This window comes from Fibrobacter sp. UBA7003, assembly GCA_002449765.1.
In the GTDB taxonomy this organism is placed as follows: Bacteria; Fibrobacterota; Fibrobacteria; order Fibrobacterales; family Fibrobacteraceae; genus Fibrobacter.
Genome location: DJXN01000004.1, coordinates 42,932 through 100,602, shown reverse-complemented (window position 1 = coordinate 100,602; position 57,671 = coordinate 42,932). Strand labels below are relative to the sequence as shown.

The following is a 57,671-nucleotide window of genomic DNA, read 5'->3' as shown; positions in this document are numbered from 1 at the left end:
TGAAATGACGGTGCGTCCGGACGAGTTCTTGCAACTTGACGGCGAAGACATGAGAGGCAGGCTGGGCGAAAAGATTTCGATTGAGTTTGCCGCGCAGGTGCAGATGCTGAGGCTGGAGGATTGATGCGTCCGGTCAAGCTATCGGTTGTCCTGGAATGGCTACGGGCCGATGCGGAAACGCGCGTCTCGCCGGAATTCGAAATAACGGGTTTTGCGTCTATAGACTCGGCCGGACCGGCCGATGCCAGCTTTTGGATGGGCGCTTCTGCGAAGAACGAGACGAATGCGAATGGCTTCGCGTCGTCGCTCTTGCCGCGGGTGCGGGCCGGTTTGTTGTTCGTGCCGCGCGATGCTTTCGATGACGCGTGCGAATTGTTTAAGCAGGTGCTCTGCGTCGCCCCTGTCGAAAACCCCTACCACTCGATGGTGATGTTTTTGGAGAAGTTTGCTGCGGACGAACCTGCGCATGCGCCGGCTGTCGCAAATACCGCGCGTGTGCATGCGAGCGCCGTCGTCGAAGGTCGCGTGGGCGAAAATGCGGTCGTGGGTCCGGGATGCGTGGTGATGCGGGGTGCTGAAGTGGGTGACGGCTGTGTTCTGGAAGCAAATGTGACCGTTTATCCGAACGTAAAGATAGGCCGGAACTGCGTGTTCCAGGCGGGCGCCGTTATAGGTTCGCGCGGGTTCGGGTTCTATGAATTTGAGGGCAGGCGCCGGCCGGTCCCACACCTTGCTGGCGTGCGCATCGGAGACAACTGCGGCTTTGGGGCGAATGCAGTGGTGGCCGCGGGATTCTTGAACCCCACCACGATTGGGGACGGGTGCCAGTTCGATTCGTTTGTTCAAATCGCTCACAACTGCCGATTGGGCAGTGGCGTCTACATGGCCTCGCAGACGGCGGTTGCCGGTTCCGTGGTGGTTGAGGACGGCGTGGAATTCGCGGGAGGCGCGAAGGCCGCGGGCCACTTGACCATAGGCAAGGGGGCGCGCGTCGCCGCGAAGGCGGGAGTGACAAAGAGTGTCCCGGCTGGCCGGACTGTTGCCGGTTTCCCCGCCGAAGAAATTACGCAGTGGCGCCGCTCGATGGTGCGCCTCCGCCAGATGGGGAAGAAGTAGCATGCCGGCCTTCAAGAGTCTAGAATTTGCGTCGCCTTCGCTTTCGTACCCGCAGGCTAGAGTCCGCGTGGATATCCTCGAGAAGGATCCGAACCGTGCGCCACGCGTATGCTGGTATGTTGGCGATGAACTTTTCTATTCGACGGATTCCCTGCATTGTTATGGCGAACTCGGGTATCGCGTGGCGCGCACGGCGATTTACTCGAGACCTGGCCTGCACGGCCCGCTTTCCCTCGCCTCGACGGAGCATCTGGCGCCCGTATTCCTCATGTGGCCGAACCAGCGGTTTGATGTGCATGCCACCGAACTCCCGATGATGGACGGTAGCGCTCTCCCGTTCTTCCATGCCTTGAGGAAAGTCGCCGGTATTCCCGAACCCCTCTGCTTTTACGATGTTCCCGTGTCGTTTGACCTGGAGTTCCCGCGTGGTCGCGTGAGCGTATCGCCTGCGGACTGCTTCGAGGTGGAATACGAGATTACCCGCGATGCGACTGCGGGTGGCGCTGCGTTCCGCTCGGCTGCGACCCTCTCGGTGTATTCCGCGGAAGACCTCTACCGCGCATTTTCGGCCCGCACGTTCATTTTCGAAGAAGATTACGCGAAGGCCCGCGCCGAAGGTCTCCTCGCCGGGGTAGACGAATCCTGCGGCATGCTCCTGGGTAGCGCGGGAGAACACCCCCGTTACCGCATGGCGGAAGAACCCGCCTGTCACAAGATTTTGGACCTGCTGGGCGATCTTGCCTTCGCGGTCCCTGCTTTACCAAAGGTCCGCGTTCAAATATTGAACGGCGGCCATACCATTCACCATAAAATCATGGAGAAACTCCTGCCTTATGTCTCTACTGGAAACCCTCAAGAAGTCTGATAAACCCGGAATCCTTTACGATGCCGCCGTGGTTCACGAACTGCTCCCGCAGAAGTTCCCGTTCGCCTTTGTCGACGAAATCCTGAGCCTCGACTTGGGCGACGGCAAGGAGGTCCTTCCGTCCCTGACGGGTCTTTTCCACGTGACGGGCGAGGAAAAGTTCTTCCAGGGACATTTCCCCGGCAATCCGGTGATGCCCGGCGTGCTGCAGGTGGAATCCATGGCCCAGGCAGCGACACTCCTCACGATGATTGCCCGCGAAGCCGAAGTGGTGGGCAAGCGTCCCGCTTTCATGGGCATCGAGAACTGCCGTTTCAGGAACCCCGTGCTCCCTGGTATGGACATTCGCCTCGAAGTGAAGCTCCTTTCCGTGCGTCACGGCATCTTCAAGTATTCGGGCAAGGCCTTCCTCGACGAAAAACTGATGTGCGAAGCCGATTTCGTTGCCGCGATGGTCTAGCATTGGCCCGAAATATTGCTATATTTACGCCGTAATAATTCTATACCTTAAAAGGAAGGTTAATCATGGCTAGAAAGAAGATTGCACTCGTTGGTGCTGGTCAAATCGGTGGTACAATGGCTCTCGTGCTCGCCCAGAAGAATCTTGGCGACGTGGTCCTTATCGATATTCCGCAGACTCAGGGCATGCCCAAGGGCAAGGCTCTCGACATTATGGAAGGCCGCTCTGTCATCAACTCCTCCGTGGATCTTCAGGGCTCTACCGATTACTCCGCCATCAAGGGCGCAGACGTCGTAATCGTGACTGCCGGTTTCCCGCGTATGCCGGGCATGAGCCGTGACGACCTCCTGGACAAGAACTGCGGCGTGATCAAGACCGTTGCCGAAGCCATCAAGGAAAACGCTCCGGATGCATTCGTCATCGTGATCACCAACCCGCTCGACGCCATGGTCTACAACATGCAGAAGCAGTCCGGTCTCCCGGCCAACAAGGTCATCGGTATGGCTGGCGTGCTTGACTCTGCCCGTCTCGCTTGCTTCGTCGCCGACGAACTCGGCGTGTCTGTCGAAGACGTCAAGGCCCTCGTGATGGGCGGCCACGGCGACACCATGGTTTCCATCATGGAATGCGTGTCTGTTGGCGGTATCCCGGTTTCTCAGCTCATGAGCAAGGAAAAGTTTGCCGAACTCGCCAAGCGTACCGCCGGTGCCGGTGGCGAAATCGTGAACCTCCTCGGCCGCGGCTCCGCTTTCTACAGCCCGGCTACTTCTGCCATCCACATGGCCGAAGCCTACCTCCTCGACAAGAAGAGCGTGTTCTCTTGCGCTGCCAAGCTGAACGGCGAATACGGCGTGAAGGGCCTCTACTGCGGTGTGCCGGTTGTGGTCGGTGCAAACGGTGTCGAGAAGATTCTCGAAGTCAAGATGAGCGACGAAGAAAAGGCCGCCTTCGAAAAGTCCGTCGAGGCTTGCAAGAAGAACGCCGAATGGGTCGACGCACATACGTAATTATAGAGATGTCATCCCCGCGTAGGCGGGGATCTTCCTATGAAAAATCCCTCGGCTTCGGCCAGGGATTTTTTTATGGAGGGGAACCCTCCCTTGTCGTTTTTGTAATATAGCGCACAGGACGTGCTGCAGTTTGTGAGCGGAGTCATAATGGGACGATAGGTTTGGCTCCTGCGCGATTTTTCTCCTTAAATTATTGTTAGATTTGTGAACGTGGAAAAAATAAGGGAACTCATACCGAAGGATTCGATAATCGAGCAGTTGCTGCTCGTGGTTCTTCTTATTGTCGTTGTTTGGTTCTTTAACAAGTCCTTCCGCCTGTTTTTGAAGCGTGCTGAAAGGCATGGCTTGGACCGTGCGGCGATACCTCTGATTTCGGACCTTGTCAAGTACACGACGTATGCGCTTGGCCTTTTGCTCGGGCTTAATATTCTTGGCGTGAATACGAATGGTCTTTTGGCGATGCTCGGTGCGGCAAGCCTTGCTGTGGGCCTTGCGCTCAAGGATACGCTTGCGAATATTGCTTCGGGCTTGTTGCTATTGTTCCTGCGCCCGTTCGTGGCGGGCGACTATATTGAATGTGGTTCCATCAAGGGCAAGATTTGTGCCATCGGGCTTTTCAATACGACGCTCGAGACGTTCGAGGGAATCGCTGTTTCTGCGCCTAACAGGTCGCTTTGGGGCGCGCCTATCGTAAACTATGCCCGCAATCCCGTTCGCAGGCTCGACATCAAGGTGGGCGTTTCGTACGATACCTCGCTGGACGTTGTCTTTTGTGCCATGCGCAGGATGGTGGAGCGCGAGACAAGCTTCCTGAAAGTGCCGCCTCCGAAGTTCTTTGTGAGCGAATACGCCGACAGTTCGATAAATATCACTGTATGGGTATGGGTTCGGACGTTCGAATACTACGAGCTCCGGCGCAAGTACTCCAGGATTGTCAAGGATGTCCTCGACGAACATAATATCGAGATTCCGTTCCCGCAGCGCGTGGTGCACCTGATGAAGGAGGGCGAGGAGGCAGGAATCTCGAAGGAACGTGAGCCCGATTTTGATGACCTCGTGCAGGACGAAGTTGTGTTCAATGGAAAGAAAATTGATATCGGCAAGTGATTATCGCTGACTGGCTCGAAAATTTGTAAAATCCCGGCCTCGGTCAGGACTTTTTTATTACCTATTTTGTTGACTTTTTATTTTGTAATTTTTGTAAAAAAACGAACGAATTTTTGCTATTTGTGTAAAAATGTAGACATTTAATCGAAAAATTGTTGACTTTTGGCGTGCCGGTATTTATATTTGGGATGGGTGGATGCAATAAAAGGGAGCTGTTTATGTTTGGAATGGGATCACGCTTCGGCGTGCGTGCTATGTTCGGGCGTGTTGGCCTTGGGCTTGCGTTTGGAGTGTCGGTTTCCTCCGCTGCCGACTGGTATGCGAAGGATAATTTGCAACCCGGTCACGACCCGAGCATGGTGCGGTTCGAGGACGGCTACGCCCTCATGAGCACCAACAACAATCTGCAACTGTGGACAAGCGAAGACGCTTACACGTGGCGCGACCACAAGTCGACCGTGAGCGCCATTCCGCAGTGGGCCTACACCTATGCTCCGGGCACCGAAGGCATCTGGGCTCCCGACGTTTTCTACATGAACGGCGAGTACCGCGTGTATTACTGCGTGTCCGTCTTTGGCAAGCGTTCTTCGGCAATCGGCTACCAGTCCACAAAGTCCATTATGCCGGGCACATCGGGCTACGGCTGGACCGACTACGGCCACGTTTTCCACACGACGACTAGCGACAAGTACAATGCCATCGATGCCGACGTGGTGCGTGACACCGAGGGCAATTACTGGATGGCTTTCGGTTCGTTCGGGCTTGGCATTCAGCTGATTAAGTTAGATGCAACGACAGGCTACCAGGCGAGCGACGACAAGACGGTCTACAACATTGCGCGCCGTACCAGCAGCGCGAGCGGCGGCGCCGAAGAAGGCCCGAGCCTGATTGAGCATGGCGGGCAGTATTTCCTGTTCACCGCATGGGACAAGTGCTGCCAGCAGGGCGCAAACATCGAGCAGACAACGTACAAGACGGCTTACGGCCGTGCAGACAAAGTAACCGGACCGTACAAGGACCGCGCCGGTTACACCATGGCGAACGGTGGCGGCACGATTCTTTTGGAACGGTACGGGCGCTACGTGGGCCCGGGCGGCGGCGAGGCCTTCCAGGACCTGAACCGCGTGCGATTTGTACACCACTACTACGACTTGAACGGAGACAAGTACAATCACATTCATATACGTGATGTCGTCTTCACCGAGGATAACTGGGCTGAGATGGGACAGCCCTTCCTCGGGCGTTACTTGAGTGCCGAAGTCGAGCACGGCGTGCTGACCCGCGCTGTTTCGGGCGACCTTGCGATTACGCGCAGCAATACGGCCTCGAACGGGGAATACCTCGCGTACGTGAATACCGAGGGTTCCAAGATTCGTCTGCCGATGAACATCATGCAGGCGGGCGATTACCTGCTGCGTTACCGCTACGCGAACGGTGGCGATGCGGCCGCGACGCACAAGGTGACGGTGAATGGCAAGTCGCAGACGGTGACGCTCCCGCCGACGGGTTCCTGGGGCTCTTTCCCCGAAAATTCTGTGGTGATGGTGCCTGCGAAACTCAAGCGCGGCGGCAACTTCATCGAAATCGAGCCTTCGCCGAACGGAAATTTTGCGGAACTCGACCGCATCGACTTCTTGCGCATTATCCGCGATACGATTCCCGCGAACGGCTTTGACAACGGCATCCGCGTGCGTCTCACGAAGGACGACGAGTTCGCCATCAAGGACGGCGGTTACGCGATTTTCGAGAACGTGGTGCTTGATTCGCTCAAGGATATCGGCAATGTTTTCCTTCAGGTGAAAAATGCTTCGTCGGGTAAGATCGTGATTCGCGACGGCAAGAAGGACGGGACTGCTGTCTTCACATGTGACCTGTCAAATAGATCTCTCATGGGTGGCGGCTGGTCTGCGGCGAAATGCTCGGGCGACATGGGCCTGCGCGGCATCAAGGACCTGTACCTGACGGCATCGGGAATTTCCGGCGAGGCGATTCTCGGGAATCTCATCTTTGAGCCGATGCAGGTTGTCTGCAACCAAGCACCGTGTGGCGACCCGGTTTCCAGCTCCAGCGAGGTTGCGCCGGAAAGTTCCAGCAGCGGAACGACTGCGATTGCCCCGCGTGCAGTCCGCCACGATTCTCCGGCACCCGCCCGCAAGGCCTACCGCGACCTCAAGGGTCGTAGTTTCGACAAGCAAATCCGTTACCGGGTGATGTTCTGACGATTCTTATTTGCCACCGACAGGGAACAGCGCGAACTGCAACTGGAAAACCTTGTCCGCGTCGGCGTCTTCTTCGGCGATGAGCGCAATTTCTTTACGGAAGGCGTTGATGCGTTCCACGATGCGTTCGTAGCCTTCTTGGCTTATACCGAGGGTGAGCCCTGAAATATGGCGTGTGCCCGGCGGGTCGCGGTCGATGGAATCGGCGGCGAGCTTCAGGCAATTCTGGTGGAAACCGCGGAGTGCGAGTTTTGACGTGCGGTCTCCGGTGGTAATCGCGCTTTCTGTCAATTCGTATTTGCCGTCCTTGCCCTTCTTGATGAGCTGGCAGTCTTCGAGCAACTTTACGGACTTCTTCGCTTCTTCGGCGGTGATGTGCGGGTGAACTTGCTTGGCGAGTGTCTCGTAGTCGCCGTCAAAACCGAACATGCCGATGAGACTCCTTATGGTAAGGTGGCGCCAATCCGAATACACCATGTACTGGGCGTGCCCGAGCAGGTGCTGCTTTTCGGCGAAACGGACAACCTTAAGCGTTGTCTGCATTTCTTCGAAAGCGGTGTTCCTTTCTTCGGTGGTTTCGGCTTGGTTGAATTTGACGAGTGCGACGAAGAATTCCGTTTCGTGCTTGCCGAGCCGAAGCCCGCTTGCGACCTTGGGGATGCTCTGGCTTGAAAGGTTCTTGTCGCCGTTCATCACGCGGCTTATAAAGTCCTTGGCCTTGAAACCGATCTTGTCCGAAAACACGCGGAGCGAGAAGGCGGGGTTCGCCTCCTTCTTGGCATTGTAGTAATCTTTCAGAAATTCCCTGTAGTCCAGGTATTCGAAGATTTTCTTTGACGGTTTCTTTTCGCCCATGCCCTAAATGTAAGAAAAAAGATTATTTAGCGGGTAACGAAAAAAAGTTTTGCGTTGTCTGGAAACAACGGAAAAGAGGGGCCGAGTAATAAATAAGTGGGCAAAATCATTTTTTCGAGGTAGATTTTATATGGTCCCCGAGAAAGTTGCGCAAATGTCTGCGTTGTCCGGGAAAGGGTGTATTATGATGAAAAAAGTGTTTGGTGTCGTGGCGTGCGGAGTGTGGATTGCCTCAGCGGCGATAAGCCCCTCCGAGGTGGTGTCGCTTCCGGGCGACGCCGCCTATGGTGGTGGCGACAAGGTGGGTTCGCAGCTGGTGGCCGCGACATACAATGCGGGCGAGGGCCCGGGAATCTGGATTGTGGCGGATGGCGGCTACAGGCTCTACCATAACGGGGCACTCCTTGCCGAAGACAACCAGGCGGGCCGCGTGCGCTTTGTGCCGATGACCTTCCTTCCCGGCGAGAACGCGATTTCTGTCGTGGGCGTGAACGGCCAGGGTGCTCCCGGCGTAATGGTGCAGATTGACGATCTGGATAAATCTTACTATTCCGGCAGCGGCTGGAAGGCAAAGCCGACTGTCGGCAATAACTCCTGGAAAAACAAGGGTCGTGACCTTAGCCAGTGGGGTGGAGCGACAACCCTGAACTATGCGAGCAACAAGCTCCCGAGCGGGGCTGCCCTTACGGGATTTGCCGCGAATACGCAGGCCAAGTGGATCTGGAGCGGCGCGGAAACCGACCCGACGGCCGTCCTGCTTTTCACATTCAACGTGAAGGCCGAAGGCTTCGGCGCCAATACCACCGGCGGCGATGCGGGTAACATCGTCATCGCGAGCGATACCGCCACTATTCGTAAGCATATGCAGAGTAACGATGCGGTGACAATCCTTGTGCCCGAAGGTATTTACGACTTCAGACGGATGCGCAATGCGGTGACCGAGGCGAATGCGGCCGGGCGTACCTGGTGCCGCACGACATGCAGCGAGAAGAACCGCGTGACGGGCAAGACGAACAAGTTCTACCGTATCGCCTTCGAAAAGAACAGTTGCGCGAGCCTCGGCGAATCCGGACTCGAAATCGTGAAGGAATCGGACAATCTGCAGGCGTGGAGCAACTGGATTACCACCAAGCCTAACAAGAGCCTTGTTGGCATGGGTCGCGGTGCGAACCTGCGTGGAGCCTCCATCGTGGTGCGTAGCTACGAAGGGTCCGGAAACCATATCTATCGCAACCTCGCCATTTACGATGTGAACCCGCACTTGATTGAAGGCGGCGACGGCCTCGAGACGGTGGGCTCCGCATCGAACCACGTTAAAAAGTTTTGGGCCGACCACATCAGCTACAAGTGGATCAGTGACGGCATGGACATGGAATTCGTGGACGACGCCACTATCAGCTACCTGGATTTTGACGGCGCGAATGATTTCAACTGCTGGGGTACCGATCCTTACATGGCACTTGTCGAAGATGCTCATCTGACATACGCGAACAACTACTGGCACAATACCTATGGTCGCGTGCCGAAGGTGACGGGCGAAAGCAATGGTTCGCAGGTGCATCTGTACAACCAGTACGTGGACTACAACCGCTTCTTTATCGCGGGTGCGAACGGCCACAGCGCAAACGCGAAGGCCTACGTGCGCTACGAGAACAGCTACATTGATAACGGCCAGGGTTATTTGGCCGAATGGGGCGACAACGGCTACGTTTACTTTAGCGGAGTCACGTTCGGGAGCGGGACCAAGCAACAGCACCGCTACAACGGTACGGTGACGCAGGGCGTTCCGAATGCGGCGACGTTCAACCCGAGCTACAGTTTTGAAAAGCGTACCGTGGCAAATCTCCCGAAAGAAATCCCGAGCCTCGCGGGTGTGGGTGGCCGCTACGGCAAGATGCCCGAATACAACCAGGCTTTCGGACTGAGCAACAAGGCGGCGACGGTCTCGATGACCGCCCCTGCGTCGGGTGCGAAGTTCGAAGTGGGTGCGACGGTTGCCTTGAAGGCCGACGCGAAGGACAACGACGGTTCCGTGAAAAGTGTCGCCTTCTACGTGGGCAATACTTTGGTCGGCTCTGCGACAAGCGCTCCCTACCAGGTAAACGCGAGCGGGCTTGAACCGGGCGTGTATTCCGCGGTCGCCGTGGTGACGGACAATTCGGGCCTTTCGCAGATGTCTTCGTTCGTGACCTTCACGGTTGAAGGGGCTGCTTACCCCGAGGTCGTGAAGTGCGGGGCTGGTTCCAGCAGCCAGAGTATTAACCTGGGCGAGCCGATCGTAGATTTCTGCTACACCTGGAGCGGCGCCGAGACGGTCGTGCCTGAAGGTTTCCCGGCGGGTGTTACGACTAGCATCGACAAGGAAAACCGTAAGATTTCTATTAGCGGGACTCCTGCGGAAGCGGGCGAGTTCGCCTTTACCGTCACGGCAACCAACAACGATTCCACCTTTGTCAAGAGCGGCCGCATCGTGGTGACGGACCCGAATACTCCCGAATCTTCTTCAAGTGCCGAAACGGAGTCTTCTTCGGGCGAAGTTGTCGAATCCAGCAGCGGAACGACTTCGATTGCTCAACGCGTGAACAGGGCGACTGAGGCCGAAACTGCCTACTACCGCATATTCGACGTGCAAGGGCGCCCGCTGTTTGCTGGCGAACGCAAACCGGCAAGGATGCCTGCTGCTCGCGTTATCGTGGTGGAATACACCACGGCAGGCTCCATAAAATGCAGGTATTTGCAATAAATATTTCTTTTTGAAAAAAACTTAATTATATTGGTATCGATGAAGTTCCGTGGAACCATATTGACTGTTGCGGTCGCCTCTTTGGCGGCCTTTTGGGGTTGTTCCTCCAATAGTCAGTCGGCAGGCAATAGCGCCGAAACGGGTTCTCCGGAACTCGCGGGAATCTTGATGTTGGACGGCGGCAAGCCGGCCGCACATGCGCGTGTTCAGTGCGTGCCCGAGAGCTACGATGCCATGACCGATGCGGAACTCCCTGCCGTATATTCTACAGAGACCGACAAGGACGGCCACTACCGCTTGGATTCCGTGCCCGATGGGACTTACGCTCTCGAGGCTTACCACGTACAGTCGGGCAAGCGTCTGCTGGTGCGGGGAGTGAAGGTTGCCGAAGATGACTCCGTTGCCGTGAACGATACGCTGCGTGCGCCGGGCGTGGTAAAGCTTGAATTGGTGGATTCTTATAATGAACATAAGGTCGTTGTTGTTGTTCCGGGAACGACCATCCGTAGAGAAACGACTCTTCGTAATTATCATGAGTTGGTGGTAGACAGCTTGCCGGCTGGTAAACTTGATTTGCTGATTTACTTTGACGGTTATTACTGGGGTTCTGTATTGGATGTCGAGGTTGTTCCGGGCGATACGCTCACAGTCGTGTACCCGAGCTTAATTGAACCGGATGTCATAATTCCACATGATTCTGTCTTCTTTACTTGGGTGGCTCCGCTTGCGCTCCCTGGGGGCGTGGATTCGTTGAATTCTGTTGTCACCGATATCCCTGTGGCACTTCGCCTGACAGAGGAAAACTGCAATTTTGATTCGCTGCTGCACATGACGGGCCGTTGGGAGGCCGTGCGTGTCTCGAAGGACGGTTCCCGCAGCAAGAAGCTCCCGATATCCTTCCACGAGTTGGCGACCCCCGTATACGGAGTGGAATCCAAACAGGCCGTGCTTTGGGTGAGGGTGGATTCGTTGAACGTGACCGATTCGCTGGAACTCTCTTATGACGGGCTGCTAGACCCGGCTTATGCGTCCGATGTGTTCCCCACGAACCGAAGCTACTCACTGGTGTGGCATTTCGGCTATGCGGTCTCTCCCCAGACGGATTATGCCGAGATGGGGGACTTTGACGGCACGGCTTTTGGTTCGGTCGATGCCGATGCGATAACCGAAGGCGTTGTCGGAATAGGAATAGAAATGGATTCCGCAGGCTCGTTCTATGTCAAGAGCTCCGCCAGGGTGGATACGACGCGCGAAGTGAACATGTCTTTTGATGAAGACGGATACTTCTGCTTCTCGACGTGGGTGGAACTCGATGCGCTCGACAAGGAGCAGACCATCTTCGAGAAGGCGAAGGAATACGCGCTGCTCTATGTTCCCGAAAAGGGCTTTGTCGTGGAAGTCTACCACGTTGCCGATTCGTCCGATGCACTCGATACTATGAGCTACAAGGTTTCCTGGGCTTCGGGCACGGACGGAATCAAGGCGGGCGAATGGACTTACGTGGCGTTCAGCAGGCGTGCGTTTGAACAGACGGTGTTCTACCTGAACGACGCTAAGGTTTCGGCCTCGCCGGAACAATCCGATTGGGACGATTCGAAGGTTACGTTCTCGCTGGAACCTTCTGACAGGAGCGATTCTGTCGGCGTCCGTGCCTACTTCGAGGTGGGCGGTTTTACGGGCAAACTTGACGAACTCATGGTGGGCGGCTGCTTCCGCGACGATACCTGGACGCGCCTCACTTACTTGAATCAAAAGCCTGAAAACTACTGGCCGCAGTTAGTTCCCAGAAAGTAACCCCTGGTTGTTATTGCCCGCTGAGCATGCAGGTGCTTCCGGCAAAGTCATTTGATACGAAAACCCCCCGGCATAAACCGGGGGGTTATCTTAAGCTAGTCAGTTAAGGCTGGAACAATTAGAAAAGGCTAGAAGCCGAGGCTAATCTGTCCCATGTAGATACGTTCTTCGTCCTGACCGGTGTAGTAGCCGAGTTCTTCGGCCCAGGTCGCGAATTCGAGCGTTACGACGCGGAGCACTTCGAGGCTTACGCCTGCGGAGGGGTAACCGCCCTTGAATCCGCCGGCGAGGCGGAGGCTCAGGGCTCGAAGCTCGTTGTTGTAGCCGGGCCAGGCAAGCAGAGTCTGTTCCACTTCGAGACCGAAATTCAGGTGGGAGAGGGGCTTGTAGTTCTTTTCCGAATTGAATGCGTCTGCATAGTCGCAGGCAAAGTTGAACTTGCGTGCGTAGCCGGTGTTCTTGTTAAAGAACCTCGGGGAATAGTTGAAGCCCACGCTCAGGTTCGGGGTAATCTTGTCGCCGGCGAGTTCCTTGAAGTACACGTCGCGGAGTGATGCGCCCACGCGGAATTCACGGGTCAGCTGGTAGAGCACGCCGAAGTCAAGACCGAACGAGATGGACTCGAAGTCGAAGATGCTGTGGGTCGCGTCGTCGTAGCGGTCTTCGAGAGTATCCTGTATGGAGGCGTAGTTCAAGATGTCGATGGTGATGACTTCCACCTTGTGGCGCTTCGCCGCCTTTGCACCGATACCCACGGAGAGGTTATCGGTGAATCCGTAGGCGACACCGCCCTGCACCACGCCGTCGACGTAGAATGTGTCGACGCCGAGGAAGGGAAGGATGAGGCCTCCGTCGAGGTAGGGGGCGACGCTTCCGTCCACCCAGACCGCACCGCCGAATCCGTGGATGGCGAGTTCCGCATCCATCTTGATTTTCATGGTGAGGTACTTGTGGTCGTAGGAATTAATCTTATGGATGAGTTCCGGGTGCGAGGCAAGCGTATCCATCAGAAGCTGGTTCTGGTTTAGGCCGAGAGCCTCGGCCGCGTCGGCCACGTTCTGGTAGAGGGCTTGCAGGTCCTTCGCCACGTTGTAGGTGGAGAAGTAGGTTTCGAACGGACCCGCGCCGCCCAAGTTCAGTCGAGCATCGCCGATGAAGTTGCGCGGGTAGTAGCCTTGTTCCGGGCGCTTGTCGTAGTTGCCTAGTCGGTTAATCTGGGAAAGGCCTGCGTAGTTGTAGTAGATGGCTTCCTTGTCATCGACTACGGCCACATGCGCGTTACCCATGGATTCGCCGCGCATCGAGTGGTGAGTCGGGGCTTTGGCGGCAAAGACCGCCGCCCCCAGTCCGAGGCATAAGAGTGTCGCTAAAATTCTTTTCATCGCTTAGTCCCTCCCTTCAAACCATTTGAGGAACATTTCTTCGTCGTAGTTGGCCCAGCATCCGCCGATGTTGGCCTTGCGCCAGGCGAGGTCGTATTTGATGTTGTTTACGTCCCTATCCTTCTTTGCAAGATTCATGTTCTCTGCGAGCGTATTGCCCGATTCGGCGAAACCGAAGTTCGCAGCGAATGCCTTGAACAGGTGGTTGTTCTGGGCGTCGCGGTCGTTGGAACCTTCGATGGCGAAGGTAAATTCCCCTTCATCGGCGGCCTTTCCGTTCATGTCGATGTCGACCGTTTCGTAGCCTTCAGCGGTCTTGACAGATGCTATCTGGCCGAAGCGGTGCTGCAGGAAGTTCGTTTCGGGAACCATCGCCTGGTTTTGGCGCATGTCTTCGTCGACGAGGCCGTCGCCGTCGTTGTCGAAGTTGTCGGCGATTTCTTCGTCGATGCAGCCGTCTCCGTCTCCGTCCATCATGTCACCGATGCTTGTGTAAGCGATGATGGCGTCCTCGTTGCTTGTGACCGCTTCGCTCGCGGTAATCATGTAGGTCGCCATGGCTTCGGTCGCAACCGTGAGGCCGGAGTCGCTGAGCAGAGCCGCTTCAGGAACATAGCTCTTGAGGACTTCGGTCGCGATACTCGGGTCCGCCTTGATGGCATGTCCGATGTCGCCCATGGATTCGAACATTTCAACGGAGGATTCGCCCATACCCTTCAGGGAGCTCCAGTCGATGTCCATGGCTCCGTCCGAGAAACTGAACAGGCCTGTTATGTCGTTGATGTTGTTGCGGACCATGATGGCGGCCTTGGTCAGGTGGAGTACCGTGTAGCTTGCCGAGATGGTCTTGAAGGTCACCTTTCCGTCGGTTCTTCCGGTGGAATCCCTTTCAATGAACGGGTCGAGGACTTCCAGGACTGCGGTAATTGCGGTTTTGTAGTGGTTTGCGGTCGAATCGTCCATTTCCAGGAATGCGCTCTGGCCATCCTTTGCGTTTGCGTACTTGAGCATTTCGAAGACGTTCAGCCCCTGCTGGTTCAGCACGCACTTGGCAAGGCCGTACCACGCCTCGGAGACGGTGGAATCCGCCTTGAGCACCTTTTCGAAGTATTCCCTTGCGATGGTGTATTCTGCATTGCGGAAATGGATGTAGGCCTCGTAGGTGAGGGCATCGACATCGTCGTCGTCGATGTCGGCATTTTCCGTGGGGTTGAACAGGTTGCAACCGGCAATCCCTATGGCTAGGGCCGCAGTCGCACACAACCAGAATCTTTTAAATCGTTTCATAAATCCAACTTCCAAAAAACAAATTTTTTGAATGAATTCGATAAGCAAAAAATAAATTTCTTTGGAAGATTTTGGCTCGGGCATGAGGAAGAATCGACTCATTTATATGTCAAATCTTTCTTTTTTTTCGAAAAAAAGGACAAATTTCATGTGTTAATGATATATTTGTGCTCGATGGAACTTTGTAGAGACTATTTCCCCACGAGGGCATACCGCATTGCCGAGGCGAAAATGGGTTCGCTCCTCGGGGCGGAAAGGGATCGCCTGGACGCCCTCGCCGCAAGGCTCGGGCGCCCGCAGGCTGTCGGTCCCGACAACCTGCGCGAGGAGCTCCCCCGGATAGTTGAATTCACGAAGGCCTACCACGCTGCCTACGACCAGTATCTCAAGGCCGTGTTGCCGCAGCAGGAAAAGCCTATCCAGTGCAGGCCCGCCTGCGGAAACTGTTGCCACCATTATCCCATGTCGGTGGAACCGTTCGAACTCATTTACCTGTATCAGGAAATCCGCAAGCGCGGCGACCTCATCACCATCATGGAGGCGTGTCTGGGCCGCTCGGAGAATTTTAATAATTTGTTTGTAAAAAGGCTGGGCGAGGTCGATTCCGAGGATGCAGCCGAGGACATGGCGCTTCACGATTATTTTTCGATGTGGACGCCCTGTCCCTTTTCCGATGCAAAGGGGGACTGCGGAGAATACGCCTTCCGCCCCGTCTCGTGCCGGATGTACTTTAGCCAGACGGAACCTTGCTATTGCAAGCCGGAAACCCTCCAGACCGAGCTGAACGAAAGCTATATTGTGTACCTGCCGGACAACATCGAGGAGGCCCTGCTCGGAATTTCTGAACACTATGCGGCGCTCGACCTTCCCGAAAGCTTTTTCGGCGGGTTGCTTTCGCTAAATGCATACGAAGGAATTTTAGGTTGAACGAAACGGAAGGACAGTTGGATTTTTTCGCGCAACTGAACATGGCCCCGAAGGCCGATGTCCAGGGGGAATCCCTTGCTCCGCGCCCTTCGGGAAAGTGTTCTGCGAACGGCCTTGTCCATTTCAAGTATAACAGCCGCATGAAAAGGAGCATCCGCTGCAAGGCCGGCTTTCTTTTCGGGCATCCGGAAGTCTTGCTCCCGGAATATATGCGTGCGCCGGAATTTGCCGCTGCTCGCGAACTTGCTGCCGAGTGGGCGGAGCATGCAGTCCGCCGCAAGACGCAGAAGAACAAGGCCATTGTCAAGGACCTTGTTGCCCGTTTTTGGGAAGTTGTCGATCAGGTGCTGGTGGACCGGGGCGATTCCCCGCTCGAAAACACATGCCGTCTTCCGCCAATCAAGCCGCGCGGCCGCTACTTCAATCTCGACGACGTGCTCGCCGCCATCAACCATACGTATTTCGATGAACAGCTGACTTGCCGTATTACCTGGAGTAATCGTGTGGGGGGCTTGAGCTTCCATTCCGTACGCAAGGATCCGATAACGGGCGAAAATTTCCACCTGATAAGCATCAGCCGTGGCTACGATGCCGCAAATTGTCCGCTATACGCTGTCGCGGGCGTCGTTTATCATGAGTGCCTGCATGTGGTGATTCCTGTGGAAGTCAAAAATGGACGCCGCACGGTTCATGGCCGAGTCTTTCGCCAGCGCGAACGGCAATATATCTATTATGACGAGTGGATCAAGTGGCACAAGGAAGTGTTGCCGAAGAATATCCGTGCCATGCACCGTCACAAGGAACTCTAGAATTTCGGATAGCCGTCCTTGAGGCTTTCGTCGTAGTGCGCGCGATCCCCGCCGATGAATTTCGGACGTGTGCGGGCGGCAAGCAGGATTGCTTTGCCGATGTGGTTTTGCGTAAGCTGTAGGGGGACGGCGACCTCCTTGAGGTGCATTCCGATGAGTGTTCCGCCGATGTCGAGTCCGGCATCGGCCTTGATGTGCTCGATTGCGACCGGATGCTCGAATGCGGCGTAGCAGGCGGTGGCGAATGAGCCTCCCGCCTTGGGTTGTGGAACTACGTTCACGATTTCTGCATTCGGGACTGCGGCGTGCTCTATGATAATCGCGCGGTTCAGATGTTCGCAACATTGAGCCGCGATAAAGATGCCGCTTGGCTTGAATGCGGATTGTAGGCCTTCGAAAATAGCCTTGCCGACTTCTGGTACGGAATGGCTCCCGATGTTGTTTCCGAGTGTTGAACTCGTGCTGCAGCCGACAACGACGATTTGGCCGCTTGTCAGGTGCGCTTTTTCGATGAGTTGTAAGGCTGCGCTATGAGCGTCGGATTTAATTTGTTCTATAAGAGTCTTGTCTTCAACTTCGTAAGTAGAGCCTGCCATAAAAAATTTTCCTTTTTGAAAGGGGCTGCCGCCACATAATTTCGGGCAGAAAAATAGAAATTTTGGAGTGCACCTATTCCAAGTTGGAATGTGTAAAAATAAGTAAAATGTGTGATTTTTCTTTCATTACGGCCTTTTTTACGACGAAAACATATCAATTGGTGCTATTTTATGTTATTTTTTGAGTGAAATAGAGTTTTTGCTCTTGTCTTCTGTGTGAAATCTCGACAATTTCCTTAAGCGTAGACAAGGCGAACGCTCACGTAAATGCGTTTGTCAGGCCGCTTTTTGCGGTTTGTTTTTGCGTGTTTCGGCAAACTGTATTTTTACAGTATTGTCGCCCGTTTGGGGCGTGGGTCGTTTGCGTTTATCGCTTAAAGGCAGTCGAGAGCCCCACGCAGGTAAATGCAGCGATCTACGCCTTTTCTTGTTTTTAAATGGCTCGGCTCGTTGCTGACAGGGACAAACTCCATAAGTTTAAACAATGGAGGCTATTATGGCTGTGGAAAAACATTACTTCCAGTTTTTCAATAAACTTCTAGTTTTGATTACTGTGGCTTTAAGCCTTTGCATGGTGGCCTGTTCGGGAGCCGATGGCAAGGATGGAATAGCTGGTGCTGACGGACGCGATGGTAGGGATGGGTTGCCAGGCACAAATGGTAAGGATGGCAGGGACGCCGTTGTGAACTTAGATTCCCTTGCAAACGCAATACGAAAAGAAATCTCTGCTTCTCTTTGGGATAGCGTGAAAACAGCTCCCAATATCGATACTGTTTACAAAAACCTTTTCGATCAGGCTTTTGGCGAGGCTTGGATGGATTCAACTCGTCAAGCACTTATTGATAGCCTTTACGGAGATGCCTATGTAGATTCTGTTAATGAAGAGCTATTTGACAAGGCTTTTGGTCAAGCATGGTTGGACTCGGTGCGGCAGACACTCATTGACAGCCTCTATGGGGAGAGCTATATAGATTCGGCCTATAAGTCCCGTTTTGATAGTTCATTCAGCGAAGCATGGATTGATTCTGCTCGACAAGCACTTATTGATAGTTTAAAACAGGCGGATTATGATTCACTTTATATCAAACTCTATGACAGTGTTTATAGCGATATTTACAGACAAAGCGTGATACGAACATTGTATGCAGAGGATGATGGTATGGATGAAATCTATGGTGCATACGCAAATCAGTATTCGCTAATGTATAAGGATTTTCCTATTGCTGATGAAAATGGTGATTCCATAACAATTCAGTCCCCATTCCCTATTTTTATAACAGATTCTTGTAACACAACCATTGATGTCTGTAATCCTAAGAAGGTTATGGTCAAAACATGGATTCCTGATTTTACTGATACAATAACCACTACGGGAGTTGTTGAACCTAATTCAAAAATTGTTCTTTCGCCATCATTTAAATTTGATGATTTTGCTTTATATTCATTGCAAACTCCTAAGCCGACTTTTCGTCAGGTAGAAGTCTACGCACTTGAAAATGATCACAAGATACTATTCTATTCAGAGTCTAAATCCATAACTATCCACCCAATGCAAATATTTTCGAACGAAGCGATTCCGGACAAGAGAATGTGGATTGGCGTTTGGGTAACACCGATGGCGGATTCCATATCGAGAATTGTTGACGAAGTAGCAAAAAAGCTTCCAGATGGAAAACTTGCCGTATATCAAGAAATTTATTTCCCAGATTATTCGAAGGCAATAAATTCAATGTTGGTCATTAATGCTGTCTTTGAAGTCCTTCAATCGCGAAATATTAAATATGTAGAAAATGACGGTGCGGGAAGCTTGGGCCAAAGGGTCAACTATCCTACGGAAACCCTTCGAAAAAAACAAGGTATATGTATTGAAACGGCCGTGTTGTTCGCTTCGGTTTTGGAACGTATAGGTTTTAAAACTTTTGTCATTTTTGTTCCTGGTCATGCCTTTGTGGGATGGCTTGCTGATCCGCAAGATAGCGACATGGATTTTGTTGAAACAACAATGATTGGTGACCCAAATGCAACATTCATTGACGCAAATATTGAGGGCAATGATGTATATGATGCGAATTTGGAATATTTTGTATCTGGAGAAGCAATCGCTGTCCCAATAGATCTTCTTCGACAAGTCGGCATCATGCCCAATAACATTCCTTAAAAAAAAAGAATAAACGATGAAGATCGTTATGATAAAAGAAAAACAATCAAAATATTTTTCAAAAGTGTTGTTGGTAATGTTTGTTTCTCTGCTTGCGGAAATATCCTTTGCAGCGACTCATGTTGCTGTGTTGGAAACTGTGTCAGAAAAGGATGTTATAGGACGCTCGGAAAAAGTATTCCTTACGGACAAACTTAGAGATAGGGCTAAGGTAGTCTTACCTGCGTATATGGGCTATATCATTATGACTCGAGAAAACATCAATGCAATGCTTCCGCCAGGAAAAGTTCTTGAAGAATGTGAGGGAAGTTGTCTTGTTGAAACAGGAAAGAATATTGCCGCTGATTATGTGGCTCAGGCAAGAGTGGGCAAGTTTGGTAAGCAACTTACGCTTACAGTAGAACTATATGAAACGTCGATGAACAATTTGGTGGCAAGTTTTACCACCCGAAAAGACGATGCCGTAGGTTTGTTGGAAGATGTCGAGCATGAAGCGGATGATTTTTTTGGGAAAATTCTTCCAACATCATCGACCAAGAATGGAGGTGTTGGAATGGCGGAGAATAAATCTAGCCCAGATAATATAATGAAGAATACTTTGACGGATCCCCGTGATGGAAAAAAATACAGAACTGTGACGATTGGAAGTCAAGTTTGGATGGCTGAAAATATTAACTACAAGCCCAAAGATGGTTGGGTGCTTAGAAAAAGCTTTTGTTATGATGGGAATGAAGATAATTGTGAAAAGTATGGCCGCTATTATGTTTGGGATGTATTGGGGAAAGTATGCCCAACGGGATGGCGTCTACCAAGTAAGAACGATTTTGAAACATTACTCAGTGAGGTTGGCGAAATTACCTTGATTGGTAAAAAACTTAAATCCGCTGAAGGGTGGAATAATGGAAAAAATGGAGATGACTCCGTTGGTTTTTCTCTTTTTCCAACAGGTGCTCGTGATTATGTATTGTTAGAAGGCGAAAGATTTTTAAACTTTGGGTCTGCTGCATTTATTTGGAGTTCTAGCGAAAATAAAAATAGTATATGGGACAATAATCCCACCAAAGTATTTGCTTTTGCAATACGTTCCAATGATAAAGTCTCATTGGAATTGCTTGAAAAGAGATGGGCTTTCCCTGTCCGTTGCGTCAAGGACTAATCCTCTTGCTCCCTGTTTGAAAAGAATCTATAATTTTTAAAGCATCGGAAAACACGCGCCGACTGGTGATGCCGGACTGCAGGAAGGTTCCCGATGCATTTTTTTATAATTATTGAGCGGAAAAATTATTTTCCTGCTCAATATTTTTTGATGAATGTTGGTCAAGAGAATAAATTCTCTTGATTTTTTTTGCTATTGCGATTTTTTTGCATCAAGCCGGGCTTGCACTTCGGCAATCTTCTCGGCGGGCATCCCCATGTCTTTGAGGACACTGATGGTATCTGCGACACCCTTGTTGAAGAAGTGCTCACCGAAGGTTTCGTAACCCTTATTAGCGATGATTTCAGGTCTGTCCATCTTGATTGCCTCGCTTTTGTAGGGCCACTTCCAGAAAAAGTACGAAAGCGACTGCTTGATGAAATCCCGCCCTTCGGCAGTATTCTGCTTCTTGAGCAGGAATGCTGCCGCCTCGCGGAAAGAGATGGAGAATTTCTCCACATCCCAAATATACTTCATTGCCGTCAGGGCGACAAGGGTGATGGGAGAAACACCCTTCAAATCCACGTCGTCAATGGCATGGCCCACATCCAGATATTCCACCTTGAAGGGGTAGCCGATGTCGTGATAGAACTCGGGATAGTCCGGAAAGCGCTTCTCGGAAAGCGGATCCCAGCCATCTTCACCATTATAGACGATAAAGGCCATCACGGGAACGTCTTTCTTGCGTTCGAGGAAAAGGTGGTGATAGTATTCAGAGATCTGCGTTATGACCAAGGAATCCTTATTAGACTTATGCTCGGCAATGATGCCCACGTAGAGGCCCGCCACGCCACCGTCCTTGATATTCGCTTCGAATACGAGGTCTGCGGAGCCTGTGTGCTTTGCGGTGGAATGGTTCTCACGCGCCCCGCGGAGGCTTCCGAGGTCGATGGTGTCGAGGAAAGCCTTGAGCGTGGGGTTGTGGTACGAGAACAGTGTCAGGAGTTCTGCCATCCGCTTGGGTTCTGCAAAAGCGAAACGGAAGTAGCGGTCATGAATGAAACCGCTCTCGTCGTCCTTCACGGAGTCTACGATGGTGTTGAATTCGTACGCGATGTCGCGGATAACCGAGTCGACAATCTGTTCATTATCTGTGTTGTTTTTTTTAGACATGAAGATGTCCTTTCCGTCGACATGTGCCGACGGGGGTAGGCGACACTGCGGAATTGCAGTGCCTCTATCCTTAAAACGGATTAGACCCCCAAAATGAGCCAAAATGGTGCTGAAAAAGATTTTTACAAAGGCGAAACAATTCGTGTTTTGATCATGTATTATATGAAAGAAACCGTAAATTTCTATCTTTACCACGTTCAAAATTTCACGTGATTGTATCACAGGATACCGATTATGGCAATGCAAGACATGAATGACCAGGTGCAAGCTCGTTTGGCGAAGCTTGCGAAGTTCAAGGAAATGGGCATCGAGGCCTATCCGCACAAGTTCAACCGCACGCACGATTCCAAGATGCTCAAGGAAAACAAGGAAGCCCTGATGGCATCGGGCGAGGAAGTCGCCTTCGCTGGCCGTGTGGTCCGCTTCAACCGCAAGGGAAAGATGTGCTTCATGCACCTGAAGGACCGCTATGGCCGCCTCCAGGTGGTTTGCGCCCGCGACGAGGTGGGCGAGGAGAACTACGAAGTCGTCAAGATGACCGACCTCGGTGACTTTATCGGCGTGAACGGCTTCATGTTCGAGACGCAGACGGGCGAGTACTCCGTGCACGTGAAGAAGGTGACGATGCTCAGTAAGGCCGTGCGCCCGCTCCCTGTCGCCAAAGAGAAGGTCGACGAGAACGGCAACAAGGTCGTGTTCAACGAGTTTGCCGACGTGGATACCCGCTACCGCCAGCGTTACATCGACATGGCGCTGAACGACGACGTGAAGGACGTGTTCATCAAGCGCTTCAAGATTCTGCAGGCTATCCGCGAATACCTCATTGAAAAGGGATTCATCGAAGTCGAGACCCCGACGCTCCAGCCGATTTACGGTGGCGCGAACGCCCGCCCGTTCACCACACACCACAACGCTTGCGACATGACGCTCTACCTGCGCGTGGCCCCGGAACTCTACCTGAAGCGCTGCATCGTGGGCGGCATGGAAAAGGTCTTCGAGTTCTCCAAGAACTTCCGTAACGAAGGCATGGACCGCACGCACAGCCCGGAATTCACCGGCCTCGAGTTCTACGAAGCATACGCCGACTACAACGACATGATGGTGCACTTCGAGAACATCTACGAACGCGCCTGCATTGCGGCGAACGGCACCACCAAGATTGACTACCAGGGCAAGGAAATCGACTTCAAGGCACCGTGGCCCCGCTACAGCATGATTGAGGCCATCGAGAAGTTCGGCGGCCTGAAGGTGAACGAGATGAGCGACGACGAAATCAAGGCCAAGATGGAAGAACTCGGCGGACACCTGGACGGTGAATTCAGCCGCGGCCGCGGTATCCTCGAACTGTTCGAGCTCACCGTGGAAGACAAGCTCATCCAGCCGACGTTCATCAAAGACATGCCGACTGAGAGCACCCCGCTCTGCAAGAAGCACCGTACCATCGAAGGACTCATCGAACAGTTCGAGCCGTACGCTAACGGATGGGAACTGGGCAACGCCTATACCGAACTTAACGACCCCATCCGTCAGCGTGAGCTCCTGGAAGACCAGGTGCGCCGCGGCCGCGGTGGCGAAGGCGAAACGCACCCGATGGACGAAAACTTCATGCACGCTATCGAAAGTGGCCTGCCTCCTACGGGCGGCGTTGGTTTCGGCATCGACCGCATGGTCATGCTGCTTACGAACCAGCAGACCATCCGCGACGTTCAACTCTTCCCGCTCATGAAGCCGGAGACCTGCTAGTTAAGACGAAAGAACGGCTCTACGAGCCTATAGACGAAAGACGATAGACTTTTTAAGATGGCTATGTTTGCGTATAGAAAGCTAAAAGTTTACCAGAAGTCCCTCTTATGGGTTATGGATGTCTATAGGTTATGTAGTTCTTTTCCTAATGAAGAAAAATTCGCTCTTGTAAGTCAAGTCCGTCGTGCGGCAGTGTCTGTAACGTCGAATATAGCTGAAGGAATGAGCCGTTCTTCGAGTAAAGAGGTTCTTCATTTTTTGGAAATAAGTTTTGGATCTTTGATGGAAGTGCAGAGCCAAATGGAAATTGCTCAACTGTTAAACTATATTACTAAGGAACAAATGGACGATTTAGATGAAAAGACTATAGAGATTGCCAAAATGCTGAGTGGATTGAAAGCCGCTAAAAAGTCATAATCTTTCGTCTTTCGTCTTTCGTCTTTCGTCTAAGAATGAATAAACTTGAACTTTTAATAGCCTGGCGTTACCTGGGGGCTCAGCGCAAGAGCCTCTTCGTCTCGCTTATCGGCATCTTCAGTATGCTCGGTGTCTCTATCGGCGTGTTCGCGCTGGTGGTCGCGCTTGCTGCGGTCAACGGCTTCGAGGAAGAGGTCACCGCCCAGATGATAGGGAAGGACGCCCACCTCGAAATCATGTCGTACAACGGCGAACCCATCGCGAGCTACGACAGCCTTACCCGCGAGGCAAAGAACCGCGATTCGAACATCGTGGCCTCGTCGCCGTTCATCATCTACAAGGTGGGCATCAGCTCAAAGAAGGTGAACGACGGTATCGTTATCTACGGCATTGACGCCGAGAGCGCGAAGGGCGTGACCGACATCTACAAGTACATCAAGTGGGGCGAGTATTCCGTCGATAGCCTCGAAGACTTGACGGGCAAGGTCCGTCCGGGGATCATTCTCGGTTCGGGACTTGCGAACCGCCTGCGCGTGGTCGTGGGCGACAAGCTTGTGCTCCAGCTGTTCCAGAGCCCGGACGAGGCGCTCGGCTCGGGCCCCAAGATGATGATGTGCGTGGTGAGCGGCATCTTCGAGACGGGCACCTACGAGTACGACGGCAACCTGGCCTACATCGGGCTCAGGGAAATGCAGAAACTGCTCGGCATGGGCGACGCCGTGATGGGAATCCAGTTCCGCATCAAGGATCACTGGAAGGCGGGCGAGGCGGCCTACGACATGAGCCAGTGGCTTACCTACCCGTACTACTCGATGGACTGGAAGGCGAAGAACATCACGCTCCTCAAGTGGATGAACTACGAGAAGTTCATCGTGGCGGCGGTCATCTGCCTCATCATCCTCGTGGCGGCGTTCAACATCATCAGTTCCCTCATCATGGTTGTCATCGACAAGACGAAGGAAATCGGCATCCTCCGCAGCATGGGCTTCAGCAAGGCGGGCATCATGCGCGTGTTCATGCTCATGGGCAGCTTCATTGGCGTGGGCGGCACCATCGTGGGTGGTACCATCGGGCTTGTGCTCTGCAAGTTGCAGGAGGCCTACCACTTCATCACGCTCCCGGGTGATGTCTACGTGATTCCGTACTTCCCGATTTCTGTGCACCTGATTGACGTGGTCCTTATTTTCGTGATTGGCATTGCGCTATGCGTGCTCGCGACTTTGCTCCCGGCATGGAAGGCGAGCAGGCTTGACCCTGTAGGAGCGATTAGGCATGAGTAGTTTATTGCAGACAGTCGACCTCAGGCGCGTATTCTCCGAGACGGGCGAACAGCTCGAGATTTTGAAGGGCGTGAACTTCTCGATGGAAGAGGGCGAGCTCGTGGCGCTCACGGGTTCCTCCGGCTCGGGCAAGTCTACGTTCCTGAACCTCGTGGGCATGCTCGACACGCCGACCTCGGGCGAAATTCTTTTCAAGGGCAAGCCGCTCAGCAAGTTCAACAGCGAAGAGCGCGACGCGTACCACCGTTTCAAGGTGGGGTTCGTGTTCCAGTTCCACCACTTGCTCAGCGAGTTTACCGCCATCGAGAACGTGTGCGTCCCGGGCCGCATTGCGGGCAAGTCCGAAAAGGAATGCCGCGAACGTGGCGAGATGCTGTTGGAAACGGTGGGCCTCAAGGACCGCCTCAGGCATTTGCCGCGCGAACTCAGTGGCGGCGAGCGCCAGCGTATTGCGATTGCGCGTGCGCTGATGAATCACCCGGACCTGGTGCTGGCCGACGAACCGAGCGGCAACCTGGACGAGGCGAACTCCGCGAAGCTGAACGAACTCTTTGGCGAGCTCAACGAGAAGTTCAACCAGGCCTTCTTGATTGTGACGCACGACGAGAAGTTGGCGAGTTTTGCGAAGCGCCGCGTGGTAATGCATAACGGATTGATTCAGGATATCGGATAGGAGATTTGGTATGGCTGATAATAACGGAATTTTCTCTGCGAAGGCGAAGGCCGTGCTCCAGGCCGCCCGCATGGCGGCGCGTAACCTCGGGAGCGACTGCGTTTCGACCGAACACCTTTTGCTCGGTCTCGTACGCGAGGATTCGGGCTTTGCTGTCGAGACCCTCAAGGCGCTCCGGATTAACCTCGTGGACCTGAGCGAAGATATCCAGCGTTCGCTCTCCTCGAACGGCGGGCTCATGACCATCGGCGGAAACCCGCGCGACGGCCTGTTGCAGTTTACGGTCCGCGCGAAGGCGGTGCTTTTCAATGCCGCAAAGATTGCGAAGGAAGAGGGCGACCAGTACATCGGCCCCGAACACCTGATGCTCGCGATTCTCCAGCAGGTAGATTCCTCTGCGGTGGGCATTTTGTCTTCGTACAACATAACGTACGAGAATTTCCAGCAGACGCTCGACCAGCTCAAGCATAATGGCGACGGCAACGCCCCGCAGGATATCCCCGAAGAGGGGCCTCGCCAGCAGCAGGGCGGGCGCGAGATGCGCGGCGGTTCCAAGTCCAAGACCCCGATTCTCGACCACTTCGGGCGCGACCTCACCGCGATGGCGCGTGCGGGCAAGCTCGACCCGATTATCGGGCGCGAATCCGAAATCGAGCGGCTCATCCAGATTCTCTGCCGCCGCAAGAAGAACAACCCGGCGCTCATTGGCGAACCCGGCGTGGGCAAGACCGCGATTATCGAGGGCCTAGCGCAGAAGATTGTGCAGAAGAAGATTCCCGACCTGCTCGTGAACAAGCGCGTCGTGACGCTCGACGTGGCGGCGATGGTTGCGGGTACAAAGTACCGCGGCCAGTTCGAGGAACGCATGAAGGGCCTCATCATGGAACTCCAGCGCGTGAGCAACTCCGTGATTCTTTTCATCGACGAACTCCACACCATCGTGGGTGCAGGCGGTGCGGAAGGCAGCCTCGATGCGAGCAATATTTTCAAACCCGCGCTTGCGCGTGGCGAACTGCAGTGCATCGGTGCGACGACGATTGACGAATACCGCAAGTACATCGAGAAGGATGCGGCCCTGGAACGCCGCTTCCAGACGATTCTTGTGAACCCGCCCAACTCGGAAGATTCCATCCAGATTCTTGAGGGTCTGCGCCCGAAGTACGAGCAGCACCACAAGGTGCACTACACGCCCGAGGCCATCCGTGCCGCGGTGACGCTTGCCGAACGCTACATCAGCGAGCGCTTCTTGCCGGATAAGGCAATCGACGTGCTCGACGAGACAGGCGCGCGCGTGAAGCTCAATTCCATCAAGGTCCCGCAGGACCTGCTCGACATGGAATCTGAACTTGCCGAAGTCCTTTCGAAGAAGGAAGAGGCAGTCGCAAACCAGGATTACGAGAATGCGGCCAAGTGCCGTGCCCGCGAGGAGGAACTCCAGAGTTCCATCGCGGAACGCAGGAAGCAGCTGCAGGAAGAAGGGCAGGAGACCCCTGTCGTGGACGAGAGCGACATCCGCGACTGCATCAGCAAGATGACGGGCATTCCCGTGAGCCGCCTCGGCGGCGAAGAGACGCAGAAACTCCTGCACCTCGGCGAAGAAATCAAGCAGCGCATTATCGGGCAGGACGCCGCAGTCGATGCGATTGTCAAGTCCATCCGCCGTACGCGAGCGGGCATCCGCAGCAGCAAGCGCCCGATGGGCAGTTTCCTCTTCCTCGGGCCTACCGGCGTGGGCAAGACGGAACTTGCGAAGGTGCTGAGCCTCTCGCTGTTCGGGAGCGAGGAATCCATGATCCGCATCGACATGAGCGAATACATGGAAAAGCACAGCGTCTCGCGCCTTATCGGTGCTCCTCCGGGATACGTGGGCTTCGAGGAAGGCGGCGGACAGCTTACCGAGAAGGTGCGCAAGAAGCCTTATTCCGTGGTGCTCCTCGACGAAATCGAGAAGGCGCATCCGGACATCTACAATATCCTGCTCCAGATTCTTGACGACGGAATCCTTACCGACAGTTACGGCCGCAAGATCAACTTCAAGAACACCATCATCATCATGACGAGTAACGCGGGTGCGCGCGAAGTGCGCCACAGCGGCGGCATGGGGTTCACCAAGGAAGGGGAGACCGACGACTACGAGCGCATGGAAAACGCCATCCGCGAAGAGGTCAAGCGCGTGTTCTCTCCGGAATTCCTGAACCGCATCGACGAGCAGATTGTGTTCCGTGCCTTGAGCAAGAAGGACCTCGTTTCCGTCGTGGACATCCAGATGGGGTTCCTCCAGAAGAACATCTCCGATCGCGGAATCCTGCTGGAAATCAGCCAGGAGGCGAAGGAATTTATCGTGAACAACAATTACGATTCCACCCTGGGCGCGCGACCCATCCGCCGTTCCATCCAGAACCTCGTGGAAGACGCGATTGCCGAAGGGCTCCTGCTTGGTACCCTCACGGACTTCTCCACGATAAGCATCGGCGTCGAAAACGGCAAGCTCAGTTTCAAGTGCGAGAAAATCCAGTCGTAAAAATGCTATCTTTGTCCGCGAAAAATTTCAACAATCAAACCCAAGAGGTTAACAATGGCTAAAATTCCTGCAGTTCTTATCTTCGGCGCACCGGGTTCCGGCAAGGGTACCGTCGGCGCGAAGCTCGCTGCTACCACTTCCCTCAAGCACATTTCCACGGGCGACATCTTCCGTGGCATTGCTCCTTCCAGCGAATCCGGCAAGCTCCTCGCTTCTTACTCCAGCAAGGGCCTCTTGGTTCCGGACGAAGCCACTGTCGAAATTTTCGGCCGCTTCATCGAAGGCCTCATCAACACGAACAAGGTGAACCCGGATAAGGATACCCTCCTCCTCGACGGTATTCCCCGCACGGTTGCCCAGGTCAAGCTCATCGAATCCGTCGTCGACGTGAAGCACATCTTCGTGCTCGACATCAAGGACGAGAAGACCATCGTGGCCCGCCTCCTGAACCGCGCCAAGATTGAAGGCCGTAAGGACGACGCCGACGAAGCCGTTATCAAGAACCGCCTCAAGGTGTACAAGGAATCCACCGCCAAGGTGCTCGGCAAGTACAGCAAGTCCATCATCAGCCGCATCAACGGCGACAATACCCCGGACGAAGTGTTCTGCGACACCCTCGCTGCCTACGTGAAGTTCTGCAAGTCCGCTTGCAAAGCTTGCAAGAAGGCCCCGGCCAAGAAGTCCGCCAAGAAAGCCAAGTAAGGCGAGCGTCGCGACGGCAAATTTATTTGCCGGCATGACCGAGCCGATTGGCTAGCGCTACGAAGTAGCGCCACGCCAAGTAATTCTTCCCAGAGTTGAACTTTCGCCCCGCTTCGAGCGGGGCTTTTCTTTTAGGGGAAAGATTGTAGAATCGTGTATGCGAACGTGATTTTGTAGCCGTAATCGTTCAGTTTCCTGATGATATGGCTCATGCTTGCCACAGGGGCTTCTCTGTTGACGACAAACAGGATTTGGTTCTTGTCCTTCTTGTTCTGGAGGGATTCGCGCGACTTGATTTCGTTGATAAATTTCCAGAATTCCTCTTCGCTCGCGATATTGTACATCCTTTTTCCGCCAAGGAAACCGAGTTCGTTCAGGCTCACGATGAAGGGGCTTGTCTTGTCGTAGAGATTCACGATCACGCTGATCATCATAAAATCTTCGGCGCATTCGGCTTCCAGTTTCTTTTCATTGAGCCGTTTTGCAAGAATCTCCTCGTCCGTCAGGCCCTTTTCCCCAATCACCATGTGGGAAACCTTGATGACGTTGTCCTTGGTGGCATTCCTGCATGTCTGAACGTCGGAATCCCAGGCCGGGTTGATTGCCTGGATAGGGGAGGCGAAGTCCTTGTCGATGACGTACAGAACCTTGCCGACAAGCGGTTCGAAGTTCAAGGTCGTCAGCACCTTGCCGAAAGCGTTGAAGGTGCAGTTCCCGGCAACGTGAACATGGACTTCCTTTTCGTCCAGCGGTCTTGATTTGTCTTTCTTGAACTGGCTGAAAAAATCGAGAATGGGTTGGACTTTCCAGTCCCCGCTTTGGAGAAAATCCTTCACGGAATCTCCGACCTTCTTGCCGTTGATAAAGTATTCCCTCGAGTTCACGTCGATGACGACGACGTTCTCCGATGGTGTCATGAAAGCCCTGTCTTCGCCGCAACCGGCTAAAAAGAACAAAAGGGCTAGTAGAATGATTCGTTTCATTCGTCCTCCTAACGAATTTTCCCCGAATATAGATTTATTTTTTATAAAGTGCGTTAAATTGTTTATATTAGTAGGGGAAATAGTTCTTTACGAGGTGGTGCATGGACAACGAGCTGACGCTTTTGATTGGGGAAGGCGAAAAGATTCTCTACGCCGGCAAGCCGGACAAAAGGTGCTTTATCTTCGAATGCATCTTCAATCCGCTGCTCCCGTTTGCGATTGTCTGGGGACTTTTTGACATGTTCTTTATCGGGGCAGCATTCTCTTCGGACAAGGCGGACGAGGCGGCCTTCTTTATCATCCCGTTCATGGCACTGCACATGATGCCGGTCTGGCTCTACCTTGGCGGGGCTCTGCTCTCGTTTCGGCGGTACCGCAATACGGCCTACATCGTTACGGACAAGGGAATCTACGCGTCCGGTGGTATCATCGCCAGGACATACAAGTCAAAGCCGTTTGCGGAACTTTCGCACGTGGACCTGCACCGCGGCATTTTCGACCAGTGGTTCGGCGTGGGCGACATCATCACGACCTCCGCGCAGGCAAATCCCGCAACGCTGAATGGCCGGAGGACTTCTACCAACGCGGGTATTTCCATCGACAGCATCGCCGATTACGCAGAAGTGTACAAGCTCGTGAAAAAGCTGCAAGAGGACATCTACACCGACGTGATGTACCCCAATGACCTCCGCCCCAAGGAAAATCACGGGTATAAATCAAGGTATAAGGGGTAGGGGAAAGGCTCCGCCCTAAAATCCGGCATTCTAAGGCTTGATGGTTATCGGAGTTCCGTCCTTGACTGCGTCGTAAATTTCTTCGATTTCGTCGTTGGTGACCGCGATGCAGCCGGCGGTCCAGTCTTTCCACTTGTGCCAGAATTTAAAGAGGAATGCGGGAACCTTGTTCGGGAAGCCGTGAATCATGATGTCGCCGCCGGGCTCGTAGTTGCCTTCTTTTGCGGCCTTAATCTGTTCCGCATTAGGGTACGAAATCCGGAGCGATAAATGAAAGACACTTTTGGGGTTGTGAAGTACGATGGTGTAGTCGCCTTCGGGCGTCTTGTTGTCACCGGATTTGACTTTCGCTCCCACAGGATTCTTGCCCAAAGAAATCTTGTACGTCTTGACAATGTTCTCGCCGCTTCGCAAGTGCATTTGGCGTTTCGCCTTTTCTACGAGAATGTTGTCGATGGGTGAGGGGAGCATGAGTTGAAATGTAGTGATAAAGGTCTTTCTTTATTGGATTGGATTTGATTTATTCTAATTTGTTCGGCAACGATTTGTTTTTAAAAGGCCAGTCGAAAAGTAGGTCTTGCAGGTTTTTTGACTTTTTCCATCGCCTAAATGATTTTATGCATAAAAGAGTAAATGCTCCAATTGTAAACCAACTTAATAAAACGCTTATAGAAAGTATTTTGGTATCAATGTCGGGTTTTGCGATGCTGATTATACAATGAAAGAATAGCGCTATTTGGAATATAATAATACTCCAAAAAAGAGAGTCTTCTTCAGGCTTGCCTATTCCACGAAAACTAAAGGGCTTTGTTATTATAAGTGGATTGTCTTTTATTGATTTTGATTTCAGAATTGCAAACGTAAGCCAAGAAAAGGGAACGATGCTGATCAGCAGAAAAATTACCACCCTTTTATCGCCCATGTATATTAAATCGACAATAATCGTTTCAATGAAGACAATTATGCTGGCCACTGTAAACAAAAAACTTTTTTTTATATCGCTAGTCATCAAAAATGCCTTGTGAATTATGGGTAATTATAAAAAGAATATAAAAAAAAACGCCCAGGCTTTTAAACTGGACGCTTTTTTTCTTTAGACGAAAGAACGCTTCGCTTTAGACGATAGACGAAAGATCTTTGAGAAAAATCTATCGTCTTTCGTCTACAGGCGCTCTGCGCCGTTCTTTCGTCTACTTAAGGAACTGCATGTACGGCAGCTTGCTGGCAAGTTCCTGCACCTTGTCGGCGTTGGCCATGAGGGCGGAACGTGCGTGCCAGGAACCGTCGAGGAACTGGCCGCGGGGGCCATCGGCAAGTATCAGCTCGATGGTTTCGTCACCCATCTTGAGCGTACGGCTTTCGGTGCTGGTGACGAGTTCTTCGCTCGGGTGTGCTTCGATCCAGGCGAGGATCTTGTCGGCCACTTCGTGGCTCACCTTGTAGCAAGGAACGCCAATGGCCACGCAGTTACCGAAGAAGATTTCGGAGTAGCTTTCGGCGATGATGGCGCGGATGCCCCAGCGCTTGAGAGCCTGCGGGGCGTGTTCGCGGCTGGAACCGCAACCGAAGTTCTGGTTCGAGACGAGGATGGAGCCGTTCTTGTAGGCCGGATCGCGGAAGGGGTGGACCTTGCCCTGAGCGGCGAGGCCTGCGATATCGTCGGCAAAGGCGTTGTCGCCGAGGCCTTCGAACGTGACGCACTTGAGGAAGCGTGCCGGGATGATACGGTCTGTATCGATGTCGTTGCCGCGTACAGGAACGCCGGAACCTTTAACAATGTCGATAGAATTCATTTTTTAAATCTCCTTAGCGTTACTTGATGTACTTGCGGACGTCGGTAATCTTGCCTTCGATGGCGGCTGCAGCCACCATGGCGGGGCTCATGAGGATGGTGCGGCCCGTCGGGCTGCCCTGGCGACCCTTGAAGTTACGGTTGCTGGAGCTTGCGCTGACCTGGCGACCCTTGAGCTTATCCGGGTTCATGGCGAGGCAGAGCGAGCAGCCTGCTTCGCGCCATTCGGCACCGGCTTCCTTAAAGATCTTGTCGAGACCGAGCTGTTCGGCTTCCACCTTGATCTTCATGGAACCCGGAACGACCCACATCTTCACAGTCGGGGCGACCTTGTGGCCCTTGATGATTTCGGCGGCGGCCTGCAAGTCGGAGAGGCGGCCGTTGGTGCAGCTACCCACGAAAGCGATGTCGATCGGGCGGCCAATCATCTTGGAACCTTCTTCCCAGCCCATGTATTCGTAGGCTTCGGAGATGACCTTCTTTTCGCTGCCTTCGAATTCGTCGATCTTCGGCATGTTGCCGTTGAGCGGGATGGCCTGAGCCGGAGTGATACCCCAGGTGACCATCGGTTCGAGGTTGTCGCAGTTGATTTCGACTTCGTCGTCAAACTGGGCGTCGGCGTCGGTAGCGACGGACTTCCAGTAAGCAACGGCTTCGTCCCACTTGTCAGCCTTCGGGGCATACGGACGGCCCTTGAGGTATTCAAAAGTCTTTTCGTCGGGGTTGCAGTAACCGACGCGGGCGCCACCTTCGATAGCCATGTTGCAGACCGTCATACGGCCTTCCATGCCCATTTCTTCGATGACCGGACCGGCAAATTCGTAAGCGTAGCCAACGCCTCCATTCACGCCGAGCTTTGCGATGTAGGCGAGGGCCACGTCCTTGGCGGTCACACCCGGCTTGAGCTTGCCGGTGAACTTGATGCGGCGAGTCTTCAAGGGGCTCATGGCGAGCGTCTGGGTGGCGAGAACGTCGGCCACCTGGCTGGTACCGATACCGAACGCGATAGCACCGAAGGCACCGTGCGTTGCCGTGTGGGAGTCACCGCAGGCAACGGTCATGCCCGGCTGGGTCACGCCTTCTTCGGGGCCCACGATATGGATAACGCCCTGTTCGGCGGTGGCGGGGCCAAAGAACTTGATGCCGTTGTTCTTGGTGTTGTTTTCAATGTGGGAGAACATCTCTTCGGAAATGCTGTCCTGGAGCGGGCGGTTACGTTCCGGGAAGGTGGTCGGAATGATGTGGTCCACCGTGGCGAAAGTGCGTTCCGGGAACAGAACCTTCTGGCCTTCTTCGCGGAGCTGCGCAAAAGCCTGCGGGCTCGTGACTTCGTGGCAGAGGTGGAGCCCGATAAAGAGCTGGCACTGGCCGCTCGGGAGCTTTGCTACCGTGTGGCTTTCAAAAATCTTCTGATAGAGTGATTTTCCCATGATTTTGTCTCTTTTGAGTTTGATTTATGCGGCCCAAATATAGAAAAACGGGGCCGCGCTGTCTTGCGCAACCCCGATTGACCCCGGATTTTACTTAGTTCGTCTCGAACTTGTAGGCCTCGCGGTAGTAGGCCATCATCTCACTAGTGCTGTTGAAGGCCCTGCGGGCGGCGTTGCCGACTTCACGATCCTTGCGGACGAGGTCCGAAATCCTCGTGTTCACGTCCTTGAAGAAGAGGTCGTTGCTCGCCATGTCCACGTGCCTCTGGGTGTAGTCGTGGTGGTAACGGCGTTCGAGCATCTGGAAGAGTTCCGTCTGGCAGGCATTGACGGGCGGTTCCCTCTTGGCGACCGGCAGGTAGCATGCCTGAATGTAGTCCTGCTTCATATCGACAATCATCTGGTCGATAGCGGGGATGTCATGACGCGAGTCGTGACTGGCGAGATCCGCCGAAGGTGTTTTGATTCCAGAGCAGCCGGCCAACAGTGCTGCAGAAAAAAGTAGGGAGGCCACATATCCAAACTTCATTTATAAATCTCCTTAAAGATTACCAATTCCCTTCTATCCCTAAACTGAAAACAAAGTTATTTAAATGCGGACGTCTTGGCGATGGTGAATTTGTAATTATTTACTTACTTGGCGGGCAAAAAAGAAAAATAAAAGATTGCCCGTGACGCTCGTCACGGGTTCGGTTGCTTGCTCGCGTGATTGCTGTCACAGGGGGCTATCTGCTGCTGGTTGGCTTGAACTTGTAGTACCAGGTAATCGGGTCTATTACTTTGTACGAAACGTTGCCGATGCGGCTTCCGCCCCTTTTGTCTACGAGCCCGGTTACGATATGCGCGTGCGGTCCCGTGGTGTGGCCCGTCATGCCTACAGTCGCGATGGGGTCGCCCTGCATGACTTCCTGCCCGTCGAGGTAAAGGAGCTGGTCGCAGTGCATGAACAGCATCACGTCCTTTTCGCGGACGAGACCGATAACGATTCCGCCCCGTTCATCCCTTTTGGTGAAGGCCTTTGCGGAGAAGGGGGCAAGGATGCGGGCGCCCTGGCGTCCGGCGACATCGATGCCGTTGTGCTTGCGGTTCTGGCTGGTTGCGCGTTCGTGATAGAATTCGGTGATGTAGGCGATGCTGTCCGAGAAAATCGATGTCCAGTATTTCCATGCCGCGCCGATGGAATCTGCCGAGGAATTGGCCTGGTCCGTGGGCCTTGTAAACTTGATGACGGTTCCCTGCGGCGGGACTCCCATGATATTCTTTTCCCATCCTCCGCCTTTGTAGCCGTTCTCCTGAATGGTTTCGTCCAGGTAGTCGCGAATCATCTTTTCGTTGGAAATGACTGCGTTGAATCGGCCCAGGGCGTAGCGTGCGATGCGCCACAGGTTCTCCTTGCCGTCGAAGGTGTATTCGAACGATGGTGCCATGGCAATCTTGTTCCTTTCGGGAATGCGGTCGCGCATGTTGGAGTGGCTTGCATCTACATTGGTGGGGTAGATAAAGGGGAGCAGGATGGCCGCGACGAGCAGCAGCGGGAAAAGGATGCAGAATAGCTTCGGGATGCCGTCCATCGGATTCTTGCGGAGGATTTCTCCCTTGAGAATCCAGGCGGTATTTTCGGCGAAGGCCTGCGGGTTTTCGCCGAAGGTAAGCTTTGCCGGCATATACTTGGAAAATCCACGCCGGACGGCCTTGAAGGTTCTGGGAAAGCGCTTCTTGTCGGGGGCTTTGTCGTTGAGCCAAAGAATGCATCCTTTCTGCAATGCGGGGCTGTCTTCGACGAGCGCGCTCGCGTCATCTGCATTTTCGCACCCGATTAAAATCAGCTTTGCGATATGGACCAGATTGGAGTCAATGTTTTCCGTGGACTTGCCAGAAAACAGGCCGACAACGTGCGGCGTGATGGCCTTGATTTGCTGAAGGTTGCGGTAGAACAGCCTGAAGCTTTCTTCCGAGTTTGGAGGGGCGCTGAAGCCGCCGAACACAAGGCCACTTGCGGCCTTTGCCTGCAAAGTCTGGAGTTCATCGTTTGTGAGGGCCCTCGTGTAGAGATCCGCAAGCGCGATACCCGTGTTCCCGTCGTTGCTTCTGCTGTAGTCAAACAGAACAAAAGATGCGCCAGCGTTCAGGGCCAGCGCATATTTTTCGAGGGCTTCGCGCGGTGCCGGATTTCCGGGGAATATCGCAAGCACCAACTCGCCCTGAGCGTACAGGTAGTCGAGAACCTCCCGCTGCATGGGGGCTTAGACCTTTGCGGAGCCTCTCGGGTACGAGAATCCGCTAGGCGGGGCGGCAACGAACTTGTCGACCTGCATGTAGAGTTCTTCGGGGCTTGCGGAGGGGTTGAAATAGATTTCCTGGTTCCTGTTCTGGCTTCTGCCCTTGAGCGGTTCGCCGCGGCGGCCGCGGGAAACGACACCGAGCGGGAGCACTTCGAGCATCGGGAGCAGGCCGAAGTAACGGAACAGGCTGAAGTTCTTCTGCCACGTGGCGCGTTCGGCGAGGATGGCGAAGGTTCCTTCCATGACGGACTTGGACTGCAGCAGGTCATCGCTCGTCATGGTCACCAGCTCGTGGTTGGTGGGGAAGTTGTTCACGAAGTTTACCAGGTCGCCCTTGAGGTAGTTGGCGTCGCAGAGGAATACGAATTTCATATTTAGTCCTAGCTTTTGTTTGTTGTTTGAGGCAAAGATAATTTTTTGCACTCGTGTTGTCATTGTTTCGTCAACTCGGAAAGTTAATTTTCGGAACTTTTTGTCCCGATTAAATGTAAAGTTTTTGTAAAAACGGGATGGGGAACTAAATAAAAACAGGATGCAGGACCGGATGAAGATTTACCTCACTATTCCAAGTTGGAAGAAGACCTCGTTTTTGAGGGCTAACTTGTTGAGTATCAACGAGTTATGTCGTTTTTTCGTTTTTTTTGTTAAAGCAAAATGCTTTTTTTTGCGAAAAAACGCGATTTTTGTAAAATAAATACATTATATTTGGAGCCGATATCACGCATGATATGGCAAGCGTGTTTTGTTTTTGTTTCGCGACAAAAGCGATGGATTGCTTGTGTAAGTGTATAAAGGGAGATATTGAATGATGAATAGAAAGAATTGGCCTGTAACAGCCCTTCTGGCATCGGCTGGAATTTTGGCTTCTGTTGTTATAGCGCAGGAATCGTCCGATTCCGCTCCGGCTGTGGAAAACAACGCTCCGTCTGTGAACGGGATTCCCGGCGAATCGATTAACGAAGGTGGCAAGTTCGCTCCGATCAAGCTTGACAGCTATGTGTCCGATGACATGGACAAGCCTGCGCAGATCAAGTGGTCCGTTTCGGGCAACAAGAGTATCAAGGTGACTATCTCGGCCGACCGCGTGGCGAACCTCCAGGTGCCGGACCAGTATTGGAACGGTTCCGAAGACATCACCTTCGAGGCGAAAGACACGAAGGGTGCGGTTGGTTCTGAGACGGTGAATTTCTCTGTCGAGTCCGTGAACAATCCGCCGGTGATGAAGGACATTCCCGAACAGACGATTGACGAAGGCAAGCAGTTCGCGAAGATTAAGCTCGACGATTTCGTGACCGACCCTGACCACCCGAAGGACCAGATTCTTTGGGAATTCGACATTCAACCGGCAGGTAAGGATCAAGCCGACGGCGACCTGAATGTGGAAATCGACCCGAAGCGCGTGGCGACCATCATTATCCCCGATACCAACTGGTATGGTGCTGCAAAGATTACGTTTACGGCGACTGACGGCGAGTATGCGAGCGATAAGAAGACGGCCCTTTTTACAGTGAAGCCCATCAACGACCCGCCGGTACTCCAGAAGATTCCTGACCAGACCATCGAAGAGAAGAACGAGTTCGAGTCCATCTCCCTGACCGATTTCGTGAGCGATGTCGATGACGACGTGTCGAAGATCAAGTGGACCATCGCGGGCAACAAGGACCTCAAGTTCGATATCGACAAGTACGGTACTGCGAACATCAAGATCCCGAACGAATTCTGGAACGGTTCCGAGACAGTGACCTTCACGGCGACCGACCCCGCTGGTGCGGCTGTTAGCACGAAGGCCACCTTCACGGTGAAGTCCATCAACGACCCGCCGGAATTCACGAAGGATGTGCCTGAACAGACAATCGAGGAAAAGCAGGAATTCAAGCCGGTTGAGCTTTCGCAGCTCGTGAAGGACCCCGACCACAAGATGGAACAGCTCAAGTGGGAAGTCTCCGGCAACAAGGACCTGAAGGTGAAGATCGCCGGCGGTGTTGCAACCATTAGTATTCCGAACAAGTTCTGGAACGGTTCCGAAACGCTCAAGTTCAAGGTCTGCGACCCGGCCAACGCTTGTGCCGAATCCGAGGCCAGCTTCACGGTGAACTCCGTGAACGACAAGCCCGAGTTTGCCAAGCAGATTCCGAACCAGACGATTGACGAGAAGAAGCAGTTTGCAAAGATCAAGCTCGATGAATTCGTGAAGGATGCCGACCACAAGAATTCCGAACTTTCCTGGGATGTCGACGTGAAGCACCAGGGCAAGGAACCGGAATCCGGCACGCTCAACGTGAATATCGACGAAAGCCGCGTGGCCTCCATCGAAATTCCGGACCAGTACTGGAACGGCTCTGCCGTCGCGACCTTCACCTGCACCGACCCGGAAGGTGCTTCCATCAAGCAGGCCGTTACCCTCACCGTCACTTCCATAAACGACAAGCCGGTGTTCACGAAGATTCCGGACCAGGAAGTCGAAGAGAAGACTGAACTCTCCTCCATCGTTCTTGACGAGTTCCTCTCTGACCCGGACCACGACATTTCGAAGCTGAAGGTCGAAGTTTCCGGCAACAAGGATATCAAGGTCAACATCAACGCGAAGACCCGCGAGGTCTCGTTCAAGACTCCGAGCGAACTCTGGAACGGTTCCGAAACGCTCACGTTCACGGCGACCGACCCGGATGGGGGAGTGGCGAAGACCACTATGAAACTCTCGGTAAAGTCCATCAACGACACTCCGGTCATGAAGGATATTCCTGAACAGACTATCAAGGAAAAGGGCCAGTTCAAGCCTGTTGAACTTGATAAGTATGTCGAGGACCTTGACCATGAAAAGGCAAAACTCAAGTGGTCTATCACCGGTAACCACGAACTCAAGGTTAGCGTCGATGCCAACCGCGTGATGAAGGTGACTCCGCCCTCTCCGCAGTGGAACGGTTCCGAGACGCTCACCATCAAGGTGACCGATCCGGAGGGTGCTACTGACGAACGTTCTGCTACATACACGGTCGAATCTGTGAACGACGTTCCTGAATTCGTGAAGCAGGTGCAGCCGCAGACCATCAAGGAAAAGGAACAGTTCCAGCCCATCAAGCTTGGCGAAATGGTTCGCGACCTCGATAACAAGAATTCCGATCTTACCTGGAATATCGAAGTGAAGCCTGCCGCTGGCTCCAAGAAGAAAGACGCCGGTCTTACGGTTGAAGTCGATGCCCAGATGGTTGCCAAGATTAGCATTCCGGACAAGTACTGGAACGGTGCCGAAGAAATCACGTTCACCGTGTCCGACCCTGAAGGCGCGAAGGCTTCCTCGAAGGCCGTGTTCACCGTGACCTCCGTGAACGACGTGCCGACCCTCAAGAAGATTCCGGACCAGATGATTGAAGAAAAGCAGCAGTTCAATTCCGTGAACCTTGCTGAACTTGCAAGCGACGCCGACCACGAATTCAAGGACCTTAAGTGGACGGTCACTGGCAACAAGCAGTTGAAGATTGATATCGACAAGAACGGAACGGCGACCATCAAGACTCCGGATGCCAAGTGGAACGGCTCCGAGAAGGTGACCTTCACCGTGACTGACCCGGAAGGCGCTTCTGCCAAGAGCGACGCCGTGTTCACCGTGAAGTCCATCAACGACGTGCCGGTGATGAAGGATATCCCGAGCCAGAAGATCAAGGAGAAGGAACAGTTCAAGACCATCGCCCTCGACGACTTCGTGAAGGACGAGGACCACGACAACTCCAAGCTCAAGTGGACGTTCTCCGGCAACAAGGACCTGAAGGTCCAGATGGACAGCAAGCGCGTGGTGACGGTCACCGCCCCGAACAAGTTCTGGCATGGCGAAGAAACAGTGAAGTTCACCGTTACCGACCCGGAAGGTGCTGCTGACAGCCGTAGCGTGAAGTTTACCGTGGAATCCGTGAATGACCTGCCGGTGTTCACGAAGCCCATCAAGGACCAGACCATTCCCGAAAAGCGCGAGTTTGCGATTATCAACCTCGCAGACATCGTGAACGACCCGGACCACAAGCCCGAACAACTCACCTGGAGCTTCGACGTGAAGGGCGCAAAGGGTGCTCCGAAGGGTTACACCCCGAAGCTCTCCGTGAAGGTCGAGAACCGCATGGCGCGCATCGTCATTCCGGACAAGAACTGGAACGGTGCCGAAGAGATTACGTTCAAGGTGGAAGACCCGGAAGGCGGCAAGGCAACTTGCACGGCCCTCTTTACCGTGACCTCCGTGAACGATGCCCCGACGATTGGCAAGATTGACGACCAGACCATCGAAGAAAAGCAGGAATTCGCTCCGATTGACCTCGCTTCCATCATCAAGGACCCGGACCATCCGTTCGAGAAGCTGAAGATTGAAGTGACTGGCAACAAGGAACTGAAGATTGATATCAGCAAGGATGGCAAGGCTACGATTAAGGCCCCGAACAAGATGTGGAACGGCACCGAGAAGGTGACGTTCGCCGTGACGGACCCGGAAGGCGCTACTGCCAAGACCCAGGTGGCCTTTACCGTGAAGTCCATCAACGATGTGCCGGTGATGAAGGATATCGCAAGCCAGACTATCAAGGAGAAGGGCCAGTTCAAGCCTATCGAACTTGACAACTTTGTGGAAGACCTCGACCACCCGAAGAACAAGCTCAAGTGGAAGATCGAAGGTGCGAAGGAACTCAAGGTGCAGATGGATGGCAGCCACAAGGTGACTGTCACGCAGCCGAATCCGTTCTGGCATGGCTCCGAGACGATTACGTTTACCGTTACCGACCCGGAAGGCGCCTCTGATTCTCGCAAGGTGACCTTTACCGTGGAATCCGTGAACGATGCTCCTGAATTCGTGCGCGAACTCAAGGACCAGTCCATCGACGAAAAGAAGCAGTTCCAGACGATCAAGCTTGGCGACCTCGTGAAGGATCCGGACCACAAGGCTTCTGAAATCAAGTGGAGCTTTGACGTGAAGCCCGCGAAGCTTGCCGGTGCCGAGCCCGCCAAGAAGGGCAAGAAGGGCGCGAAGGTCGCGAAGGAAGAAGAAAATGCGCCTGCAGGCGATATGCTGAAGGTGAAGATTGATGCCCAGCAGGTGGCCACCATCGAAATCCCGAACAAGTACTGGAACGGTGCGGCAAACATCACGTTCACCGCGACCGACCCGGAAGGCGCGAAGGTTTCGAAGACCGCCCGCTTCGAGGTGCGCTCCATAAACGACTCTCCGAAGATTTCGGACAAGGCCCCGCAGGGCGAAACCATCCGCGAGGGTGGCCGCTTCAAGACCATCGACCTTTCTAACCTTGCTCATGACCCGGACCACGCCGCATCCAAGCTCAAGTGGACTGTTTCCGGCAACAAGCAGCTGAAGGTCGACATGCGTAAGGATAACACGGTAATCGTTTCCGTGCCCGATCCGCAGTGGTCCGGCCGCGAAATGCTCACCTTCACGGTGACCGACCCGGAAGGTGCATCTGCCAACCACAAGATGACCTTCGAGGTGACCCGCGTGAACGACCCGCCGACGCTCGCGAAGAAGATTCCTGATCAGAAGATCAAGGAAAAGGAACAGTTCAAGCAGATCAAGCTCGACGAATACGTGAAGGACCCGGATAACAAGCCGAACGAACTCGTGTGGAAGGTTTCGGGCAACAAGCAGCTCAAGGCTGAAATTTCCCCGAGCCGCATCCTTACCGTCTCTGCTCCGGATAAGTACTTCTGGTGCGCTCCCGAGACGATGGTGCTTATTGTGAAGGACCCGGACGGCGCAGAAACGTCGCAGACGGTGACCTTCGAGATTACCTCCGTGAACGACTCTCCCGAAATGAAGGACATTCCGGACCAGAAAATCAAGGAGAAAGGCCAGTTCAAGGATATCGACCTGAACAAGTTCGTGCGTGACCCGGACCACAAGCCCGAACAGCTCACGTGGACTGCTACTGTTGCCAAGGCCGCTGCGGCTCCTGCTCCCAAGAAAGAGGAGAAGAAGTCCAAGAAGCCTGCAAAGAAGGGCAAGAAGGGCGGCAAGGATGAGAAGGAAGAAGAAGCGGCTCCGGCTCCGGTCCCTGCTGACGACTTCCAGGTCGAAATCGACAACAGGAACATTGCCCATATCAAGATTGCCGACAAGTACTGGCATGGTGAACGCAATGTCACCTTCACGGTCACTGACCCGGAAGGCGCGAAGGCCTCGAAGACTGCGAATTTCCTCGTGGAGTCCGTGAACGACGCCCCGGTGATCAAGCCGATTCCTATCCAGTCTATCCAGGAAAAGGAACACTTCAAGCCGATTGAGCTTTCCCAGTTCGTTTCCGATCCGGACCACCCGTTCGCAGCGCTCAAGTTCGAAATCGGCTCCACGCGTGCCCTGAAGGCCTCCGTGAACAGCAAGAAGGAACTTGTAGTCACGACTCCGGACAAGTTCTGGAGCGGTACCGAGAAGGTTAAGGTCGATGTGATTGACCCGGAAGGCGCGAAGGCATCCGTGCAGATTACCTTCGAGGTGACTCCGGTGAACGACCCGCCGACCATTAAGCGTATTGCCGGTCAGAAGATCAAGGAAAAGGAACGCTTCGAGCCTGTCGACCTCTCCAAGGCTGCCGAGGACCCGGATAACAAGCCGTCTGAACTCAAGTGGTCTGTTTCTGGCAACAAGCAGTTGAAGGTTGATATCAAGGGCAGCCGCGCGATGGTTGTGACCCCGAATCCGAACTGGTTCGGCAAGGAAACCATCACGTTCACTGTGAAGGATCCTTCCGGTGCTACGGCATCTTCGAACGCGACCTTCGAGGTGACCCCGGTGAATGACCCGCCGACGCTCAAACCGGTGCAGCCGTTCGTCATCGAAGAAAAGAGGCAGTTCCAGCCGTTCGACTTCAGTAAGGTGGTGAACGACCCGGATAACAAACTTGAGGAACTCAAGTGGACGCTCGACAACGACAAGCCGGGTGCAAAGGATGCCCCTGCCAAGAAGGGCAAGAAGCACAAGCATGCCGAACCTGAAGAGGCTCCTGTGAAGCATGAGCTCATCTTCAACATTAGCGACAAGGGCGTGCTGACCTGCGAAACTCCGAACAAGTTCTGGAACGGAACCGAAACCGTGACCGTGAACGTATTTGATCCGTCGGGCGAAAAGGCTTCCGTCAATGTTAAGTTTACGGTGAAGCCGGTTAACGATCCGCCGGTCGTGAAGGAAATTCCGGGCCAGGAAACGCTCGAAGGCAAGTCCTTCAAGCCGATTAAACTCGACCAGTATGTATCCGACCCCGATCACAAGGCTCACGAAATCAAGTGGAAGGTGACGGGAGCCAAGTTCCTCGATGTGATGATTTCCGGTGGCCGCGAGGCTGTCGTGAAGCCCAAGAAGCAGGATTGGTTTGGCGAAGAAACGCTTGTGTTCATGGCCCAGGATCCGGCCGGTGGCATGGACAAGACTGTCGTGAAGTTCGTGGTGAAGCATGTGAATGCAGTCCCCGTGATGCGCGACATTCCTGACTACACCATCAAGGAAGATGACCATGGCGGCGTAATCGCTGTCATCAAGCTTGACCAGTATGCTCGCGACAAGGACCACAGGAACGAAGAGCTCAAGTGGAGTTGGAGCGGCAACAAGTTCCTCGACGTGAAGCACGACAAGTACAAGAGGACGATTACGGTAGCCCAGCCGCATGAGAACTGGAACGGCAAGCCGGAACGCATCACCTTCACGGTGTCTGACCCGGATGGCGCGAAGGCTTCGAAGACGGCTACGTTCACGGTGACGGCCGTCAACGACCCGCCGGTGGCAAAGAGCCAGACCTACATGGTCCAGGAAGGCGAGACCCTCAAGGTTCCTGCTTCCGAAGGCCTCTTCGCAGGCGTCTCCGATGCCGATGGCGAAAAGCCCGTGTCTGCCCAGCTGGTGCAGCGTCCGCGTAACGGCAAGATCGACTTGAACGAACGCGACGGTAGCTTCACCTACACGCCGAACCGCGGATTCTCTGGCCTCGATGAATTCACCTTCAAGGTGAAGGATCCGGGTGGGGTCTACTCCAAGGTCGAAACTGCCGAAGTCAATGTCACCTTCAAGATGAAGGACCTGCGTGGCAATGCTCCGAAGCCGGCTCCGAAGGTCGAAGAGCCGAAGGAAGAGGAAAAGCCCGCCAAGGAAGACAAGAAGGGCAAGAAGAAAAAGAAGAAAAGATAGCCCTAGGCAGTAATGCAAAGTTTCAGAGCCCGCGCACTGCGCGGGCTTTTCTGTGTTTAGCGATTGCCTTGAATGAGGACGTGGGAGGTGAAATTTAGTTTTGGGAGGCTGGGGGCGGTTGTTTCACTTCGCTCAATAAACGAGAAGTCCTCTCTTTCGAGAGGACTTCTTCGCGGGATAGACGAGGCTTGAACTCGCAACCTCCGGCGTGACAGGCCGGTGCTCTAACCAAAATTGAGCTACCACCCCAGAGTGGTTTTGACCGATAAATCAGTCAACGAGCCAAATATATAAATGATATTGCACCTTGTCAAGTGAAAAGGGCGCTTTTTCTTCTTTTTTTTTCAAAAAAAATCCCCGCCTGCTGCGGGGATACTCTTCTGGATGCCTGGGCAGTCCGTTTGGATGCTCGGGGCTATTTCTGGCCGGGGTACTTGACGCGGGTGTGGAATGTGCCGTCAAGGCTGTGCATGAACGCCTTCTCGAGCTTGAAGAGCTCCTTGATGGAGAGGTCGCATTCGCTGAACTGCCCTTCGTCGAATCTGCCGTGGATGGTCGAATGGATCATCGATTCAAGAATTTCGGGGTTCTGGTCCGTCATGGAGCGGCTTGTTGCTTCGATGATGTCGGCAAGCATGAGAATGGCCGTTTCCTTGCTCTGGGGCTTGGGACCCTTGTAGTGGAAAACGGACTCGTCGACGGTCTTTCCCTCTTCCTTGGCGGCTTCGACGGCCTTATGGTAGAAGTACTGGATGAGTGTCGTCCCGTGGTGCTCGGTGATGCCTGCGGCGACCAGGTCGGGAATCTTGTAGTCCTTGGCCAGCACCGCACCCTGTTCCACGTGGCTTACAATAATTTTTGCGGACTGGTCGGGCTCGATGTTATTGTGTGGGTTCACGCCCTGTTTCTGGTTCTCGGTGAAGTATTCGGGGCGCATGGTTTTGCCGATATCGTGGTAGAGCGCCATGACACGTACCAGGAGCGAATTCGCACCGATGCTGTCTGCGACTTTTTCGGCGAGGTTCGAAACCTGGATGCTGTGGTGGAACGTGCCTGGGGCGAGCTCCGAGATACGCTTGAGTGCCGGACGGTTGAAGTCGGACATCTCCATGAGTGTGAGCACGGTCGTGATGCCGAAGATGCGTTCGATAAGGTGGATGAACAGCACGGAGGCGATGGCGGAACAGATGATGATGTTCACGCTGCCTGCGATGAGCGTCTGGTAGAAGGGAATGCCGCCCATGCGGTTCCTGAGCAGGAACATGATGCAGATGGCGCCTGCGAGCGCGACGATTCCTGCAATGATGGACCATACGAACTGGATACGGTAGCGGATGCGGGCGAGCGGCTGGGTGAGGATGGAAAGGACTCCGAACACGGTAATCGTTGCGGCGAGGTCATAGCCGTTGAGGATGCCGAAGAACATGGCCGAGAACGCGGAGAAGGCAATCCCTACGCGCTGCTCGTAGAGGACCATCGCGATGACAGGGGCGACTGCGAAGGGGTATACCCACATGAAGTCGATGCCTTCGGGAATGACGACCATTTCCAGCTTGCTGAGACTGCCGGAGAAGTTGTGCACAATCCAGTAGGCGACGAGCTGAAGCGCCAGGATGACCATGAGACTCCACAGCTGTCTCGGCGTCTTGAGGGATTTTGTCGCGGATGAGAACGCGAAAAACGCGAACAATACGGAAATGATGACGAAGAATACGAGCGCCTGGCCATAGGGAGCCGTGAGGGTGCGCGCGTTCTCTTCTTTCTGCTGGGCCTGCTGGAACGCTTCGAGCTTTTCGAGGATTTCCTTGGTGACGGGGGTGCCCTGCGAGACGATTTCCACGCCGCGCGGGACCATGCCCTTGATGAGGGTGACCTTGTTCCTCGCTTCTTGCTTGCGCGCCTGGGTCTCCTTTTCGAGGTAGAACACGTTGGGAAGCGTAAATACGTACAGGACTTCGTAGAATGCGCTCTGGAGCGCTTGCTCGGTAGGGAAGGCACGCTGTAGCTGGTTGAACGCTTCTTCGATGCTTCGTTGCAGCGGCTGGATTTCGCTGATTTCGACGGTGCTTTCGTCGCTATCCTTGATGAGCGAAACGGTCGGCTTGTTGTAGATGATATACTTTGTATTCTGGAGGTTGTAGTTGTTGTTGAAAAGCTGGACTTCGGTTTCGGTTTTCGCTATGAGCGTGTTCGATACGCCCTTTTCGAGCATGCGGTTGAATGTGGCGAACAGGGAGTCGCGGGCCTTGGCGTTCTGGCTCAGCGGACGGATGGCGGTAATGGAGACTCTCTGCTTGAGCGTTTCGTAGATGCGGCTTGCCTGTTGCACCTTCTTTTGTATGGAATCGTTGCTTTCGTTATTGGCTCCGCTAGCGCTGATTTGTGACTGGAGGTAGCCGTACTGGGCGAGCTTGTGCAGATATTGCTTGAGGTCCTCGCTGATGCGGTTTGTCTCGTCGGTGTTGTACCCGAAGATGGCATTCACCTTTTCTTCGGCGCGCTGGCGTTCGGTCTCGATTTCCTGTTGGGACTTGGGAATGTCAAAATTGAGCGTTGCGACGATGGTGCGGGTGCTCAGCTGCCCGAGGTGCGGGTGTTCGGCTTGTAGCGCGATGTTCTTGTCGGGAAAAAGGAGGATGGCAAGTGCCGTTATCAGCAACCAACCGATAGCGAGATGGATTCTCTTCTGCTTCTTCTTCATTTTCTCTTTTCCTTTGAATCTCTTTGTTCGTAGGCGAGCAGGATGTCTTTTACCAGGTGGTGGCGCAGGACGTCTGTTGCTTCAAATTCGATTCGTGCGATGCCGCGGATTCCGGAAAGGATCCTCATGGCGTGCTCGAGTCCCGATTCCTGGGCGGCGGGAAGGTCGACCTGGGATGTGTCCCCGCAGATGATGGCCTTGCTGTTGGGGCCGATACGCGTGAGGAACATCTTCATCTGGGCCGTGGTCGTGTTTTGGGCCTCGTCGAGGATGATGAATGCCCGCTTGAGCGTTCGGCCTCGCATGTAGGCGAGGGGGGCGACTTCGATGGCGCCGGTTTCCTCGTAGCGGCGGAGTTTCTCGGTCGGGAGCAGCTCGGCGAGGCTGTCGTGGATGGGGCGCAGGTAGGGGGCGATCTTTTCCTTGAGGTCGCCGGGCAAAAAACCGAGTGATTCTCCGGCTTCGACGGCCGGTCGCACGAGGCATATCCTTTCGGCTTCGTGGTTTTCGAGGCTTGCAACCGCAAGCGCGACCGCGAGGAAGGTCTTGCCGGTGCCCGCCGGACCCTTCGCGAAAACGATGTCGTTCTCGCCGACCGCGCGTATCAGCTCGGCCTGCGCGCGCGTTTTCGCGGCGACCGGGACCCCGAACCTGTTCCGGAGGACGGGCGCGGGCGAGAATTCGCCAAGAGGGGGAACGGCGGGCGAGGGGGCACCTAGAAGGCGCGAAACGTCGCTTGCCGAAAGCGGGTTCCCGTTCCTTGCCGCTATCTTGAGCTGGTCGAGCACGGCGAGGAGGCCTGCTGTGTCAGCCCCTTCCTTTTCGCGGATGGTGAGACCGTGCATGCGCGTGAGTATCTCAACACAAAAACGGCTCTCCAGCAACCGGAAAACCGTTTCGTTCTCACCCGAAATCATGCGTTTCAGGTTATCTGAGATGGAATAATGTTCCAAATGGCCTACTCGGCGTCGGGACGTTCCACCGGAATGCCCAACTTGTTCTTGGCATCGAAGATTTCCTTGCGGAGCTTATGGTTCTCTTCGTTGGCGGCCATGGCTTCGTCTTCGGTCTTCTTCAGCTTGTTTTCGTCAATAACTTCCTTGGGCTTGGAAGGCTTGCTGCTGCTTCCGCCTTCGACAGATGCGGCTTCATCGCCGTCATCGCCGCTGTAGCCTTCGCTACCGCCACCGGAGGAGCCGGCACATGCGGTCAAGAGTGCGAACGAAAGGGATGCAAGGATAACTTTCCATTTTTTTGTAAGTGACATTTGTTCAGGCTCCATTCTAGTCTGTGATGCCTAAAATCTATAATAATTTGAAACGGAAAGAGCGCTAAAATGGTAAATTTATGGCGAAATTTTACTTTTCCTGAGGAAAAAATGGCAACAAAGGCTTTTTCTCGACCCTATTCGCAGGTTTTTATCGATTCCCCGCGCTACAATTCCAAAAATTTGTACAAAAAACGCCGTAGGGCCATGTTGAAGGCTCTCGACTCGTTCTGCGTCTTTGCCGGAATACCGGCCGATCCGGGCTCGGAGGAGGCCTATGTGCAGACTTGGAACAAGTTTGTGCAGGAACCGGCGTTTCTTTACCTCACGGGCATCAACCAGGCGGGTTGCTACCTGCTTCTGGACCCTGCAACGGACGAGGAAATTCTGTTTGTGCCCCCGAAGGACCCGTTCAGGGAGTTCTGGAACGGAAGGCGTCTCGGTTTCCTGAAAGGCGATAGCGGGGTCCGGAAGGTGACGGGGATTGCCGACGTGCGTCCCGAATCCGAACTCTGGGACGAGATTGCGATGCGGGCGACGAGGCTCCCGAAGGGTGGGCATGCCTATGCGTATTTCTTCGAAAAGTTCCGCGACGACCACAATGACCGATTCCGCAAGTCGATGCTCAAGGCCTTGCGCGGCATGGATGTTGTGCTCCGGAGTGCGGCTCCGCTGCACTGGAAACTGCGTCTGCCGCTGGAACCGGAACGCATTGTGGATGCCGAGGCGGCCCAGAAGGTGACGGACGGGGCGTTTCGCGAAGTGCTTTCGCGTTTTGGCGAGCTCCGTACCGAACGCGACCTCTCGCTCATGCTCGACTACGAGATGCAGCGCCACAGCGACGGCGACCTTGCGTTCCCGACAATCTGCGCTTGCGGGGAGAACGCCTGCTGCCTGCATTATGTGAAAAACGACGAGCCCCTGCGTGCAGGCGAGATGGTCCTCCTGGACTTCGGCGTGCGAATCGGGTCGCTCCACAGCGATATTTCGCGCACCTTGCCTGTCAACGGGCGCTTCAATCCGTTGCAGAAGCTGCTTTACCGGATAGTGCTCGATGCGGCGAAGGAATACCAGAAGTTCGTGCGCCCGGGCGTGTCGCTGAGGGAAATCGGGAATGTCCCCTGGGATTTTATCATGCAGGAACTCGAAACGCGGCTGGTGCGCGGCGCGAAGGGCTCGTATAAACTATTGTACGACAGGCGGCCGCACGGGGTGAGCCACTTTATCGGGGAACAGATTCACGAGGGCGACCCCGGTTCCCGTTCGCTCGATGTCACCCTTGAACCCGGAATGCTTATCTCTTGCGAGCCGGGACTCTATGGCGAATTTTCGGGCGTTTTCCGCGGCAAGCGCATTTTTGCAAAAATCGGCATCCGCATCGAGGATGACCTGCTGATAACCAAGGGCGGATTCCGCAATATTTCGGAAAATATCCCGAAAGAGCCCGATGAAATCGAACGTTTGATGCCTAGCCGTTGAGGCAAAACGTGCTATTTTCTAAATTTACACCCGAATTGTAATCCTGCGGGGAAAAGCCCCCGCAGGTCAAATTAAGGGTTTTTCATGTGGAAAGTTAGAGGTTCTGTCCGCTATTTCTTATCGATTCTCGCGACAGTGTTTGTTCAGATGGGCGTGTTTATCTATGCCCAAAAGATTCTCTCGGGCTCGTTTACGAGCGCAACCACCGGCCAGACCTGGCAGACGTTCATGCTCCAGATTTTCTTCATCGCGCCTTACGTGCTGATGATTTGGCCCGCCGGTTTCTTCTCGAACCGATTCTCGAAGAACAAGGTGCTCGCGTGGTCCTCCCTGTTCATGACGCTATTTGTTATCGCCCAGGCGGTCCTTGTCACCTGTAACTGCCCGCGAGTGGCTTTCTGGCTTTCTATCGGCCTGTCTTCGGGTTTTGCGGTCCATAGCGCGGCAAAGTACGCGATCATCCGTGAAATGTTCGGAGTCCACCACTTGAGCTACGCGAACGCTTTCCTGCAGATTTTCTCCCTGATTGGCATAATCGCCTCGAGCTGGCTTGCCATCGTTGGCGTGAACCTTATCGACCTTCAGGCGCTCGTGCGCTACGAGGCTGTCGGGGTCATTATTTCGAAGTCTGTCGTGATTCCCTGGATTCTCGTTACGGTGAGCGTGCTCGGTACGGTCGCGAGTTTCCTTATCCCGAAGGTCAAGTACAACGACAAGAACATCAAGTTCTCCGTTGCCCGCCGCCGCCTGAGCTTTGGCTGGCGTCACCGCACGCTCCGTGCCTCCATTATCGCTCTCTCGATGTTCTGGGCTCTTGCCCAGGTGTTCCTGCTTGTGTTCCAGGATGTTTCGGGTTCGCAGACGGTCAACACCATGCAGAACTACCTCGCGTTTGCCGTCGTGGGCCTCGTGGTGGGATCCATCATTGCGGCGCATAACTCGAAGGATTTTATCGAGACGGGCTTTGTGCCGCTTGGCATGATCGGTGCATCGCTCTGCATGTTCCTTATCCCGTTCTTCGTGCATCCGGTGGCGCTCTCTATCCTCTACACGGCAATCGGTATCTTCGGTGGCATGTTCCTCGTTCCGGTGAATGCGCTCTTGCAGTACAACACCCGTCCCAATAATTCGGGCTGGGTCATTGCGCTCGCGAACATGATACAGGCCCTTGTGCTCGTGGTGTTCCTGTTCATCTATTCCTCGCTGGTCCGCTACACGTCTCTTGAACCGCCGTATTACTTTATCGGCCTCGCGCTCATTTCGGTGGGCGTGTTCTACTGGTCCATTCTGAACCTTCCGCAGGCGCTTGTCCGCTCGCTGTTGCGCCTGGTGTTTAGCCGTTACAAGATTCGCGTGCTCAACGTGGGCAATATCCCGAACGACGGTCCGGTGCTCCTGGTCGGTAACCACCACAGCTTTATTGACTGGGCTATGGTGCAGATGGCCTGCCCGCGCCCGCTGTGCATCGCTAGCAACAAGGACCATTTCGAGAAGTGGTACCTGCGCTCCATGCTCAAGCGCTTGGGGAGCATCCGTATCGATAACCGCCATCCCGAAGACGCCATGAAGAAGATTCACGAGAAGCTCATGGCGGGCCACGCGGTGGTGATTTTCCCGACGGGCGAGGTGGCCCGTTCCCCGCACGTTGAACCGTTCAGCATCGACTATTCGAAGGCGGTAGAGGGCACCGACGCTCAGGTCGTGCCGTTCTACATCCAGGGCCTGTGGGGCTCCAACTACAGTTATAGCGGTTCCGACATGTACGGCGCTTCTGCGGAACGTACCGTGACCGTCGCATTTGGCGAGTCCATTCCCGCAACTACACCGGCAAACGAGGTCCGCACCATCATCCGCAACATTTCCATAAGCGCCTGGAACTATGCGGTCTCGTTCGTGAAGCCTATCGGCGACAGCTGGATTCGCACCTACAAGAAGTACGTGAAGCACGGCCCTGCCATATACAATCCCGATGGCGGGCACTTCTCCGGCTTCAAGCTGATGGGCGCGGTTATCGCATTCAGCAGGCACCTGAAGAAGATTCTTGGCCCCGACGAGAAGAACGTGGGCATCATGTTGCCGCCTTCTCCGGCAGGCGTCATCGTGAACCTCGCTCTCTGGCTTTTGGGCAAGACGAACGTGAACCTGAACTACACTTCGTCTGTGGACAACGTAAAGTTCTGTGCCGCCCGCGCCGACGTGAAGACGGTGATTACGAGCAGGCAGTTCGTGGAAAAGCTCAAGATGCGCGGGAACGACTACTCGCAGATTGCAAGCGACAAACTCCGCATTTTCTATGCGGAAGACTTCATGAAGGTTATCCCGAAGGCGAAGATTGCGTTCTACCTGGTCTTCTGCATTATTGCACCGTGCTGGCTTATCAAGTTCTGCTTCCGCAAGCGAGTCAAGCTGGACGACATTGCGGCCATCATGTTCAGCTCGGGTTCCGAGGGAACCCCGAAGGGCGTGATGCTGAGCCACAGGAACCTCATGGGCAACATCCAGCAGCTCGCCTGTATTTTCAACGTGACCCGCGCCGACGTGATGCTTTCGGAACTCCCGCTGTTCCATAGCTTTGGCCTTACCGTGACTACGCTGTTGAACCTCACGGAAGGCTGCCCGATTGTAACCGTGGCCGACCCGACCGACGTGAAGACGATGGCGCGAGTTTGTGCGGAATTCCGCGTGACTGCGTTCGTGGCGACCCCGACGTTCTTGCGTGCATTTACGATTAGCCGCTACGTGCACCCGATGGCACTCAAGTACGTGCGCCTGATTATCGCCGGTGCCGAAGCCCTGCGCCCCGAACTTGCTACTGCGTTCCGCCTCAAGTTCGGTAAGGAAATCTACGAGGGCTACGGCTGTACCGAGACCGCCCCGGTGGCAAGTATCAATACCGAGAACAACCTGCACAGCGACTACATGACCATGCAGGTGAACAACAAGCCGGGCACGGTGGGCATGGCGCTCCCGGGCTCGCAGTTCCTGATTGTGGACCCCGATACGAACGAACCCCTGCCTACGGGCGAGGCGGGTATGATCCTTATCGGTGGCTGCCAGGTGATGGTGGGCTACCTCAAGGACGAGGAACGCACCAAGAGCGTGATTACGATGATTAACGGCAAGCGCTACTACCGTACGGGTGACAAGGGCTACCTCGACGAGGACGGCTTCCTCACGATTGTGGACCGCTACAGCCGATTTGCCAAGCTCGGTGGCGAGATGGTGAGCCTCGGTGCAGTGGAAAAGAAGATCCAGGATACGCCGGTGCTCGAGGGCTGCGACTACGTGGTGACCTCCATTCCCGATTCCGCGAAGGGTGAGAAGATTGTACTCCTTTACCAGGGTGATAAGGACCCGAAGGACGTGCTTTCGGAACTGCGCGCAAGCGGATTCCCCCCGATTATGCTGCCTGCGGTGGCGTATGCGGTGGAGAAGGTCCCGAAGCTCGGTACCGGAAAGGCTGACTTTACCACAGCTAAGAAACTCGCGAAAGAACTGGCGGGAAAATAATTGATGATTGATAGTTGATGATTGATGATTAATTGTTGATGGTTGACAGTTGATGATTGATAATGCGAAAAATACGGGTTTGACTCCGGTACGGACGGCGCGGCTGATTGCCTGCGTGATAGCGCTTGTGGGCATGGTGTTCCTGTTTATTGAACGCGCCCTCTCGGCAGTACTCGTGATGGCTACCGACGGTGTAAAGCTCGGGCTTGCCCGCTACAACAACTTCACCGGGCGTTTCGCCTCGCAGAACTTTGCCGAGGACAAACAGCTTCTTTCGCTCCTTAAGGAGGTTCAGGGCTTGCTTCCGTCTGCCGAAAGCGCCCTGGCCGTATTCATGGTGATAGCGATTGTCCTGCTTGTAATCGCGGCGCTGGGGCTTGCCCTGCCCAAGCAGTTCGTGCATGTCCTTGTGGCGCTCAGGCTGCTCAAGTGGGAAACGGGCGAGGCCGCCCCGGAAGAGTCGGGCGAATCCCTGCGCGAAGTCATTGCGAAGGTGGGGAATGTCCCGCTCAAGAAGATTGCCCTGCCGGTTGCTGTCGTGGTGGCGGTTGTGGTTGCCTTTTTTGCAGTGCGTAGCTGCCACGAGACGGTGAAGGCCGCGTCGGTTTCCGATTCCATCGCGGAAATGCAGCAGAAGGCCGTCGAGTACATGGAAGCCCAGAAGGCGTTTTACGCGAAGAGCAAGGCGGTTGGCAATGCGGCGGCCCTGCAGATTCCCGACTCGCTATCGACAAGCGCATTTGACTACAAGGTAACGGGCGGCCGCTTTACTGCGGTTTCGAAGGTACTGTTGGAAAATTGCCCCGCGGGGAGCAAGTGGAGCGTGAGCGCCTCTACGAAGGGGTTCTTCGAGAAGGAGCTCGTGCTGTACCGCAGCGCCCCGAAGGACAGCGCCTGCGCGAAGCTCACCCCCGACTTCAAGAAACTGGGGCGCAACCAGTAGTTTCTGCACGGATTTTACACGCTTTTGGGCCCGGAATATTCCGGAGCCCTTCTTTTTTTGCGCAAAAAAGGATAAATTCACTAGTAGCCGATGCGGGTGTGTCGGAATTTTTGTGCGGTATTAATTGGAGTACGCAATGAAATTGAACAGGATGTTGGTTGGGTTTGCCGTGGCGGGGTTGGTTTCGAACGCCGCGGCCATTGAGTGGGTAAACCAGTGCGCAAGCAACGGCTTTACGCTGATTGCTGAATCGGAGCATTTCGAGGTCTGCAAGAAGCCCAAGACGGATGACGGGCAGGCAAACAACGTGTCTATCCCTACGGCGGATGCGCAGGGCGTGCTTCAGTCGCTCGAGAAGGTTTTCTCGTTCTACATCGATTCGCTCGGATGGATGCTCCCGTTCCCGAGTAGCCCCGATAGGAAGCTCAAGAGCAACATCTACGTGTTCGACAACTCCGTGATGGCGGCGCTCTACGGCGGGCAGGACTACGTGAAGGGCCTGAATGGCGAATACGGGCCCGGCATGTGGATTGGCGTGGGCTCGTTGAAGGATTACTGGGGAACATCGCACGAGTTTGCGCACGGCCTGCAGGGAGTGGCGGGCTGGATGGGCAACAACAGCCATTCGGGCTGGTTTGCGGAATGCCATGCGAACTGGATGGCGCACCAGTACAACCCGAACGACGCCCACTGCGCGGAATACCTTATCAACTACCCGTTCCTCTACTATGGCTCTACGCGTGACCGTTACTGCAACTGGCAGTTCTTCGAACACCTCAAGGAGGAATTCGGCGGCGGCAACAAGGGCGCGCACGAGGTGAACCGTATATGGATGGAATCCATCCGCGATGGGGAAGCCGGCCGCATGGAGCAGACTCCGTTTACGGCCATGATGAAGGTTTACGGCTGGTCGCTCGATAGCCTGAACCAGCAGTTCGGCAAGTTCGCGATGAAGAACGCTACGCTCGAGTATGCGCCCGCGAAAAAGGCGTTGTACAGGAAGTCCTGGGGCGATTACGAATTTGCGACGAGGCGCGAGGCTTCGGGCTGGGGCGACAATTACCGCAGGCACCCGCGCGTGACCATGCTGAACAAGATGGACGATGGCCATTACATTTCGCCAAGCTACTGGGCTCCGCAGCGCTGGGGCTACAACCTGGTGCGCATCTACCCCGAAAAGGCGGGGACGGTCACGGTCAAGTTCCGCGGAATCGTGCAGGATAAGCCGACTGTGAACGGCTACACCTGCTTTGGCGACAATACGGATTACTACAAGGGCAAGACGTACAGGTGGTGCAACTATGCGCCGGATGCGTTGCCGGACCCGGCTTCGGGCTGGACGGTCGGCCTTGTTGCGGAAGGCAGTGACGGTACGCCGCGCTACAGCGAGATGAAGCATGGCACGGGATTCAATCTGGAAATCGAGACGAAGGCAAACGACAAGGCCTTATGGCTGGCCGTAACCGCAACGCCGACCGAGATGCAGACGATTCTCTGGGACCAGTTCTACTACAGTATTTACCGCTACCCGTACATGATCGAAGTCGTAAACGGCGCTCCCGAGGGTTACAACAAGGATTTCTGGAAGCCTTCGAATGCGAGCGGCTACAAGCAGCATAGCAACGGCGGTGGCCTCGTGAGTAGCAAGGCGAAGGTCGATGCGAGCGTGTACGTGGGCCCCGACGCGGTCGTGAACGGCGGGACGATTAGTGGGAACGCGCGAATCGAGGATTTCGCGGTCATTAACGGCGGGACAATTAGCGGGAACGCGACTGTCCGCGGGCGTGCGCTCGTAACCGCGGGTACAATTTCCGACGATGCCGTGCTCGAAGAAGACGCTTGGCTCGTGAGCGGTACCATCAGCGGGCACGCGAAGGTGGGGGCGATTTCGATTATCGTGAACACCACCGTGACGGACTACGCGCAGGTCTATGGCGTGATGTGGGCGGTAAACGGCAAGAAGCTTTCCGGCACGGCACAGCTGCGCGGCGACCTCGAGAACAACTTCACGAAAGAACTTACGAAGGGCGTGTTCTATGGCATGGTCGACGATGGCATGCTGAACAATGCGAACTATGGCGCGAACCTCACGACGCCTCCGACCGATGCGACCGCAAGCATCGAGAACGCCGAATGGTACGCGGTCGCCGACGATTCTACGTCGGTAGGCCCCGGGGACGATTCGACGACGGTTAACCCGGTTCTTACGGGCAAGCGTGCTGTGGATTCGCAGAAACCGCGACTCTACTTTGACTCGAAGGAACAGTCCCTGTTTGTCCGCGTCAAGAAAAACGGACGCGAGTACCGCTACCGCGTGACGGGCCGCAAGAATTAAGGAACTCCTTGAATATGAAAAGTCCCGGACTTTGGATCCGGGGCCTTTTCAATTCTGAAAGATTCCCGCTCGGAGGCGGGGATGACAAATTAGGGATTAACCCTGAACCTGCGGAAGCTGGGCGAGGCTCTTGGCGATATCTTCATCCGTCGGGATGTAGTCGCTCATTTCGCCGTCGTTGAACTTCTGGTAGGCAACCATGTCGAAGTAACCCGTACCGGTGAGGCCGAACACGATGTTCTTGGCCTGGCCGCTTTCCTTGCACTTGAGGGCTTCGTCGATGGTGGCGCGGATAGCGTGGCTAGATTCCGGAGCCGGGAGGATACCTTCGGTCTGGGCGAAGAGCTTTGCGGCTTCGAACACCTTGGTCTGTTCCACGGACGTTGCGCGCATGAGGCCCTGATCGTAGAGTTCAGAGAGGATGGTGCTCATGCCATGGTAACGCAGGCCACCAGCGTGGTTGGCGGACGGCATGAAGCTGGAGCCGAGAGTGTACATCTTGGCGAGCGGGCAAACACGACCGGTATCGCAGAAGTCGTAGGCGTACTTACCGCGAGTGAGGCTCGGGCAGCTTGCCGGTTCCACGGCGAGAATATCGTAGTCGGCTTCGCCACGAAGCTTTTCGCCGACGAACGGGCTAATAAGGCCACCGAGGTTAGAGCCACCGCCTGCGCAACCGATAATGAGGTCGGCTTTCACACCGAGCTTGTCGAGAGCGGCCTTGGTTTCGAGACCGATCACGGACTGGTGGAGGAGCACCTGGTTCAGCACGGAACCGAGAACGTAACGGTAACCCGGCTGCTTCACGGCTGCTTCCACGGCTTCGGAGATGGCGCAGCCGAGACTACCCGTGGTGCCCGGGAATTCGGCGTTGATCTTGCGGCCGATGTCAGTCGTCATGGACGGGGACGGCGTCACGGAGGCTCCGTAGGTGCGCATGACTTCGCGGCGGAACGGCTTCTGTTCGTAGGAGACCTTCACCATGTAGACCTGGCAGTCGAGTCCAAAGAATGCCGTAGACATCGAAAGGGCGGTGCCCCACTGGCCGGCACCCGTTTCGGTCGTCACGCCCTTGAGGCCCT

Annotated in this window: 41 protein-coding genes and 1 tRNA gene (1 of these 42 cut by a window edge); 25 read left to right on the top strand and 17 right to left on the bottom strand. The window is 54.4% G+C overall.

Going from position 1 to position 57,671, the window contains the following annotated elements; translation table 11 throughout:
• From B2952_RS02965 to B2952_RS02935, 7 genes are all read left to right on the top strand, one after another.
• Positions 1–124 carry the 3' portion of a diacylglycerol/lipid kinase family protein gene (locus B2952_RS02965; RefSeq protein ID WP_290733856.1) on the top strand. The gene continues 842 nt to the left of window position 1, outside the view, so only the last 124 of its 966 coding nucleotides appear in the window; its start codon lies beyond the left edge, outside the window; it ends in the stop codon at positions 122–124.
• A complete protein-coding gene (locus B2952_RS02960; protein ID WP_173366489.1) occupies positions 124–1,116 on the top strand; it encodes a UDP-3-O-(3-hydroxymyristoyl)glucosamine N-acyltransferase in 993 nt (330 codons plus the stop codon). Before B2952_RS02965 ends, B2952_RS02960 begins: the two co-directional genes overlap by 1 nt.
• 1 nt (position 1,117) lies before the next feature.
• Positions 1,118–1,981, top strand: coding sequence for a UDP-3-O-acyl-N-acetylglucosamine deacetylase (locus B2952_RS02955; RefSeq protein WP_290733858.1), 864 nt, complete (start codon positions 1,118–1,120; stop codon positions 1,979–1,981).
• On the top strand, positions 1,950–2,441 hold the full coding sequence (fabZ, locus tag B2952_RS02950; protein ID WP_290723705.1) for a 3-hydroxyacyl-ACP dehydratase FabZ: 492 nt from the start codon (positions 1,950–1,952) through the stop codon (positions 2,439–2,441). The genes B2952_RS02955 and fabZ overlap by 32 nt, the downstream gene beginning before the upstream one ends.
• 65 nt (positions 2,442–2,506) lie before the next feature.
• On the top strand, positions 2,507–3,448 hold the full coding sequence (gene mdh / locus B2952_RS02945; protein ID WP_072978496.1) for a malate dehydrogenase: 942 nt from the start codon (positions 2,507–2,509) through the stop codon (positions 3,446–3,448).
• Positions 3,449–3,661: 213 nt separating this feature from the next.
• Positions 3,662–4,558 (top strand): mechanosensitive ion channel family protein, encoded by an 897-nt coding sequence (locus tag B2952_RS02940; protein WP_290727881.1) that lies wholly within the window; start codon positions 3,662–3,664, stop codon positions 4,556–4,558.
• 218 nt (positions 4,559–4,776) lie between these two features.
• Positions 4,777–6,777: a family 43 glycosylhydrolase gene (locus tag B2952_RS02935; protein WP_290733860.1), complete on the top strand. Its 2,001-nt coding sequence runs from the start codon at positions 4,777–4,779 to the stop codon at positions 6,775–6,777.
• Positions 6,778–6,783: 6 nt separating this feature from the next.
• On the opposite strand, the gene B2952_RS02930 is transcribed toward B2952_RS02935, so the two are convergent.
• Positions 6,784–7,632: a TIGR02147 family protein gene (locus B2952_RS02930; protein ID WP_290733862.1), complete on the bottom strand. Its 849-nt coding sequence runs from the start codon at positions 7,630–7,632 to the stop codon at positions 6,784–6,786.
• A gap of 184 nt (positions 7,633–7,816) precedes the next feature.
• Between B2952_RS02930 and B2952_RS02925 the strand changes: the two genes are divergently transcribed.
• Together B2952_RS02925 and B2952_RS02920 are read left to right on the top strand one after the other, a co-directional pair.
• Entirely contained in the window at positions 7,817–10,375 is a 2,559-nt protein-coding gene (locus B2952_RS02925; RefSeq protein WP_290733864.1) for an Ig-like domain-containing protein, read from the top strand.
• A 39-nt stretch (positions 10,376–10,414) separates the two neighbouring features.
• Entirely contained in the window at positions 10,415–12,169 is a 1,755-nt protein-coding gene (locus tag B2952_RS02920; protein ID WP_290733866.1) for a carboxypeptidase-like regulatory domain-containing protein, read from the top strand.
• A gap of 128 nt (positions 12,170–12,297) precedes the next feature.
• Here B2952_RS02920 and B2952_RS02915 read toward each other — a convergent pair whose 3' ends face one another.
• Together B2952_RS02915 and B2952_RS02910 are read right to left on the bottom strand one after the other, a co-directional pair.
• On the bottom strand, positions 12,298–13,551 hold the full coding sequence (locus B2952_RS02915) for a hypothetical protein (protein ID WP_173382773.1): 1,254 nt from the start codon (positions 13,549–13,551) through the stop codon (positions 12,298–12,300).
• Positions 13,552–13,554: 3 nt separating this feature from the next.
• The gene (locus tag B2952_RS02910) at positions 13,555–14,838 is read right to left on the bottom strand and encodes a hypothetical protein (protein ID WP_290723689.1); all 1,284 of its coding nucleotides are present in this window, start codon (positions 14,836–14,838) and stop codon (positions 13,555–13,557) included.
• A 174-nt stretch (positions 14,839–15,012) separates the two neighbouring features.
• On the opposite strand from B2952_RS02910, the gene B2952_RS02905 reads away from it, so the two are divergent.
• Entirely contained in the window at positions 15,013–15,765 is a 753-nt protein-coding gene (locus B2952_RS02905; RefSeq protein ID WP_290733868.1) for a YkgJ family cysteine cluster protein, read from the top strand.
• On the top strand, positions 15,762–16,574 hold the full coding sequence (locus B2952_RS02900) for a hypothetical protein (RefSeq protein WP_290733870.1): 813 nt from the start codon (positions 15,762–15,764) through the stop codon (positions 16,572–16,574). The genes B2952_RS02905 and B2952_RS02900 overlap by 4 nt, the downstream gene beginning before the upstream one ends.
• Here B2952_RS02900 and B2952_RS02895 read toward each other — a convergent pair.
• Positions 16,571–17,170, bottom strand: a complete 600-nt coding sequence (locus B2952_RS02895) for a TIGR01440 family protein (protein WP_290723683.1) — start codon at positions 17,168–17,170, stop codon at positions 16,571–16,573. The genes B2952_RS02900 and B2952_RS02895 overlap by 4 nt on opposite strands.
• A gap of 496 nt (positions 17,171–17,666) precedes the next feature.
• Here B2952_RS02895 and B2952_RS02890 point away from each other — a divergent pair, with 496 nt between their 5' ends.
• Together B2952_RS02890 and B2952_RS02885 are read left to right on the top strand one after the other, a co-directional pair.
• Positions 17,667–19,328: a hypothetical protein gene (locus B2952_RS02890; RefSeq protein WP_290733872.1), complete on the top strand. Its 1,662-nt coding sequence runs from the start codon at positions 17,667–17,669 to the stop codon at positions 19,326–19,328.
• Positions 19,329–19,344: 16 nt separating this feature from the next.
• Positions 19,345–20,484 carry a fibrobacter succinogenes major paralogous domain-containing protein gene (locus B2952_RS02885; RefSeq protein WP_290733874.1) on the top strand — a complete coding sequence of 380 codons (1,140 nt, stop codon included), beginning with the start codon at positions 19,345–19,347 and terminating at the stop codon, positions 20,482–20,484.
• Positions 20,485–20,676: 192 nt separating this feature from the next.
• Here B2952_RS02885 and B2952_RS02880 read toward each other — a convergent pair whose 3' ends face one another.
• The gene (locus tag B2952_RS02880) at positions 20,677–21,636 is read right to left on the bottom strand and encodes an Rpn family recombination-promoting nuclease/putative transposase (protein WP_290733876.1); all 960 of its coding nucleotides are present in this window, start codon (positions 21,634–21,636) and stop codon (positions 20,677–20,679) included.
• Positions 21,637–21,870: 234 nt separating this feature from the next.
• Between B2952_RS02880 and lysS the strand changes: the two genes are divergently transcribed.
• The 6 genes from lysS to B2952_RS02850 are packed head-to-tail and all read left to right on the top strand — an operon-like array spanning position 21,871 to position 28,972.
• On the top strand, positions 21,871–23,379 hold the full coding sequence (lysS, locus tag B2952_RS02875; RefSeq protein ID WP_290733878.1) for a lysine--tRNA ligase: 1,509 nt from the start codon (positions 21,871–21,873) through the stop codon (positions 23,377–23,379).
• Between the two features lie 57 nt (positions 23,380–23,436).
• Positions 23,437–23,796: a four helix bundle protein gene (locus tag B2952_RS02870; RefSeq protein WP_290733880.1), complete on the top strand. Its 360-nt coding sequence runs from the start codon at positions 23,437–23,439 to the stop codon at positions 23,794–23,796.
• Between the two features lie 35 nt (positions 23,797–23,831).
• Entirely contained in the window at positions 23,832–25,076 is a 1,245-nt protein-coding gene (locus tag B2952_RS02865) for an FtsX-like permease family protein (RefSeq protein ID WP_290733882.1), read from the top strand.
• On the top strand, positions 25,069–25,749 hold the full coding sequence (locus B2952_RS02860) for an ABC transporter ATP-binding protein (RefSeq protein ID WP_173381453.1): 681 nt from the start codon (positions 25,069–25,071) through the stop codon (positions 25,747–25,749). Before B2952_RS02865 ends, B2952_RS02860 begins: the two co-directional genes overlap by 8 nt.
• Positions 25,750–25,759: 10 nt before the next feature.
• Complete coding sequence (locus B2952_RS02855; protein WP_290733884.1) at positions 25,760–28,270, top strand: ATP-dependent Clp protease ATP-binding subunit; 2,511 nt, start codon at positions 25,760–25,762, stop codon at positions 28,268–28,270.
• Positions 28,271–28,324: 54 nt separating this feature from the next.
• The gene (locus tag B2952_RS02850) at positions 28,325–28,972 is read left to right on the top strand and encodes an adenylate kinase family protein (protein ID WP_173381455.1); all 648 of its coding nucleotides are present in this window, start codon (positions 28,325–28,327) and stop codon (positions 28,970–28,972) included.
• 131 nt (positions 28,973–29,103) lie between these two features.
• On the opposite strand, the gene B2952_RS02845 is transcribed toward B2952_RS02850, so the two are convergent.
• A complete protein-coding gene (locus tag B2952_RS02845; protein WP_290723672.1) occupies positions 29,104–29,955 on the bottom strand; it encodes a hypothetical protein in 852 nt (283 codons plus the stop codon).
• Positions 29,956–30,056: 101 nt separating this feature from the next.
• On the opposite strand from B2952_RS02845, the gene B2952_RS02840 reads away from it, so the two are divergent.
• The gene (locus tag B2952_RS02840; protein ID WP_173381457.1) at positions 30,057–30,689 is read left to right on the top strand and encodes a PH domain-containing protein; all 633 of its coding nucleotides are present in this window, start codon (positions 30,057–30,059) and stop codon (positions 30,687–30,689) included.
• A 30-nt stretch (positions 30,690–30,719) separates the two neighbouring features.
• Here B2952_RS02840 and B2952_RS02835 read toward each other — a convergent pair whose 3' ends face one another.
• The 6 genes from B2952_RS02835 to B2952_RS02810 form a co-directional block, all read right to left on the bottom strand.
• Positions 30,720–31,160, bottom strand: coding sequence for a L,D-transpeptidase family protein (locus B2952_RS02835; protein WP_290733887.1), 441 nt, complete (start codon positions 31,158–31,160; stop codon positions 30,720–30,722).
• A 719-nt stretch (positions 31,161–31,879) separates the two neighbouring features.
• Positions 31,880–32,482, bottom strand: coding sequence for a 3-isopropylmalate dehydratase small subunit (locus B2952_RS02830; protein ID WP_290733889.1), 603 nt, complete (start codon positions 32,480–32,482; stop codon positions 31,880–31,882).
• Between the two features lie 19 nt (positions 32,483–32,501).
• Entirely contained in the window at positions 32,502–33,911 is a 1,410-nt protein-coding gene (leuC, locus tag B2952_RS02825; protein WP_290733891.1) for a 3-isopropylmalate dehydratase large subunit, read from the bottom strand.
• Between the two features lie 94 nt (positions 33,912–34,005).
• Complete coding sequence (locus B2952_RS02820; RefSeq protein ID WP_173365586.1) at positions 34,006–34,440, bottom strand: hypothetical protein; 435 nt, start codon at positions 34,438–34,440, stop codon at positions 34,006–34,008.
• Positions 34,441–34,636: 196 nt separating this feature from the next.
• A complete protein-coding gene (locus B2952_RS02815; protein ID WP_290733893.1) occupies positions 34,637–36,148 on the bottom strand; it encodes a M23 family metallopeptidase in 1,512 nt (503 codons plus the stop codon).
• A gap of 6 nt (positions 36,149–36,154) precedes the next feature.
• The gene (locus B2952_RS02810) at positions 36,155–36,565 is read right to left on the bottom strand and encodes a hypothetical protein (RefSeq protein ID WP_173365588.1); all 411 of its coding nucleotides are present in this window, start codon (positions 36,563–36,565) and stop codon (positions 36,155–36,157) included.
• Positions 36,566–36,998: 433 nt separating this feature from the next.
• Between B2952_RS02810 and B2952_RS02805 the strand changes: the two genes are divergently transcribed.
• Positions 36,999–44,354: a tandem-95 repeat protein gene (locus tag B2952_RS02805; protein WP_290730676.1), complete on the top strand. Its 7,356-nt coding sequence runs from the start codon at positions 36,999–37,001 to the stop codon at positions 44,352–44,354.
• A 173-nt stretch (positions 44,355–44,527) separates the two neighbouring features.
• Here the strand turns inward: B2952_RS02805 and B2952_RS02800 are convergent.
• From B2952_RS02800 to B2952_RS02785, 4 genes are all read right to left on the bottom strand, one after another.
• A tRNA-Asp gene (locus tag B2952_RS02800) sits at positions 44,528–44,603 on the bottom strand.
• Between the two features lie 166 nt (positions 44,604–44,769).
• Positions 44,770–47,055 (bottom strand): HD family phosphohydrolase, encoded by a 2,286-nt coding sequence (locus B2952_RS02795; protein ID WP_173381465.1) that lies wholly within the window; start codon positions 47,053–47,055, stop codon positions 44,770–44,772.
• Positions 47,052–48,008 carry a PhoH family protein gene (locus tag B2952_RS02790; RefSeq protein WP_290738259.1) on the bottom strand — a complete coding sequence of 319 codons (957 nt, stop codon included), beginning with the start codon at positions 48,006–48,008 and terminating at the stop codon, positions 47,052–47,054. Before B2952_RS02790 ends, B2952_RS02795 begins: the two co-directional genes overlap by 4 nt.
• Before the next feature lie 5 nt (positions 48,009–48,013).
• Entirely contained in the window at positions 48,014–48,322 is a 309-nt protein-coding gene (locus tag B2952_RS02785; RefSeq protein WP_173365592.1) for a hypothetical protein, read from the bottom strand.
• Between the two features lie 69 nt (positions 48,323–48,391).
• On the opposite strand from B2952_RS02785, the gene B2952_RS02780 reads away from it, so the two are divergent.
• From B2952_RS02780 to B2952_RS02765, 4 genes are all read left to right on the top strand, one after another.
• On the top strand, positions 48,392–49,801 hold the full coding sequence (locus B2952_RS02780) for an aminopeptidase P family protein (RefSeq protein ID WP_349682243.1): 1,410 nt from the start codon (positions 48,392–48,394) through the stop codon (positions 49,799–49,801).
• A gap of 84 nt (positions 49,802–49,885) precedes the next feature.
• Positions 49,886–53,311, top strand: coding sequence for an MFS transporter (locus B2952_RS02775; RefSeq protein ID WP_290733895.1), 3,426 nt, complete (start codon positions 49,886–49,888; stop codon positions 53,309–53,311).
• Positions 53,312–53,363: 52 nt separating this feature from the next.
• The gene (locus B2952_RS02770) at positions 53,364–54,254 is read left to right on the top strand and encodes a hypothetical protein (RefSeq protein WP_290733897.1); all 891 of its coding nucleotides are present in this window, start codon (positions 53,364–53,366) and stop codon (positions 54,252–54,254) included.
• Between the two features lie 136 nt (positions 54,255–54,390).
• Positions 54,391–56,589, top strand: a complete 2,199-nt coding sequence (locus B2952_RS02765) for a DUF6055 domain-containing protein (protein WP_290733899.1) — start codon at positions 54,391–54,393, stop codon at positions 56,587–56,589.
• Between the two features lie 96 nt (positions 56,590–56,685).
• Here the strand turns inward: B2952_RS02765 and B2952_RS02760 are convergent.
• On the bottom strand, positions 56,686–57,671 hold a 986-nt coding region (locus tag B2952_RS02760; protein WP_290781494.1), incomplete at its 5' end, for a TrpB-like pyridoxal phosphate-dependent enzyme.

Excerpts from the sequence above, each read along its gene's own strand:
- B2952_RS02915 (WP_173382773.1), bottom strand. The coding sequence starts at position 13,551 with ATGAAAAGAATTTTAGCGACACTCTTATGCCTCGGACTGGGGGCGGCG.
- B2952_RS02840 (WP_173381457.1), top strand. The coding sequence starts at position 30,057 with ATGGACAACGAGCTGACGCTTTTGATTGGGGAAGGCGAAAAGATTCTC.
- B2952_RS02850 (WP_173381455.1), top strand. The coding sequence starts at position 28,325 with ATGGCTAAAATTCCTGCAGTTCTTATCTTCGGCGCACCGGGTTCCGGC.
- B2952_RS02885 (WP_290733874.1), top strand. The coding sequence starts at position 19,345 with ATGAAGATCGTTATGATAAAAGAAAAACAATCAAAATATTTTTCAAAA.
- B2952_RS02785 (WP_173365592.1), bottom strand. The coding sequence starts at position 48,322 with ATGTCACTTACAAAAAAATGGAAAGTTATCCTTGCATCCCTTTCGTTC.
- B2952_RS02910 (WP_290723689.1), bottom strand. The coding sequence starts at position 14,838 with ATGAAACGATTTAAAAGATTCTGGTTGTGTGCGACTGCGGCCCTAGCC.
- lysS (WP_290733878.1), top strand. The coding sequence starts at position 21,871 with ATGGCAATGCAAGACATGAATGACCAGGTGCAAGCTCGTTTGGCGAAG.
- mdh (WP_072978496.1), top strand. The coding sequence starts at position 2,507 with ATGGCTAGAAAGAAGATTGCACTCGTTGGTGCTGGTCAAATCGGTGGT.
- B2952_RS02795 (WP_173381465.1), bottom strand. The coding sequence starts at position 47,055 with ATGAAGAAGAAGCAGAAGAGAATCCATCTCGCTATCGGTTGGTTGCTG.
- B2952_RS02960 (WP_173366489.1), top strand. The coding sequence starts at position 124 with ATGCGTCCGGTCAAGCTATCGGTTGTCCTGGAATGGCTACGGGCCGAT.
- B2952_RS02880 (WP_290733876.1), bottom strand. The coding sequence starts at position 21,636 with ATGTCTAAAAAAAACAACACAGATAATGAACAGATTGTCGACTCGGTT.
- B2952_RS02905 (WP_290733868.1), top strand. The coding sequence starts at position 15,013 with ATGGAACTTTGTAGAGACTATTTCCCCACGAGGGCATACCGCATTGCC.
- B2952_RS02815 (WP_290733893.1), bottom strand. The coding sequence starts at position 36,148 with ATGCAGCGGGAGGTTCTCGACTACCTGTACGCTCAGGGCGAGTTGGTG.
- B2952_RS02780 (WP_349682243.1), top strand. The coding sequence starts at position 48,392 with ATGGTAAATTTATGGCGAAATTTTACTTTTCCTGAGGAAAAAATGGCA.
- B2952_RS02890 (WP_290733872.1), top strand. The coding sequence starts at position 17,667 with ATGGCTGTGGAAAAACATTACTTCCAGTTTTTCAATAAACTTCTAGTT.
- B2952_RS02920 (WP_290733866.1), top strand. The coding sequence starts at position 10,415 with ATGAAGTTCCGTGGAACCATATTGACTGTTGCGGTCGCCTCTTTGGCG.
- fabZ (WP_290723705.1), top strand. The coding sequence starts at position 1,950 with ATGTCTCTACTGGAAACCCTCAAGAAGTCTGATAAACCCGGAATCCTT.
- B2952_RS02870 (WP_290733880.1), top strand. The coding sequence starts at position 23,437 with ATGGCTATGTTTGCGTATAGAAAGCTAAAAGTTTACCAGAAGTCCCTC.
- B2952_RS02775 (WP_290733895.1), top strand. The coding sequence starts at position 49,886 with ATGTGGAAAGTTAGAGGTTCTGTCCGCTATTTCTTATCGATTCTCGCG.
- B2952_RS02805 (WP_290730676.1), top strand. The coding sequence starts at position 36,999 with ATGATGAATAGAAAGAATTGGCCTGTAACAGCCCTTCTGGCATCGGCT.
- B2952_RS02835 (WP_290733887.1), bottom strand. The coding sequence starts at position 31,160 with ATGCTCCCCTCACCCATCGACAACATTCTCGTAGAAAAGGCGAAACGC.
- B2952_RS02860 (WP_173381453.1), top strand. The coding sequence starts at position 25,069 with ATGAGTAGTTTATTGCAGACAGTCGACCTCAGGCGCGTATTCTCCGAG.
- B2952_RS02930 (WP_290733862.1), bottom strand. The coding sequence starts at position 7,632 with ATGGGCGAAAAGAAACCGTCAAAGAAAATCTTCGAATACCTGGACTAC.
- B2952_RS02765 (WP_290733899.1), top strand. The coding sequence starts at position 54,391 with ATGAAATTGAACAGGATGTTGGTTGGGTTTGCCGTGGCGGGGTTGGTT.
- B2952_RS02820 (WP_173365586.1), bottom strand. The coding sequence starts at position 34,440 with ATGAAGTTTGGATATGTGGCCTCCCTACTTTTTTCTGCAGCACTGTTG.
- B2952_RS02955 (WP_290733858.1), top strand. The coding sequence starts at position 1,118 with ATGCCGGCCTTCAAGAGTCTAGAATTTGCGTCGCCTTCGCTTTCGTAC.
- B2952_RS02925 (WP_290733864.1), top strand. The coding sequence starts at position 7,817 with ATGATGAAAAAAGTGTTTGGTGTCGTGGCGTGCGGAGTGTGGATTGCC.
- B2952_RS02845 (WP_290723672.1), bottom strand. The coding sequence starts at position 29,955 with ATGAAACGAATCATTCTACTAGCCCTTTTGTTCTTTTTAGCCGGTTGC.
- B2952_RS02855 (WP_290733884.1), top strand. The coding sequence starts at position 25,760 with ATGGCTGATAATAACGGAATTTTCTCTGCGAAGGCGAAGGCCGTGCTC.
- B2952_RS02810 (WP_173365588.1), bottom strand. The coding sequence starts at position 36,565 with ATGAAATTCGTATTCCTCTGCGACGCCAACTACCTCAAGGGCGACCTG.
- B2952_RS02770 (WP_290733897.1), top strand. The coding sequence starts at position 53,364 with ATGATTGATAATGCGAAAAATACGGGTTTGACTCCGGTACGGACGGCG.
- B2952_RS02830 (WP_290733889.1), bottom strand. The coding sequence starts at position 32,482 with ATGAATTCTATCGACATTGTTAAAGGTTCCGGCGTTCCTGTACGCGGC.
- leuC (WP_290733891.1), bottom strand. The coding sequence starts at position 33,911 with ATGGGAAAATCACTCTATCAGAAGATTTTTGAAAGCCACACGGTAGCA.
- B2952_RS02865 (WP_290733882.1), top strand. The coding sequence starts at position 23,832 with ATGAATAAACTTGAACTTTTAATAGCCTGGCGTTACCTGGGGGCTCAG.
- B2952_RS02895 (WP_290723683.1), bottom strand. The coding sequence starts at position 17,170 with ATGGCAGGCTCTACTTACGAAGTTGAAGACAAGACTCTTATAGAACAA.
- B2952_RS02935 (WP_290733860.1), top strand. The coding sequence starts at position 4,777 with ATGTTTGGAATGGGATCACGCTTCGGCGTGCGTGCTATGTTCGGGCGT.